Genomic DNA, 53488 nt, shown 5'->3' with positions numbered 1-53488 from the left:
TATTGCTTGATGCTTTTTTAAAACTTCATTTACACATCGAAGTTTAAAATCATAACCATACTTGACTTTTCTTTCCATAAAAATACCCCCAAATAGTGTCTAACTTTTTGGGGGCAGTGCAAATCTCAGAACGGTTTTATTTACTACAAATTAAAATCGAATTACCAATTAAAAGGCAAATACCAATTATTTGGATTCATTAATTTAGCTTTTACATTGGCAGCTTCCGCATTTCCTTCTTTACTTAATTTATCGTAAATTTTATCTGCTAAGAAGGAAGGATCGTTTCTACGTCTTGCAATACGCACTAAGTCTTCCCAACGATTTCCTTCGTAAGCTAACTCTAATGCTGCCTCGTCAATTAAATTATTTTCTATAGAAATCAAACTATCTCCTACTACTTCTTTCTTTATTAAGTTAGCTCTACCACGTACTCCAAGAGACGCACGATACCAATCATCTCTATAATAAGGATATTGACCTTCACGACATTTAAAATCGTATGGAAATGGTTTATGTGTCTGCATTTCGTTAGTTACATCAGCTGTACCTGTATTCAAACCTGGTCTGGTAAAAGCACCTCTAATCCCTCCTCTGTTATAAATACCATCAGCAACCCTATGTTCATTATCTCTGTTAGCTGCTTCTGCATAGCGTAAAGTTAATTTAGCCGCTCGATATAAGAACCAGTCACCTTCAGTTTTAAATGGATCAGCAGCAGCCTCATACTTAAACAAATATTTCATAATAACAGGGTCATTGCCTACCATTTTATAGGTATATTTAGGACCACGAGCATCATAAGGAATTCCATTAGCCTGAGTCTCTGAATTCCATTTATCAATTGCACTTTGTGATGGTTTGGCTAAATAATTCCCTGAAGATTTAGAAAAGAAAGAAATAAATGGATTGGCAGGAGCAAAATCACTATCAAAAGGTAATGACCATATCCACTCGTAAGACCATTGCGCATCATACGGTCTTGAGAAAATGGAACGCCAACCAGAAGTTTCAGTATTCAACAAAGACGTAGCATCTTGTGCACGAGTATAAGTTACCATTAAATCTGAAGCAGACCAACTTAGACGATATTTATCATATAAATAAGCCGAAGATGCAGCACCTGTAGCTGTTTCTAAAACTTTTTTATAGTAAGAAGCTGCCATAAGATAATCTCCTTTCCATAAATTTAAATCCCCTAACAAACATTCTTTATTAACAAAGAAATATTCTGTGCTGTACCCATCAACTGATGTTCTTAAATTTGTCCCTGCTGGATAAGGCTTCTTAAAAGGCAAATTTTCAGTAAAATCAACCAGTTTTTCAATCAATTGATCAAATGGCATTCTTGGATACATAGAAATATTTTTAACATCCTCAATATTTTCAATTGGTTCAGTAATATAAGGAACACTACCATAATGGATTCCCAACTGTAAATAAACCCATGAACGAATACATCCAATATCCGAATAACGATGATTATATTGCTCCTGAGTAAATCTTTTTTCGGCAAGCATGATGTCGAAATTTTTAAGAGCATCATTACAATTAAGAATTACTTCATAAAAATCTCTAGGACTCACATAAGGATTATCCACTGTTTCATTATGCTCAGACAATTGTTTCAAATAAGGATCCGAATTGGCGGTAGTGGTCATCAAATCAGCACGCATTTCATTTAGAACAACGTATTTTTTTGCCAATCCCATAAATTTACCATAAATCCCTAATACAGCTGCATCGGCATCATTTACATTTCGATACATCTGTTCTACTGCCAATTTATCCTCCGGTTGTACGTCCAAAAAGTCCTGACAAGAACCAAGGCTCAACAATAGTGTCATTGCCGACACTATTGATATCATTCCTTTAGTAGTTTTTGTTTTTAATATTGTTATCATCTGTAAATTTTTTCTTGAATTAAAATTAAAGTCCTAAACGCAATCCTAACTGAAGTGTTCTGAACTGTGGTGCCAAACCAATGTCTGTTCCCTGACCAAGGATCGATGAAGTAGCACTAAACTCCGGATCATACCCTAAATACTTGGTAAAAGTAAATAAGTTATTTGCAGTTGCATAAAGCTTGATGTATTTCACATAATTGGCATCATTCACTTTAAAATCATAACCTAAAACTAAAGTTTTCAATCTTAAATAGGAACCATCTTCAATCCAACGACTAGAGAAATCTGCATTCCCCATAGGATCTCCCCATGTCGCTTTAGGAATATCTGTTTGCTGCCCTTCAGCAACCCAACGATTAGCTACAGCCGCAGTTTGGTTTTCATAACCACTCATTCCTTCTAAATTATTACGCAATCCATTATAGATATCGTTCCCAACAGAAAAATTAAACAAAGCCTGTAAACTAAAACGTTTGTAAGTAAAATTAGCAGAAACACTACCGAATAAATCCGGATTAGGATTACCAATTACCATACGGTCACTATCATCAATAATATTATCACTATTCCTATCTGCATAGTGAATGTCTCCGGCACCAAAAGGAACTACATCACCATTTACCAATCGTCTGCTTAATCCAGAAGTACTCGCTTCAGCAGTAGTACTGAAAACACCTAATGATTTTAGGCCATAGAATAAATTAGCATCTTTTCCTACTGAAGTTAAATACGTAGCTCCTCCAAACTGAGTTAGAATATCACCGTCTGGCAAACCTTGAATCTCATTTTTATAACGGCTCAAGTTAACACCCAAATCAAAATTAAAATCAGTTGATTTAACAACACGTGCTTTTAAAGCCAATTCAGCACCAGTTGTTTTCATAGAGCCACTATTAGTAGGTATAAAATCAAAACCAGTTGCATCTGTTATGGATTGCATAACGATCATATTACGTGTTCTGTTAGAAAAGTAATCCAAAGAAGCGTTTAATCTCTCGTTAAAAATTCCAAAATCCGCACCTACATTAAATTTCTTAACAGTTTCCCATTGTAAATTTGGATTTGCTATATTACCTCTTACCAAACCTTGCATTCCAAGGAAGTTTTGAGACACATAATATTGTTGAGCCGCATAATTACCTACATCATCATTTCCGCTAAAACCATAACTGGCTCTCAATTTCAAATAATCAATCGCTTTGAAATTCTTCATAAAACTTTCAGAAGAAATCATCCAGGCACCGGATAATGATGACATTAATGCGTATTTATCAGCACCATTCCTTTTATCACCAAAACGACTGGAACCATCCACTGCGTAATTAGTAGTTAGGAAATATTTGTTACGAAAATTATAATCCGCATTGGCATAAATATTCAACCAATTCCATTCATTTAACGAACCGCCTATTTGACGTAATAAACTGGAACTTGCCCCTACAGTAGTAAAATCGTCAGTTGATGAATTATACCCCAAACCTAAATCCGTTTCAGATTTATTACTTTGAGTTCTAATTCCAAAACGTGTATTAATATTGTGATCATTATTAATATGTTTGATATAATTAGCATAGGTATCCGTATAAACACTTTTATAAATTTGAACCTCACTACCGGATTGATTTGTTCCAATTGCTGTTGGCAAAGTAAAAGAAGCGATACCATAGTCTGGGACAAAGAAAGTTTCTCTTTCTTTATTATAAGTCATACCAAAAATGGTATTAATATCCCAAGAATTATTTAAAGCATAAGTAAATTTTAAATCTCCAAAGAAACGATAGTTCTTATTCAAACCAAAACCATTTTCTAAAATGGCATTTGGATTACCCACATTAAAATAATCAACGTCAGCTAAATTCGGAGAAACCTCACCGGCATCATCAACTAATTGCTTTGCAAGTAATGGCGATTTTGTTAAGGCTAAATATAAAGGACTTGTAAATGACATTCCTTGATTCCATTGATTTTGTTGATTTTGAACAAAAGACAAATTAGCATCCACTGTTAATTTGTTAGTCAAACGTAATGCTGCATTCAAACGTGTGCTATATCGCTTACTTTCTGTTTGTTCAACTGTACCTTTACTATCCAAATAACCAACAGAAAGACCAAATTTAGCAATATTATCACCTCCCCTTACTTTAAGGAAATAATTTTGATTTACACTGGATTTTAAAACTTCATTTTGCCAATTGGTATTATTATGATAAGTGTAATATCCTGCGGAACCTTCTGTATCATTCATATAAGGCAAGGCCGCTATCTGAGATTGTGTCAAACCTCTGCTTGACTCTAATTGAGACATATAAGTACGATATCCTTTAGCCCCTAATAATGGTAATTGATCCGGAGCCTGATTCACTCCACCATACATAGTAAAATCAATCTTCGTTGATAATTCAGTAGGTCTAATGGTTGTAATTTTAATTACTCCATTAGCTCCTTTGGTTCCATATAATGAAGTTCCGTCTTTGATTACTGTAATATCCTCAATATCTTTTACATCAATATTAGCTAATGGTGATGAAGAAGTATTCTGAATAATTCCTGAACCGTAATCCTCATCGTCATAAATCATTCCATCTACAATAATTAATGGTTTATTAGTCCCATATAAAGAGGTCATTCCACGAAGTGATAAATAAGTTCCTACCCCAGGAGTACCTGAATTACGAACCGTATTCAAACCTGCAACTTTACCCTGAAGAAAACCACCCACTGACTCATTCACAGGGTTAGACCATTGGTCTTTACTAAAGTCAACTACAGTAGCCGCATGCGTATTATCATATTGCATTTTATAGCCCTGAGCCATATTTGCCATTTGATACGTTGGTGCATAATTAGCTTCACTCAAATAAATCTCAATACCTTCTTCCTGATTTCTTAAAGCATAAACTTCGGTTTGATAATTTTCACCACTTATTTTAAGTAGTGTTTCTAGATTAGGCACTTTAATTTTAAAACTTCCGTCATCATTAGTAATGGCAGCCGAAAACCCCTCTACAGAGATATTGATTCCGGATAAGGCTTGTTTTGTCGCGGCACTTTTCACTACCCCTTTTATCAGAATTCCTTTTATTTTATTGTTTATAATTGTATTTGCTGTAGTTTCTGGCTTTTGAGATTCCTGCGCATACATTGGTACATAAAGACCACCGGCAAAAAAAAGACCCGCTAAGCAGCTTATTTTTATATTTTTTAGCATAACTGTTTTTTTATAGATGTTATTTAAGAACAGGAACAAATTTCAAATAATCCAAAGTAAGGGAGTTATTCCCGTTTGTGGCAGTATTAGCACCTACTAATAAAATAAAATTAAGATCACGCGCTTTATCCAAGGTAAACTCTCCTAAATAAACTTCACCATAATTTTTAACCGGAACAGTAGTGTATGAAAAATCTTTGTATTTTTCTGTTGCAGTAGTAACATTATTAACAACTTGAGAATTACCATTTATACTCAAAAACTGTTGGAAAGTATTTGTTTGTATATCATTTACTGCTCTCCAATAAACTTTATAAGTCGTACTGTACCATTCACTAGCACTATAACTTATAATTGGAAGCGCAGCCCCTGGATTTTGAACCATAATATCATCGAATAAAACACCGAATGGATCAATTCTGTTACGGTAAGATAAGGCTCCCCTGCCAAAATTAAAATAACTCCTATTTTTTTCTCCTTCAATTATTCTGGTTAACAAGCGTTTTTCAACAGGCACATCCACCTGATCCATGATATAAACAATCCCATTACTTAAATGAATTTCGTCTACAATCTTAGTCTGGTCAATAGGTACTTCAACTCCAAATCTTGACACTAATGAAGCAGGCAAATCAGCTTTTTTATATTTTTTAGCAAAAGCTAAATCTTTTACTGTATAATAACGAGCATAAATAGCTGTTGAATCTATAGTAACATCATTAGTAATTTTAATGGTATACGGTTTCATTTTGTCAACCTCTGTAGTATAACCAGCATCTTTCATTAAAAACAAAGTATAATTGTTTTTCTCATTATTCAAATTATACACATTTTTTAAATAAGAATTGGTTAATGAATCTGACTGATAACCTGCCCCTCTGGATTCAGACAAAGCTTTAGCATCAGCATCAGACGCATAAATACTAAATTCTTTTAAGCTCAATAAATAATCAGCCATAGCCGAATTACCTTCCTGAGATTTCACATACTCCCAGATATTTAATTTAGGAGTTAAAGCCTTATTAATGATATGAAAGACTCCGTTAGCTGCATAATGATCGGCAGTAACTATTGTCGAACCATCTATAGTCGTACTTCCTTCAAAGTCCAAATATTTATTACTTAGCATTTTAACGCGAACATCTTCAGAACGCACTGATGAATAAGCCGTCAAAGCAATATGATTCGCTACAAATTGCTTTAAAGCTTCTTCATCATTCAATATAGCCTCGTCCACTTCAGCCATTGCGGCATCAGTAGGTACAAAAACCGTATAAGTTTTGGAAGCTGCCAGCACCTTATCATACCCAGTTTCTTTTAATAAAGCTGCGAACTGCGAAACATCAGAGGTATTAGTAATTGCTTCTGTCAAATTAACACTAAGGTTTGCATCGCCATTATTTTCGCGATCATCCCAAGGGTTAGAACAGGAGATTATTGCCAGTGTCAAAACACTAGCAAATAATCTTCTATAGTTATTTTTTAATAATATCATCTTTATCTGATTAGTTTGTATTTATATTCTCTAAAATTTTTAATAACCACTATTTCCGTTATCCCCTCTATCAGCTTCTTGTCTGGATATTAAATAATCGCCATTTAAGTCGTTACCATTTGCAACACCAGGAGCTGTTTTAAAACCTTTACGGAATTTTGGCCAAACCTGATCCATATCTACCGGACGGAATTCAACCATATCCCATTGATCAGCATTACCACCACCACAACCTGTACAGGCATCTGTATTAAACTTAATTTTATGTCTTCCGGTAGTGGTCACTTCTACAATACCAACCAATCTGGAATATAAATAATCACCAGCAACAAAAGGGAATATATAGCGTTTATACCCTTGCGATTCCAAAACCCTGTCTCCTACCCCAGTTGTAGTACTAGCCGGGTCATTTGGTCGTTCTTTCCCATTAAGAATTCTGGAAGTTTGTACCCCATCAAAAAACACTTTTGTATTACCTGAAGCCTTACTATCAGGGGAAAAACGATAGGCTACCCAAATTTTATAACGTCCTTTAATAATTACCGGAGTAGTAAATTCAACATCATTCAAACCTCCTGATCCGGTACGGAAACGGAAAACATTCCAAAGGTCTCCATTGTAACCTCCGCCATAAGGGTTCCAATTCATAAGATACCCAGTATTTCCAGTCCAGGTTACATCTTTCATTTCACCCATTTTAAAACCAAAAGTAACACCACCAACTTTTCGGTAATTGGCTACATTATTTGCCATTTCAGGCTGATCACACAAATCAAAATATACTGGAGAAGGATTACGTTTTTTCAAAGAATAATTTCCATCTACATAATGTAATACACCGTTAGCACAAGTTTCATCACTTTGCTCTCTAATAATACCAACTCCTTTTTCTAAAACACCATTAAAAACATCTTCATTGATTAAAATATCCTGACCAACTAATTTAGAAGTAATTACCTCAAGAGGTGCCTTTGTTAAAAATACTGGTGTAGTAGCAAAATCAGCTAAATAATTTAACCCCGGAACAATATGATATTGAACATATAAATTCAAACTATCTGCCGCTTTAGTAGGATCTCCTAAATGACTATATCTCAATTTTAAATTGTCTAATGTATTCAAAGTTATTGTTTGCCCATCAGGTTTTTTCCAAGTTGTATTATTATACACTTCGTTTGATTGTGCTAAAACACTTAAATAACTAGCAACATTATTCTCATCGTAGGCCACAGGCTGATTTAATTTATCGTACCATCCCGTAGCTTTTAAAACTTCAGTAAATAAAGAAAGATTTGGATCTGCTTCAATTTGCTCAGCCAAGGTTTTTTTGGCCACTCTTAATACTTTATCAATCACATGGATAACTCCATTTCCTAATTCTACGTTAGACACAACAATGTTAGCCGTTTTATTGACTGTTATACTTGACACATCATTATTATTGGCAGCACCGGTAATTAAAAATTGACCATACATACTAGGAGTAGGAATTTTCCCGTCAGTAAACACGGTAGTACTAACCTTTTGCTCTAAGATATGTAGTTTTGCCAAATCCTGTAAATCCTGTAATGGAATCTCCGACAAGGAATTCACTCCTAAATCATTCATATATGCTTCAACTGCCTCATTTGTTGGTAAAAACAAGGTATAAGTACCATAGGTGTTCATAAAAGAAGCATAATTAGTAATATCCAAAATTTCTAAAAACAGCGAATAATCGGGATTAGCTCTTAAATATTCCGTAATATTTAACGTTTCATCTGTACTTTCTTTAATTTTTTGCTCTGAACAACTTTGAAAAGCTAAAGCGATCAAAAACAATAAAGTAAGTCTCCACACACTAGGTAATCTTAATAATCTTTTCATGACTTAATTTTTTTATTATTTGTAAAAAGGGTTTTGAACAAGAGCTTTATTAGTATAAAGTTCGTAAGTATTAATCGGTAAATAATGACTATTATAATCTCTTAATTTCGCTATAATAGACTGTTGTTGATTGGCCGGAGCTGTTTTTACCGCTAGGGTAATTAACAAATCTAAATGCGCATAATTATTGGCACGAGCAATACGCAATATATCATACCAGCGTTTTCCTTCAAAAGCTAATTCTCTGGCACGTTCAGCTAAAATATAATCTATAATTTCATTATAACTAGATGCGCTAACATTTTGTTCAGTTAAATCCAACGCCTTGCGTTTTAATCGTATATCACTAATAATATCAAGAGCAGCCTGTCCTAGTTCTTCGTTTTGTGTTTCATCACCTAATCGCGCTAAAGCTTCCGCCTGCATTAACAATACATCGGCATAACGATATACAAACCAGTGCGTATCTGAATCCTGCAAAGCTTTGAAATCAGTATTATCTAAACCTATAAATTTCCAAATTGTACCCGTTGCACCTACTAAAGAAGCATAATCTCCACGAATATCTTTAGTATTTATCGGATCGTTAAAATCAATTCCATACACTTCCTCCATCACTAAACCACCGGCTTTAAATTGAGGTCTTTGCAAAAAGATACTATAAAATGGTGGCAAATTAGAAGTTGTATATTGTAATTCAAAAATGCTCTCTGTTGAATTTCCTACGGCAAAAACTCTGTTAAACCATGATGAAGCAGAAGTTTGTATCAAAGCAAACTTACCTGAATCAGTGACTTTTTTAGTAGCATCGTAGGCTTCCTGATAACTTTCAGTCCATAAATACACGTCAGCAAGCATAGCATTAATAGTATAAGTGGTAACACGACCTTTATTGGAAGCATTATTTCCATAATCTTCCACAGCATATTCATCAGCCAATTTCAAATCTTTAATTACCTGAGCAAACACTTCTGACTGCGTACTTACCGGAATTTGATAATTATCCTTATCTGTTAAAGTAGCATTTAATTTTAAAGGCACATTTTTAAATGTTCTTGCTAATGTGAAATACAAATACCCTCTGATTGCTAAAGCTTCCGAAAGAAAATGATTTAACTGCGTTTGCGTTAAAGTTGGATCTTCATTTAAAACTTCTGGAGCCAAATCAATTACGGTATTACAATAATTGATAGTTCTGTAAAAAGCGGCCCATGATGTTAACTCATTTGAAGGAATGATATTAGCATTCATAATATCTCTTGCATCTTCTTCAACATTAGGACCAGGAAGCAACATATCACCTCTTAATTCACCATACATAAATAAGTATTGACTTAAGGGCAAATCACCCACACCCGGAGGCGAATTCAACATCGAGGAATAAATTCCTATTACTGCCGCCTGAATATCCTCTTTGGTTTTCCAGAATTCATCTCGAACAATTCCATTCTCAGGACGTAAATCCAGATAATTATCACAAGAACTTGCCGAAACAAGGAGGATGAAAATGGCTATTATTGTTTTTATTTTAGTTTGCATAAATCAATTAATTTTTAATTAAAAACGGGTTGAAAGACCAAATGTGAAACGTTTTGTAGGTGGTGTAGCATCTCCATCAATTGCTATCCCAAAAGGACCAGGACTCATACTTACTTCAGGATCCTGACCTGTGTACTTAGTAAATGTATATAAGTTATCAGCAGTTAACCAAAAACGAAGATCTTCCAAATTCAACTTTTTCAACAATTTCTTCCCTAAGTTATAGCTCAATGTTACGGAACGTAAACGGCAGAAAGAAGCATCTTCAACATAACGATCTGAACCTAACCAGTTATAACCTGCACCAAAAACTGCTCTAGGCATATCAGTCACATCACCAGGGTTGCGCCATCTGGCTAACACAGCTGTACTTTGATTATTCCATCCATACATGTTGGTTGTTGTCATTTCTGTTCCATTAATGATATCATAATTCAAACGGTAAGTAAAATACATTAATATCTTAAACTTATCATAAGATATAGACGGCCCAAAACCACCAGCCAATTTAGGATTACTGTTTCCTAAATATACCACATCACGACTGTCTATATTACCATCTTTATTAATGTCTTCATAAATTGCATCCCCAGGTTGAAAAGTATAATCAACTGTTGGATAATTGAACCTCATAAACACTTCCTGACCATTTGGACCTATAATCACATTTCCAGCGGCATCTCTTGCTTTTGTAGCTTCTAAATCCGTATAAACTCCTTTGAATTTATAGCCATAGAACGAACCAAATGGATTATCTACCTGTAAGAAACGTTTAAACTGTCCGTTTCTATCCGTATTTCCGCTTTCACTTGGATAGAATTCTGAGATCTCTTTAATCATATTCTGGTTAGCCGAAATATTAAAGTTAAAGTCTATTCTCCATTTTTTTGACTTAAACGGGGTACTATTTAAACCTATTTCCCATCCCTGATTTTGCATTCTACCTACGTTTTGATCGGAAATATTAGAATATCCCGAAACCGTACTGATATCTAAATCTCTAAACAATAAATCTTTTGTTGTATTACGATAAATCTCAGCATCGATTGACAAACGCTTATTGAACATTTGTAAATTAAATCCTAAGTTCGTTCCTATTAACTTTTCCCAACGTAAATTAGCTAATTCCATATTTGCAGGAACAACCCCATTCAAACCTAAATATTGCGTATCATAATTATCATACACATTAAAGAAACGATAATCAAAACGAGGTGCTCTACCAGAATGACCATAACTCAAACGCATACTTAAGTCATCAACATTCTTTAAATTTTCCATGAATTTTTCACCAGAAATTCTCCAACGGGTAGAAATAGACGGAAACAAACCATAACGGTTATTAGCTGCGAATTTAGAGTTTCCATCACCTCGTAAACCTACGTTTATAATATAACGATCTAACAAACCATATTGTAAACTCACCAAAGCTCCAACGCTACGCGACTGACCATTCCCATTGGACAATGAAGTCCCTGATGTAGTTGTACGTCCCGGAACAGATGGATCTGTAAGCAAAGAAGAAGCTGTGTTAGTAATCATAGCATAATGCCCTGAGTTACGATAATCATTGGTTTGCAATGATAGTAAAGCCTGCAAAGTTTGATTTTTCCCAATATTTGGTGTATAAACAAAATTAGTTTTAGTATTAATCCCTATACCATCAGAATCCGAATCTCCTGCTCTGTTTACAACTGATTCTGTAAACGGTCTACCTGTAGCACTTTGTGGTAAAAAGTTATGAACTTTTAAACCTCTAAAATCAAATTGTAAATCAAAAGTTGAAATCAACTTATTAGGAACAAGATCTACTTTCACATTAAAATGAGGCACAATACGATCTTCTGTTTGAGTATTTAAAGCGTACTCTCCCATGGCAACCGGATTATATGTACCAGAATAAGTACCTTGCACATTAGATGCCGGAGTAAAGTAGTTAGGTGTTAAATTCCCCATTTCATCATACTCGTAAATACTCATATTAGGCATTTTAGTATAAGCGACCCCTCTTAATCGATCTCCACTATCGCTAGTACCATTTACATAATTACGCATCGTTTCAGAGTGAGTGTATGCTATATCGGTTCTAAAACGAATACGATCCGATACTACATAATCCAAATTCAATCGGGCATTCAATCTTTCTAAACCGGTACCAATAGTAACACCTCTACCCTTATAATATCCTACAGAAGTAAAATATCTTGCTTTCTCGCCCCCTCCTTGCATAGAAAGGTTATGATCACCTGTCAAAGCGGTTTGTGTAATGGCATCTATCCAATTCGTATTTTGACTGTAATTTTTATAATAATAAACATCCTGAGGATCGTATTGAAACTCCTTAACTGTAAGCGTATTCAAAGGCACACCGTTTCTATTCATAAATTCTTCCGGTATCAATTGAGAATATTGATCTCCACTTAACATAGGAATTGTTGGCGGTAACTTCGAATAAGTTCCTCTGAAACTATAGGTGATTTTTGGTGCACTAACTCCTCCACGTTTAGTAGTAATCAATAAAACCCCACTGGCTGCACGTGCACCCCAAACGGCTGTTGCTGCAGCATCTTTCAAAATAGTAATGGTTTCAATATCAGAAGGAGCAATATTTAACAAAGAAGCATATCCTTGTTCATCAGCCGAACCAAAATTAAAATCATCAGGAACTTCAGTTTCATAAGGCATGCCATCTACCACAATTAAAGGATTAGATGATCCTGTAATTGAAGAGGTCCCACGAATACGAATTTGCATCCCAGCTCCAGGATCCCCACTATTAGCAACAATATCAACCCCAGGCATACGTCCTTGCAAAGCCTCATCAATAGAAGCTGCCTGTGTATTTTCTAAATCTGCTGCATTTATAGAAACCGCAGCTGTAGTACGGTTACGATCAGCAATACTCATCAAACCATTGTCTGACATTTTTTGAGACTTAACCTCAACAACATTCAATGATTCTACAGTAGAAACCAATGAAATTTTAAGAGTAGTTTTTCCATTAATTGATACAACTTTAGTTTTGTAACCAATTGTTGAAACAACTAATTTATTATTAGGATTTTTAACACGAATAGCAAAATTCCCATCGACATCAGTGACAACACCTCCAACAGTACGATTATCAGAATCCTGCTCTGCAATTGTTACCATTGGAATAGTTTGATTGTCAGCTGCATCAATTACCTGACCACGAACTAATAAAGCTGTAGCAGACTGTTGTGCCATTGCAGGTAAAGCTGCCAATAATAATATGGCAAAAGTAATTTTAAATATATATTGTTTCATTATTATCGTGGGAATTTAAGATAGTTATCTACTAAATGAATTAAGGATCTATCTGCCAAATTATTACTGCTGGCAGGAATAAAGTTAGCTGCAGGATTTATACCACCAACAGAGTTAATAGTAGTTCCATCTTTAAATGATAACGATCCTCCTGAACTTGTAATGCTAATAAAAGTTTTATCTCCAAATTCATCCTTCCTCAAGGTTTCGCGCAAACCAGTTATTAATCCGTCATTAGAAACTGTTGAATTCATAATGATATGATAACGAATAAAATCAGCTACCCTATCCTTATCACCTTGAAGAGTCGGATTAAAAGTAGGCACGCCTGTCGTTACATTTCCGGGAAGCTCTCCAGCTTTTACTGCATTTACAATTGCGGCATTATTTGGAACAATAATAGTACAGGAAGTTCCCAACTCTACCCCTTCAATTTTTCCAGTTGCAGCAGTATAAATAGTTGAATTTAATAAATATTGATAAAAATTATAGAATTGGGAGGTACTATTTGGTGCCAAAGCTGCAATCGCTTTTCCTTGTAAGTTTTCAGCATACTTAGGAATATTATCAATATAATAAGCTGTCCCATTTTCCTGAACTTCACTTCCTACAATATTAGCATAGGTACCTTTCTCAATATTACCTGCTGCCTGAATTCTATTGTGATCATATTTAATATATTCACCTGGAAGTATAAAATCACCGGTACGAATAACACCAGAAGTAGTTGCAATATCTTTCAATTCATCATTTGGTGTATAAACTATACCATTGTACAAGATTCTAACTAAACGATTTCTTGCTGCTGATGCTGCATCTGCGACGTTATTGTCAGGATTTATATACACCCATTCCTGACGAAGAAAATTATAATCAAATCCCAGACTTTTTAAAACAGCATCTGAAGGAATAAAAATTGTGAATTTTTGATGGATATTACTAATTAAATCTCTAAACCCTGAACCATCATTAAATATTCTGGTAACAAAAGAATAAGCAGGATCTAAATAAGCAGTAGTATATACACTAAAAAAGTAATCAGAATGCTGTACTTTATTAGAACCATAAAAGAACCCATTACTCAAAACTTTTTTATCAGTAATATCAGTATTAAAATCAAACCTCAAATCTTCTTTTAGATAATTAATATAATTTCCTTTTTTAGAAGGCCAAACCGCTCCCTGAACCATGTGTGCATTAACCAAATCCTGCCAAACATAAACGGGCAATTGAGATACACTGGTAAAATGTTTCAATAATTTAGTATTGATAAATTTCTGCAAAGTGTCATTTTCAGGAACAATCATAGTATAAGCATCCGATTGCCCATCATTATCTTCAGCTTTTACATAATTCTCATTATTAGGAGCATATGCAAGTGTTGGATCATATACCTTTACATACACATCATCAGACTGTCCTGTATAATTACGGTATGCTGTTGTTGCATTTTGATTAAAAATATAACTCACCAAGTGATCCTCCAATATACTTCGGAAAAGACTATATTTAGGGTTTTGCTCCAAATACTGATCAATATTTAACTTAGGAAGAGATACTTTATCCATTTCATGAATTACACCATTCTCAGCAATGATATCAGATTCAACCACCTTTCCGTCAAAAAGATTTAAACCATCATACTGCGTATTTGGATAAAAGAAATTATAATCAAATGCAGACAAGCCTTGATTTGTAAAATAATCATCAGCAAAATAAGTAACATACTTATTGTTGTTATCACCTGACACATAATAAGTTGATCCATTTCTATTGGAACCAACAATTACTCTTGGCACACCATTGATAGTTTTTGTTACAAAACCATCATAAAAAGCAGTTCTTCTTCTGAATGCACTATTCTCAACCCACCCTTTAGAAGATTGATAATCAGAAAGCTGATCTGTTCTAAATTTATTGTATACTAAAGCATACTTTACAATTTTAGACGCAGTTTCCGCATCAATTTTACTCACATCAGATATTCCATTATCCTGAAAATACTGAGCAAAAGCAGCATCATTTGGAGCAAACATGGTCCAATAACCTGCTTTCCCTAAAATATCCTTATAACCCGCTTTATCAATTAAAGCAGTTAAATTTTTAAAATTACCTCTGGCTTCCAATTGTTGGTAAATAGGATCCTCAAGATAATCTGGTCGGCCGTAGAACTCATTGAATGCATCTCGGCTACAACTGGCAAATAGCACCAGAAAGGGCAAGATTAATAAATAGTAGTTAATTTTTCTCTTCATTATTTGGTTAGCTTATAAAGTGATGAAATAATTAATTTGTGTTTTTTTTAACTCTTTTTTGTTAATATTTAACTTTTCAAAGTTATATGTTCAACTCAAGACATCTATCCTGCACTATCCTGTTTTTTATATATACAATAAAAAAAAACGGAAATAAATACAAATACCACAATCAATTAACAACAATTTTATACATAAAAAATTTACTGTATTTGTTAGCAAAACCAAGAACCTAGGCCATTATAATAGAAGCATCAAACATATGTATATCAAATTAACATATATTTTAGATCTTCACAAGAAAACGCCTTAAAACTGTTATTTAATAAATTCGAAATCAAACCTGCATCCAATCCAGTTTCTTTAAAAAGAATTAACTTATAAATCACTTCTGATTTTACAAATCAAAACTTAAAAAAACATCTTAATTTTGTACACCTAATATTTAAAATACAATCCAAGATTTTAAAATCAAATCTTTTAAATTATAAATAATCATCCTCAACAATATTATCATGAACACTAAAACAGCTATAGTCACAGGCGGAAATTCGGGCCTTGGATTTTCAACAGCAAAAAAATTATGTGATAACGGAATCAAAACCTATATCATAGGAAGAACTCAGGAAAAAACAGAAGCCGCTTGCAAAGAAATTGGCCCCAATGCAATTCCAGTAATTTACGACTTGAATGATCTAAAAAACATTCCTGCTTTGATCGCTGAACTAACAAAAGAAGCCCCAATAGATATTTTAGTAAACAACGCTGGAATTAATTTGAAAAAAGAATTCACAGAAGTTACTGATGAAGATTTCCTTTCTGTCATCCACACTAATCTACTGAGCGTTTTTGCGATTAGCAGAGAAGTTGTTAAAAACATGAAAACAAATAATGGTGGCAGCATTATCAACATCAGCTCAATGGCTTCTCAATATGGAATACCAAAAGTGATTGCATATTCTTCCAGCAAAGGAGCGATCGAATCTATGACAAGAGCCATGGCCGTTGAACTTGCCCCTTTTGGCATTCGTGTAAACTGTATAGCCCCAGGATTTATTAAAACAAAAATGTCAGCAGCAGCCTTAGACAATGATCCAGAACGAAAAAACAAAGTATTAGGAAGAACTCCTATGGGCTTTTTAGGAGAACCTGAAGACATAGGCGATGCAGCATACTTCTTTGCAACAGCCGAATCCAAGTATGTTACCGGAACGGTATTGCCAGTTGATGGCGGAAACAGTATTGGCTTTTAAGAACATCTATTTTTAATTTCAAATTAGATTTTTTAATTCCATTCAGTTTAGAATTTAATTAAATAAACCCGTTGGGTGAAATTATTAAAAACGTCAGTTCGAGTGTTTTTTGTGTAGTGAAACGAAACAAAAAATGTATCGAGAACCGTTTTTAATAAAATCTTTCTTGTTCTCGATACGATTTTCTACCGAAAATCACTCGAACTGACGAAAAATCACCATCAAAAACTAATTTCACCCAACGGGTTAAATAAGTAAATAAGGACTCCTATTTTATCATAAAAGGAGTCCTTACTATTTTGGGATAAAAAAATCTGTTAACCATAAATAAAATAAAATCATATATTTACAACTAGGAACAGATTTTAAAAATGGAAAACAAATTTACTTTCAATATCAATCACGAAAGCGATATCCCAAAATACCAACAACTTATCAATTCAATCAACAATGCTATCTCCGAAAACATTTTGGACAAAGGAGCTCAACTTCCTTCAGTAAACAGCATTTGTAAAGAACACCAACTTTCGCGAGACACCGTATTTAAAGCCTATTCATTATTAAAAGAGCAAAAAATTATTGACTCCGTTCCTAACAAAGGCTATTTTGTCCTTGGAGAAACCCGTAAAGTCCTTTTAGTTTTAGACACTTTCAAAGCCTATAAGGAGGTTCTTTACCACTCTTTTGTCAATAATATATCTGATAATATCATTGTAGATATCCAATTTCACCATTACAACATTGACAATTTCAAAACAATAATAAATAATAGTGTTGGCAAATACTTCAAATATATTGTAATGACATTTGACAACAAAGAAGTATCACCTACTCTTTCCATTATTTCAAACGATAAATTATTATTAATAGACTGGAACATCCATTCAAAAACCAAAAACAACTATATTTTTCAGGATTTTGGGAAATCATTCTACGAAGCTATAAAAGAAGGCATTGGTCTATTTAGGAAATACAAAGAACTCCATTTTGTATACCCTTCATTTACAAACCACCCAAAAGAAACTATTGTTTACTTTAAAAAATTTTGTTCCGATTACAATTTACCGCACAAAATAATAACCAATCCTAAAGAATTCACAATTCAAAAAAACACTGCTTATATCAGTGTTAGCGACCGTATCTTAGGAAACTTTTTAGAACAATGCAGAGAAAAGAGTTTAGAACCGGGTAAAGATGTAGGTTTCTTGTCTTATAATGACACTCCGATGAAAAAATTCATCTACAAAGGAATTTCGGTCATCACGACTGATTTTGAAGAATTAGGTAAAAAGGCTGCCGAATTCATCACAAAGGACGAATCTATACAACTTTATATCCCAACAAAATTAATCATAAGAGAATCTTTGTAATCACTTTATATTTTTTTTTAAAAAAACAGGATAGTACAGGATTCTTATATAAAATATTTACTTTAATATTGAACTAACAATAAGATATAAAAAAATTGTAGCATTTTTTTATTAAATTCAAAAAAATTATTGTAAACACGGAAATAATATCCAAAAGGATACATTTATAATTTAGTTTTTAGTTTAGTTTTAAAAGTGAGTTTTTAGTTTTAAGCCCTAACCTTTGTTGGGGCTTTTTTAACTAAATACCGTCAGAACAAAAACCTTCATACAATGCTTTTTAAATTCAAATCAATTTTCAATTTTAGCTTTAAAGCAAAGTACAGCTTTTCGTTTATAGTAATAACTTTCCTAACTCAACTCAACTACTCTCAAGAAAACAGACAATTTCAAGTATTTCAATTTCCTGCCAATAAAATCCCTACGATAGACGGGAATAGTGAAGACTGGAAAATGGTACCTAAAAATTATGTGGTGGGAATGGATCAATTATGGGACGATAGCGGTAAACAACCCAAAGCCAACCCAAAAAACCTGGATGTTAGCGTAAAAGTAGGCTGGGTAAAAGGGCTCAATCGTTTGTATTTTCTTTATGAAGCTTATGATGATTATTGGGATTTTTCATTACCGGGTTTACACAACGATACTTTTGAATTGATAGTTGATGCGGACCAATCAGGAGGCCCTTTTATTGACCGTTTTCACCCCAATCCAAGTCTAACAAATACAATGGAAGCCTTTTTCTCCTACCACGGAGTGCATGCTCAAAACTACCATATTTTCACTCCAGCATTAGAGAAAGACTGGACGATGGTTTGGGGTAGTCAACCTTGGATTAAAAAACTTCCTTATGCCAATGTTTCTTACCATTATAATTTTAAACCGGGTCAAAGTGGAAAATTAACCTTGGAATTCTGGATCACTCCTTTTGATTATGCAGGAAACGATCCTTCAAGAGCAATCGAATCCATCTTGGAAGAAAATAAAAACATCGGGCTTTGCTGGGCAATAATCGATTATGATGATGTAAACAAAACAGAAAACAATGGTTTTTGGAATCTTTCAAAAGAACACAAAATGTATGGAAATGCTTCTTACAGCCTGCCTTTTAAACTGATGCCTTTGGAAAACCAATTCAAAAAAGAAATTGAAGCCAAATGGTCTTTTAAGGTTGTGAATATGCCAAAAAGAGAAGTCGCTTTCGTTGATGAATCTGATGGCGAAGTTAACTCCTGGAATTGGGATTTTGGTGACGGAACAACTTCAACTGAACAAAATCCGATTCATCAATACAAAGAAGCCGGAAAATATGTTGTAATTTTAAACATCAAAGGACCAAAAGGGACGTCCCAACTATCAAAAGTTTGGGATGTTGCAGTAAAATAAAAAACGCACTAACAAACCATTAATATAATACCAAACCAAAATGAAAACCAAACCATTCACAACCGGAATTAAAATCGGAGTTGCGGCAGCCATAATGGCAATACCAACTCTTGTAAACGCTCAGCAACCTGCAAACGATGTTACCGCGCCTTTACATCTTTTACAACCCGATTATCCTACACCTTATGGAGCAAAATCGACTCAGGAAATCAAAGCTACCATCGATAGAATTTATAATTTTCTTGAAAAAACAACTCCGGCTGGCCTGATAGACAATAAAACCAAACAGGAAATTACCGATTTAAAAAAACTGAACGAAAATACCGTATTTGCTCCAGGAACCTTTAGATTAACCAGCTACGAATGGGGAGTAACTTATGCGGGAATGCTTCTTGCAACTGAAGCCACAGGAGATCAAAAATATGCCGATTACACGAATAAAAGATTAAAACTAATCGCCGACATTGCTCCTTATTACAAAAAAGAGCTTGCTAAAAACAGTAAATTTCCTTCTCCGGTACACGGTTTCTTAATACCACACGCTTTGGACGATGGCGGAGCCGTTACTGCCTCGATGATTAAAGCACAAAGAGCAGGATCAAAAACCGACCTTAGACCATTAATTGATCATTTCATGGACTACATCAGCACTAAAGAATTTCGCCTAACTGATGGAACTTTGGCAAGAAACAGACCGCAACCTAATACTTTGTGGTTGGATGACATGTTTATGGCAGTTCCTGCTTTGGCACAAATGGGTAAATTGACTGGAGATGTAAAATATTATGACGATGCCGTAAAACAGGTAAAACAATTCTCTGAGCGTATGTTCAACAGCCAAAAAAACTTATACATGCACGGATGGGTACAATCAATAGAGGAACATCCGCAATTTCATTGGGCTCGCGCCAATGGCTGGGCAGTAATGACGATGGTGGAACTATTAGAAGTTTTACCAAAAGACCATCCGGGATACAACATGGTTTTAAACCAATTAAGAGCACACATCAAAGGACTGGTTGCTTATCAGGATGGAACCGGTTTCTGGCATCAGTTAATTGACCGTAACGATACTTATTTGGAAACTTCGGCAACTGCTATTTATGCTTATTCAATCACCCGCGCTATTAACAGAGGCTATATTGACAAGGCTGCTTATGCTCCTGCTGCCTTATTAGCCTGGAATGCAGTAGCCACAAAAGTAAACGACAAAGGAGAAGTTGAAGGAACCTGCGTAGGAACCGGAATGGGTTTTGATCCCGCTTTTTACTACTACCGCCCTATCAATGTTTTTGCTGCGCATGGTTATGGACCTGTAATTTTAGCCGGTTCAGAAATCATTTTAATGCTTAAAAACAACCAATTTGAAATCAACGACAGTTCTTTACAATTAAAAGCATCTAAATAATTTTAAAAATCTTACCTCATTCATGAATAGCCACTTCATCAGCAGCATAGCCGTATTATTTTTATGGGTTGTAACTTTTGGTCAATCAACTCAAAAACCTATTACACCAAATTTTGTGGTTATTGTCGCTGATGATGCAGGCTGGAATGATGTGAGCTATAATGGCTCAGAAATACATACTCCAAACATTGACTGGCTTGCCAAAAACGGAGCCCAACTCAACCGTTTGTACACTGCTCCTACATGTTCTCCATCCAGAGCGAGTTTTTTTACCGGAAGACCTTCTAGCCGCATGGGAATTGTTGCCCCAATAAGTGACAAAAGTAATTTAAGCCTTCCGGCAAATGTAACTACGCTTCCTCAAGCGCTACACAAGCAAAATTACCAAACGGCTTTGTTTGGCAAATGGCATTTGGGATTAAACCCTTCCAGCGGACCTAAAGTCTATGGATTTGATTATTCTTATGGCTTTTTACATGGGCAAATAGACCAATACAGCCATGAATACAAAAACGGAGATCCCAGTTGGCACCGAAACGGCCAATTTATTACCGAAAAAGGACACGTCACTGATTTAATAGAAAACGAGGCAATTAATTGGTTAAAAACCAAAAGAGACCCTGCTAAGAATTTCTATATCCAATTGAGTTACAGTGCTCCGCATTTTCCTTTACAGGAAGAAGAAAAATGGAAAAAACCTTATCTGAAAACCATTAAAAATAATTCCCGAAGAGACTATGCCGCTGCTATGTCGCATTTGGATTATAGCATTGGACAAATATTAAAAACCTTAAAACAACAGCATTTAGACCAAAATACTGTTGTGATTTTCATGAGTGATAATGGTGCTATGGACAAATGGATTCCGGGAAATCAATACCAAGGAAGACATGCTGCAAATGACGTTTTAGGAAGCAATTTCCCATTGCGCGACTGGAAAACCACTAACTACGAAGGCGCTGTAAGAGTACCTGCAATCATCTATTGGAAAAACAAAATCAATGCTTCTTTAAATAAAAACTACATCTCCGTAAGCGATTTAATGCCAACCATTTTAACCTTGGCCGGAGCCAAATCTATTCCTGAAACTGTAGAAGGAAAAAACATTTGGAATTCGATTATCTCCAAAGATTCCATCCCAAATCAGCAAATTTACATTAGAGGACATTTGCAGGAAAGCATTACTGAAAAACCCTGGAAATTAATAAGAACCAGACATAAAAATGCGCCAACCGTTTTCGAACTTTATAATATCGAAAAAGATCCTGAAGAAAAACAAAATGTATTTCAACAACATGAAAAACTAGCCGAAAATCTAAAAAACAAGCTGAAAGAGCAATTCAACAAGGATGCAAAAGAAGTGAATTTAGGAGGAGAATAAATCGAAATTATCCAAAACTATCTCTTTTTTATCAGTCCATACAATTTCCTTTTAAAATCAGGCAAGTACAGGATAGCGATTAAACGGTAATTAATGATTTTAGAAGTCTAAACCATCTGAAATGAAAAACTACTATCTGTATATTAGCACCATTTTTCTTGTATTGCTTTCCTGCAAAGGAACAACTCAGACAAGCAATCGTTCGGCTACTTTTGAACCGAATTGGATCAACAAAGTAGGTGCAAAAGAAAATGCTTTTAAAGCTAAAACCTATTATGCGAACGATTTTGGAGCATTAAATGATGGCAAAACACTTTCGACTGAAAACATCCAAAAAGCCATAGATGAGTGTAGTAAAAATGGTGGCGGTACGATTACTTTCAAACCCGGAAATTACTTAACGGGTTCATTATTCATCAAAGAAGGAGTGCATTTTTATGTACCAAAAGCTGTCACTATTTTAGGCAGTGAAAACATTGCCGATTATCTGGAAATTGATACCCGTGTTGCCGGAATTGAAATGAAATGGCCTGCTGCTCTAATCAACGTACTAGATCAAAAAAATGTAACTATTGATGGCGAAGGTACTATCGATGGACAAGGAAAGGTACACTGGGATTATTACTGGAATTTACGCAAAGAATACGAAGCCAAAGACTTGCGATGGATTGTAGATTATGATGCCAAACGTCCCAGAACCATTTTAATTACTAATTCTAAAAACATTTTTCTTAAAGATGTAAACATCCAAAGAGCAGGATTCTGGACCGTGCAGGTTTTATATTCAGAATACATTACCTTTGATGGCATCAAAATAAGAAACAATATTGGCGGGCATGGCCCAAGCACCGACGGAGTGGATATCGATTCGTCAAGATGGATATTGGTTCAAAACTGTGATATTGATTGCAATGATGATAATTTCTGCCTGAAAGCAGGTCGTGATTGGGATGGATTGCGTGTAAACAAACCAACCGAATATGTGGTGGTACGCAATTGTATTGCCCGTCAGGGAGCCGGTTTATTTACTCTGGGAAGTGAAACTTCCGGAAGTATTCGCCACGTTTATGCTTCCAACATTCAGGGATACGGAACTAAAAACGGATTAAATATCAAATCGGCCACCAATCGAGGCGGAACTGTAGAAGATGTTTATATGGAAAACATCAAAATGGAAAGCGTAGGTACTTTTATCACTGTTTCGATGAACTGGAATCCGGCTTATAGCTACTCCAAACTTCCGGCTGGTTATACCGAAGAAACTTTACCAATACATTGGAAAAAGATGCTCACTAAAGTAGAACCCGCCTCCAAAGGAATTCCTGTTTTTAGAAATATTTACTTAAAAAACATTGACATCAAAGGAGCTAAAAAAGCTATATCGGTTGCAGGATTAAAGGAATCTATTGTCGAAAACATCACTCTTAAAAATGTCCATATTACAGCCGAAACTGCAGGAAACATTGCCTACAGCAGCAATTGGATTTTAGACGATGTAACTATAAATGCTTTAGATAATTCGACACTAAAAATTGAAAATTCAAAGAATGTAGATTTTTCAAAAGCTGTAACCACTACTAAAAAGTAACACGTAAAATAGAGACACGAATTCACTAATTTAATTATTGAGGTTTATCTATTATCATTTCACTAATTAAAATAAAATTCGTGAAATAAAAGCGATAATAAATAACTAATAAAATTCGTGACCCGAGCGATCGCGAATAAACGAAGTAATTCGTGGCAAAAAATTATCATTCTATAATGAAATCCAAAACCGCTATTTCCCTGCTACTGCTTTCTTTTTCTATATCTAATCTGATTGCACAAAGTCAGAATTTATGGCATGGAGAAAAGCGAAAAATCCATTATACACCTGAAGGCAAAAGTTTTGTTCTACAAAACGGAACCCGAAAATTCAACCGTGCCTTGTACGGAACCAACACTGCTTTTAGAGTCGAAGCCGGTGATTTGCCTGAATTTGCTATGTACATGCCGGGTATGGGAGGGAATTTCAAATTGGGTTTAGTCAATGGAAAAAACAGCAAATGGATTACCGAAGCCGATAAAATAAACACCAAATACACTCCCGGAACAGTTGAGTATGTAATAAAAGATGCTTTACTTGCCAATGCGACTTTAACCATTCAAATTGTCGCTCTGGCGGATAGTGATGGTTTTATTCTGAAAGTTATCGGAGATAATATACCTAAAAACACTTCCCTAATATGGGCTTACGGTGGTGCAAGCGGTAAAAAATTCTTCCGAAACGGTGACATTGGCGGCGATCCTGAATCCGTTTTTTATTTACAACCGGAATATTGCGTCAACAATCAATATCAGATTAACAAAAACAGCTTTAGTGTTTCTTATGGTTCAGCGAGCAGTAAAAAAGCGACTGAAAACACGCAGTTAATCAACGCTGTTTTTCCGGATTCGAAAGTACATTTGGCTAGTGCCAATTTCCTAAAAACACCATTAGAAAACTATAATTCGAAAGCAGATTCGGTTCCAATGATTATTGGCCAACTGAACCAATTTTCGAAAGAAGGAAATTATTGGTTATTCGAAAACACTGCTAAAATTGAAAATAACAGCCAACAAATAGTAGCCGAAAGATTCAAAAAAGCCATTGTTCAAAGCGAAGTTTTGGCAAACCGAATAAAAGTAAATACACCCGATCCTTACATCAATACTTTGGGCGGCGCATTAGCCATGGCTGCCGATGCCATCTGGGAAAATCCCGCTTATTTACATGGGGCTGTGGCCTGGCGCATGTATTTAAACGCCTGGCGTGGCGCCTATGTTGCCGATCCTTTAGGCTGGCATGACAGAGCCAAAACCCATTTTGAAAGCTATGGAAACTCACAGGTTACCGAACCAGAATCTGGTCCTGTAGTTCCTGATACGACTAGAAATTATGCGCGCCAACTGGAAAAAATAGGCACTTCTATGTTCAGTAGCGGTTACATCAGCCGCAATCCTAACAACAACAAAATAGCGCATCATTATGATATGAATTTGGTTTTTATAGACCAGTTAATCCGTCATTTTAAATGGACGGGAGATGTAGTTTTCCTAAAAAAAATGTGGCCTGTTATCAAAAGGCATCTGGCTTGGGAAAAAAGAAATTACGATGTGGATGGCGACGGACTCTATGATGCCTATGCAGCGATCTGGGCCAGTGATGCCCTGCAATACAGCGGTGGCGGTGTGACTCATACATCGGCTTATAATTATTATGCCAATAAAATGGTAGCGGAATTAGCAAAGATTATTAGCGAAGATGGTTCGGCTTACGCCAAAGAAGCGGCTCACATTCATCAGGCAATTCAGCAAAAATTATGGAAGAACAACAAAGGTACTTTTGCCGAATACAAAGACCTTTTGGGCAACCAACTCACCCATGATACGCCTGCAATCTGGACGATTTATCATGCCTTAGACAGTGAAATCGCGAATCCTTTTCAAGCTTACCAAGCCTTGCGCTATGTAGATACCGACATCCCGCATATCCCGGTTGCTGCCGAAGGTTTAGACAAAAAGAATCTCGAAATAGTATCCACCACCAACTGGCAGCCTTATACCTGGTCGCTGAACAATGTGGCGCTGGCTGAAATTTTGCACACTTCCCTAGCCTACTGGCAGGGTGGACAAAGCGAAAAAGCGTACCGACTTTGGGAAAGTGGCTTAATCGAAAGCATCTATCTGGGGGCTTCGCCGGGTGGTTTTGAACAATTGTTGTTTCAGGATGCCATTCGTGGCGAATTGTATCGCGACTTTGCCGATCCTGTTGGAATGGCAGGACGAACTTTAGTAGAAGGACTTTTCGGGATTCAACCTGATGCACTTAAAAACACCTTAACGATTCAGCCCGGTTTACCAAAATCATGGGATCATGCTTCGCTTGAAATTCCGGATGTGGCTTTTGCTTTCGAAAGAACAACAAACACCGATGTTTATCAAATCAAACCTCATTTTGCAACAAAAATGAATCTGCAATTATTGGTCAATGCTACTCATGAAAGTATCAGTAAAGTGACGGTTAACGGTAAAGAAGTCTCTTGGAAAATGATTGATGGAACTGTTGGAAGTCCAAAAATCAGTATCGAAAATCAATATGCCGATTCGTATAGGGTTGAAATCGTTTGGAGCAATGAACTTTTAGAACAACCAACTGCGGTTTCCACCATTTGCGAAGGCGAAAACATGAAAATCACAACTAATAAAGCTACCATTTTAGAAATAAAAGATACTCAAAACGCTTTATCAAAAGTTGTTTTAAGCAATAACGAAATCAATGCTGTAGCAAATAATTTGGGCAGCAAATCTTTCTTTGTAAAACTAAAACAAAAAGAATTGATTTGGTGGCAGGCAATTGATATCAATATTACTCCAAAATTTGAAATCATTTCGACTTCGATAAAAGGAGAAAATGCAGTTGTAACCATCAAAAACAATTCATCAAAAGCAATAAATGGATTACTTATTTCGAATCAAAAAGCAAACAGCATTAAAATCAGTTTAAAAGCGAACTCAGAAAACAATATTGAAATCCCTTTGACACAATTAGTTTCGGGAACAAATGCTGTTGAAATAACTGCTGAAGATGGTTCCAAAACAAAATTAAATTTCACCAACTGGGACATTCAAGCCAATTCAAAAACAAACTGGGAGACTGTAAAACTGGATGGCTATTTCAATGACAAAGTCACGAATATTTTCGAAAACAAATACCTCAGCCCGAGAGCGCAATCGCCAAGTCTTCAAATCCCTACTCAGGGCATTGGCAACTGGTGTTATCCTCTTGTAAAACCTCTAATTGATGATGCCGGACTCAGAGCAAAAGCAGGAACAAACAATCAAATTAGTAGTCCGCAAGGAGTTCCTTTCTCTACGCCTTCGAATGCTGATAAAAAAAATATTGCCTTTGTTTCGCAATGGGATAATTTCCCTAAATCAGTTGCCATTCCCCTTTCGGGAAAAGCCTCTCACGCTTATTTAATGGTGGCGGGAACCACTAATCCAATGCAAAGTCGTTTTACCAATGGCGAAATAATTATAATTTACACCGACGGCAGCAGCGAGAAACTGGAACTGAAGAATCCGGAAAACTGGTGGCCTATCGAACAGGATTTTTATACCGATGGCTATGCTTTTACCACCAATGCTCAAAAACCACCAAGAGTCTATCTAAAAACAGGAACGATTAGCAGAGACTTTAAGGATTTTAAATCGATAAAAGGTTTCAGTGATTTTGGGGTCGAAGGCGGAGCCGGAACAATTATTGATATTCCATTGGATCAAAATAAAAACCTAAAAAGCATAGAAATAAAAGCCATTGCCAATGAAGTACTTATTGGACTAATGAGCCTAACTTTAAACAGAAATTAACATGAAAAAATTATTAATCAGCCTCTCTGTATACCTGCTACTAACCACAGCAAAAGCACAGGAAAAAATAGACCGAAAAGCATTGGTAACAAGACACAATGTCAATATCACCAAAATTGACACTTTGGGTTCTTTATCTGTTGGAAACGGAACTTTCGCCTTCACCGTTGATGCTACAGGATTACAAACATTCCCGGATTATTATCAGGCAGGTGTGCCACTGGGAACCCAGTCGGAATGGGGATGGGATGCTGTTCCGAATACTGAAAATTATAAATTTGAAGAAAGCTTAAAAAATTTTCAGCAAAACGGAAGACAGGTTTCTTATGCAGTTCAACAAAAATCTACCGAACAAGTTAAAAATGCTGTAGAATATTTTCGTGCCAATGCTCACCGCCTGCAATTAGGGAATTTAGGATTTGAATTCTATAAAAAAGATGGTTCGCTGGCTCAGCCTTCGGATATTAAGAACATCAAACAAACTTTGAATGTCTGGACGGGAGTAATTGAAAGTTCTTTTACTTTTGACGGAAGCCCTGTAACGGTTTGGACTGCTTCGCACCAGGAAAAGGATGCTATTGGAGTAAAAGTAGTTTCGGATTTAATTAAAAAAGGACAATTGAAAATCCGCTTACGCATTCCGTTCCCAACAATGAAATGGGGCGACAATGGAAACTTGTGGAAAGCCGATTTAGCTTATACCAGCACGCTTTCAAACAACGGAAAAAACGAAGCCATTATCAAGCACAAAATGGATTCTATCACCTACAATATTGGTCTGAAATGGAAAGGAAACGCTGCTATTGCTCAAAAAGAAGCGCATTATTATATCGTTACTCCAAAAGACAAGCAATTTGAATTCAGCTGCGAATTTGCTCCGGCATACAAAGGCAAAATACAAACTCCTGATGTGGCTGCAATCCAATCCAGCAGTGTTAACGGATGGGAGAAATTCTGGAAAAGCGGAGCTGCCGTTGATTTTTCAAAATGTACCGACAGCCGTGCTTTCGAATTGGAACGCAGAGTCATTTTATCACAATATCTAACCAAATTGCAATGTGCCGGAAATGAACCGCCGCAGGAAACAGGTTTAACTTACAACAGCTGGTACGGCAAACCACACCTCGAAATGCACTGGTGGCATGGCGTTCATTATCCGCTTTGGGGAAGAGCTGCACTTTTAGAAAAAAGCCTTCCTTGGTACAACAAAGTTTATGATAATGCCAAAAAAATTGCCGTAAGACAGGGTTATGATGGGGTAAGATGGCAAAAAATGACCGATCCGGATGGTAACGAAGCGCCTTCTTCAATTGGGGCATTGTTGATTTGGCAACAGCCGCATTTCATTACTTATGCCGAATTGATGTATCGCGACCATAAAGACAAAGCGACTTTGGATTTATACAAAAAACGCGTTTTTGCCACTGCCGATTTCATGGCTTCTTTTGCTTATTACGACAATGAGAAAAAAAGATACATTCTGGGTCCCGGAGTAATTCCGGCACAGGAACGTTTTAAAGCCGATGAAACTTTTAATCCTACTTACGAATTGGCTTATTGGAATTGGGCATTAAACACCGCTTTAGAATGGAAAAAACGTGTTGGCGAACCGGAAGTTGCCAAATGGAAAGATGTGGTAGCTCAGTTATCAAAATTGCCTGTTCAGGACAATGTGTATTTAGCTACCGAAAGCGCAACGGATTCGTATACCAATCCGGAATACAAAACCGATCATCCTTCTGTTTTTGGAACTTATGGTATGTTGCCTGAAACGACCTTATTGGACAAAACCATCATGAAAAACACCTTCGATTTGATTTGGAAAACTTGGTCATGGAAAGAAACCTGGGGTTGGGATTTCCCAATGACAGCGATGACCGCAGCTCGTTTAGGAATGCCTGAAAAAGCGGTTGACGCCTTGTTTATGAATGTACAAACCAATACCTATTTAGTTAACGGACACAATTATCAGGAAGGTCGTTTGCCTATTTATTTGCCAGGAAACGGAGGAGTTCTTACAGCCGTTGCCATGATGTGTGCCGGATGGGACGGGACTACCGAAAAGAATCCGGGTTTCCCAAAAGATGGAAAATGGAATGTAAAATGGGAAGGTCTTGAAAAAATGTTTTAATAACCCGTTAAGTGAAATTGTTTTTTGATTCTAAATCTTCGTCAGTTCGAGTGAATTTTCAGAAAATGCGAATAGCTTTTTCAGAAAATTTGTATCGAGAACCATTTTTAGTAAAAACATCATTGGTATTGATTTTACTGAGGAAATAGTATAAAGAACAAGAAAATTTATCATCAAAAACCGTTCTCGATACATTTTTTGCTTCATTACATTACGCAAAAAACACTCGAACTGACGTTTTTGATAATCTAAATCCTGAGAGTTATTAATTCTCAGGATTTTTTTTTAACAAAAAAGCCCCTAACACGTTAAACATCTTCACTTTTTTACAGTCTAATGGTATAAAAATTGATAACTAAAAGCATCTTTATAACCAAACCAACCCTCAACCATGAAAAACACCTGGAATAAAAAACTTCTAATACTACTCGCTTTTCAACTATCCTGTTCTTTATTATTCGCCCAAAGGCAAATGGAATCCCTTGACAGAGGATTGATTGCAGTAAAAGAAAAAGGTCATTTTTATATTAGCTGGCGCGTTTTAGGCTCCGATGCTGATCATTTAGCTTTTAATTTGTATCGAAAAAGCGGAAACAACAAAGCCATTCTTGTCAACGACAAACCCATCACCGGAGCTACCAATCTAATTGATGAAAAAGCCAATCCTGCCGAAGAAAATACCTGGTTTGTAAAAACGGTTTTGAACGGAGTCGAAAAAGAAGCCAAAGGCAGTTTCACCATCGCAGCCAATAGTCCCGATAAAAATTATTTATCCATTCCTATAAAAACTATTCCGGGATATTCTCCTAACGATTGTTCTGTAGGAGATTTAGATGGTGATGGCCGTTATGATTTGATCGTTCACATGACAGGAAAAGGAGCAGACAATTCATTTAAAGGATTAACAGATCCACCCGTTTTTCAGGCCTATACTTTAGATGGGAAATTTTTATGGGAAATTAATTTGGGTAAAAACATCCGCGAAGGCGCCCATTATACCCAGTTTATGGTTTACGATTTGGATGGCGACGGTATAGCTGAGTTTGTTTGTAAAACCGCCGATGGAACTACTGACAGCGCCAATAATGTGGTTGGTGATGCCTCAAAAGACTGGAGAGATACCAATCAAAACTCGCCTACTTTCGGTAAAATATTACAAGGCCCAGAATACCTGACGGTTTTTGACGGAAAATCAGGAAAAATAGTAACCACAGTGCCTTATATTCCTGAAAGAGGAGATATTGGAAAATGGGGAGGAAAAGGCGGAAACGGGAAAAACGACCGAACTGGAAACAGAGTCGATCGTTTTACGGCCTGCATTGCCTATTTGGACGGCGTGCATCCAAGCGTGGTCATGTGTCGTGGGTATTACGGCCGTATTGTGATGGCAGCCTGGGATTTTAAAGATAAAAAACTGGCTTCAAGATGGGTTTTCGACAGCAAAGACGGGAACAATCCGTTTTCAGGAATGGGAAATCACGGACTCTCGGTTGCCGATGTGAATAATGACGGAAAAGACGAAATTGTTTATGGATCGATGGTGGTTGATAACGATGGAAAAGGGCTGTACACTACAAGATTCAGACATGGTGATGCGCTTCACGTAAGCGATTTAGACCCTGAAATTCCGGGTCAGGAAGTTTTTGGCGTTCATGAAATTGAAGAAGGAACTACAGGACCTGGAGTGGCGCTATTTTCAGCTGCCAATGGAAAAGTTTTGTTTACCGCTGCTCCTAATGAAGATGTAGGAAGAGGTGTTGCTGATAATATTGATTCTAGTAGAATTGGCGCGCAAATGTGGTGGTCAGGCTCAAGAGGTTTGTATGACATCAAAGGAAATCGTATTGGAGATGCTCCACGGGCCGCTAACTTTGTCATTTATTGGGATGGCGATGCTTCAAGGGAAATCCTGAACTCCAATTATATTGACAAATACGGAAAAGGACGACTGTTTACCGCCGAAGGAGCGCGTTCTAACAATGGAACCAAATCGACTCCTGCCCTTTCTGCTGATATTTTAGGAGACTGGAGAGAAGAACTCATTTTAAGAAGTGAAGACAATAGCGAACTGCGTATTTATTCCACTACGATTCCTACGACTATCAGGCAATATACCCTGATGCACGATTCGCAATACCGACTGGCCATTGCCTGGCAAAACGTTGGCTACAACCAGCCGCCACACACCAGTTTTTATATGGGTACAGGAATGAAACCGGCTCCAAAACCGAATATTAAATTGGTTCCTTAAAACTTTTATTTTAGGTATATTTTTAAAAGCACAGTACAGACTGCACTTTTTTATTTTGTAAGAAAATATTTTTTTTATTTATTTTAGCGAATATAGCGGCAATCTACCTAAATTGGCTGTATACTAGATATTTGATGACAGTTATAAACAAGTTAGACATATTTACAAATGAAAAAAGATCTTACAAGAACCACTCGTGGAATAGCTCATTTTCTAAACTTAAAAAGTGATTTTGAAGATGATTCTGACCGAATCTTTAGTAGTCTACCTCTTTTTTATAGAATAATGTACATTGATCAACCAAATCCTTGGGTAAATCAAATAAATAGATTCGATTTTATAAGGCTTGCTGTTGTTTCATCAAATTTTAAAGCATATCAACTAATAAAGATCGGAAATTTCGAATATAAGAAAATAACTCCTTCAAATAAAGTAGATATTTTAGAAATCGATTTGTCAGATTTCTTCAATAGTTCCATTTTAAGAACAGATGAATATGAATATTCCGTTCAAGATTTCATAATGGGATTGGCTTATAATGGTGGAATACATATGAAACCTGACAAAAACATTGAAAAAATAGAATTTCTTTATGAAAACTTATTCATAAAATTACCAGACTTAGCATACAACATAACAAAATCAATTTCAAAAGTTCTTCTTGAAATTTTTGATGAAATGTATTCATTATTAGTTGGAGACAATAATGGTCACTCACCTAATATCAATTTTCAAGCAAAAATTATGAAAGCTGGAGTTTTACTTGATGGAATATTATTTGAAAAAGCTTATATGCAATTTCCAATTAGAGCAAAGAAAGATAAAGGAATTAGAATTTGCTTACAACTAAAACTTGAAAGCGATAAGATAAGTGGACCAATATTATATTATGGTCATAGGAAAAATGATAGTTTACAAGTTGGCATTACACAAAATTCTAAAATGCTAATTATTCACATTATGAGCCAGGTAAAAAAGATAATAACTTATAATATTCAAGATTTAGTTTCAACTTTTTTTCTACTTGAATTAGCAATTTATCCTACTGGAGAAATCTTATTAGCTATAAATAAGATGATAAAAGTTGCTGAAAATGTAAATAAGCCCATAGAAATAATTGACGGTAAAGTAATCTTAGGTTCAGATCTAAATGGTAAAAATTTTGGTTATTTTAGCGAGAAAACAATTGTAATTCAATCAATTGACAAATATAGTTTAACGATGAATCTCGGTGTTTACTCATTAACAAAAATAGACATTGAACAAAAAATATTACCTTATAATTTGATATATAGAGAAATATAAACCACTTATCTAGTGCTCGTTTACAACGAGTACCCCTACGCTCATGCTCGAATCCTTTCACGTTCGAAACATTCAATTTTCACGCAGATTTTACAGATTTCCCCAGATTACAGAATAATTATCTGCTGAAATCTGCAAAATCTGCGTGCTTTTTTTATACCCTGATGTGTTAAGTTTGCAACTTTTCGGGAGTAATAATCGGTTTTTAACCGATATTTTTACGCCTTTCATAGACAGTTTAACACATCCTCAAAGTCAGAGACTTTGCGGAGCTAAGCTAAAAATTCATCGAATCGTTTTCCAAAAATCATCCTTAGGAAAAATATTTTTCAGGCTGTATTTAGCTGCTTCTTCTTTAGTTAATTGATGTGACCAAGCAACCCTTTTATTGGTTTTGGCTCCTTTTCCCTTATTATTGTATTCGGCATAAAAAACCGTTTTCGTTTTATCGGCAAAGCGATCGTCTTTCCAAGGATTCCAGCCTTCCGGCAAAATGTGTTTTCCTAAATTAGAATTCATAAAAACCGTTTTAGCATAAGGACGCCACGGACGGCCTAAGAATACCTTAGTTGCATTAGCATCGGCAATCAACTTACAATTAAAGAACACATAACCAAACTCCTGATTTTCGGGCGTTGAAGCCGCTGTTATATACGAATTGATCTTGCTCTTAATGATGCAATCTTGGAAAACCGCAACAGCCGGACCAAAAATAAAATCAGTCGTTCCTTCGATATAGCAATTTTCGTAGTATTGATAATATCCATCACCATCGGTAAGCAAAGTGTCCTGACAGCCTAAAATCCTCGAATTTTTAATTATAAAACGTTCCCCTTTTGCACATAAGGAAACCGCCTGCCCTTTTTCGCACCAGGAATTTTCAATGGTAACATTTTCGATTCGTACATCATCGGCACGAACCAAAAGCGTATAAGAATCGGAAGTTCCAAAATTTCGTTTTGTCTCTGGGTTGGGTTTACCCGAATAATCATCATTAGTTATAATGGTTTTATCCTTGTCTTCACCTATCAATTGCAATCCTTTTTTTGAGGAAGGAATAACTAATTTCTCTTTGTAAATCCCTTTTTTAATATAAATCAAAACAGTTCCTTTTTCAGTATTGGCGGCATCAATCGCTGTCTGGACTGTATTAAAATCACCACTTCCATCCTTTGCAACCGTTAATTTGTAAATACTCTGTGCATTTGAATTTGAAATTAAAAAAAGAAAAAACACCAAGCCTAAAATTTTCTTCGTCATCACTAATAAATTGTAGATTAAAAACTAATAAACCTCAAAAATAAAGAAAAAAAGCCAGTTTTTAGTAATCGATTACATCTTGTAAAAAACACGAAATCACTTCTTATTTTGAGCTTATTATCATATTTTAGACGGCTATTAAAAAGCTAAAAAAACTCATCCAAATAATTAGTAAATGAAAAAAACAATTCAGCATTCAATATTATTATTACTGCTGTTGACATCCCAACTTTTTTGGAGTCAGCAAAAGCAAAATTCTTTTCTTATTGCCGATAAAAAGGAAGTTTCAACTATTTATGTTGACCCAAAATCGGATGAACTTGTTCTATGGGCGGTAAACGAACTAGCAAACGATATTCAGGAAATTACAGACAAAAAACCTCAGATTGTTGCTACAAAAAAAACAGAGAATGCAAATGGGATATACATTGGTCAAATCAATGAAAACCTTTTTAAAGACTATAAAAAATCGAACTTAAAAGGCGGATGGGAAAAATTTAGCATCAGCAATGATAAAAACAACTTATACATTGTAGGAAGTGATATCCGTGGAACTGTTTTCGGCATCTTTGAAACTGCCGAAAGATTAGGAGTCTCTCCTTGGAAATGGTGGGCTGATGTACGCAATATTAAAAAGGAAAAACTGATTTTAAACCTGCCTGCTAATGGAATTACCGAAAGCCCGTCGGTGCAATTTCGTGGCATTTTCCTTAACGATGAAGACTGGGGATTACAGCCCTGGGCTGCCAAAACTTTCGAAGCAGCAACAGGCGATATTGGTCCAAAAACCTATGAAAAAATATTCCAATTGTTATTACGCCTGAAAGCCAATTGTATTTGGCCGGCCATGCATCCTTCTACCAAAGCATTTTTCAAAATTCAGGGCAATAAAGAAATGGCGCAAAAATACCATATCCTGTTAGGAACTTCACATGCCGAACCTATGATGCGGAACAATGTAGATGAATGGGACAAAAAAACGATGGGCGATTTTAACTATTTTACCAATAGTACTACAATCAACCAATATTGGCAGGATAGACTCAATGAAATTAAAGATAGTAAAGCCGAAACTATTATGAGTTTAGGAATGCGTGGCGCTCATGACAGCCAGATGGAAGGAGCAAAAAATGCCGAAGAAGCCAAAAATATGGTGGAAAAAATCATCTCTACACAACGCGAAATGCTGACTTCTACGTTTAAAAAACCAATCACCTCCATTCCGCAGGTGATGATTCCGTATAAAGAAGTTTTGGAACAATACAACAAAGGAATGAAAATCCCTGAAGATGTGACGCTTATGTGGACCGACGACAACTACGGATACATCAGACGTTTCAGTAATGAAGCAGAGCAAAAAAGAACAGGCGGTGGCGGTGTTTATTACCATGTCAGTTATTGGGGGCGACCACACGATTATTTGTGGTTATGCAGTACGCAGCCCGGATTAATCTGGGAAGAAATGTCCAGAGCTTACGCTAATGGCGATCGAAAAATGTGGATTGTAAATGTGGGTGATATCAAACCTGCCGAATACGATTTGGAATTCTTCATGGATCTGGCTTGGGATATTAATTCAATTAAAGAAAATAGCATTCCGCAACATTTAAAAAATTGGGCAGCTAGAGAATTTAATTTGGCGGTAGCCAATGATGTAAGCAATATAATGAGTGAATATTACCGATTAGCGATGTTGAGAAAACCAGAATTTATGGGCTGGAGCCAAACCGAACCGACCACTCAAATAAAACTTTCTGATTTTACTGCGGCCGAAGCCAAACGCAGAATTCAGCTTTATGATGAATTGGTAGCGAAGATAAATAACTTATCAAATTCTATTCCTCAGGAGCGAAAAGATGCCTGGTACCAATTAGTAGAATATCCTGTAAAAAGTGCCGCTGCTATGAATCGTAAATTTTTGTATTGGAATTTGGCATTAACAACAACCGATTCGGTAACCAAAGAAAAATACCTGAACTTATCCAAGGATGCCTACAACCAAATTGAAGCCTTGACCCATTTTTACAACACCGAAATGAGCAACGGAAAATGGAATAATATGATGAGTATGGCTCCTAGAAAACTACCTGTTTTTAATGCAATTGACTATAGCAATTTACCTAAAGCAGAATTAATACCGGAAGCCTCAAATGAAACACCAATTGCTATTCAGGCTAAGGATTTTGCTTCAGTCAAAGGAGCAAAAAACTACGAATGGAAACCGATTGAAGGATTAGGATACAGCAATGCTGCTATCACTTTATTTCCGCAAAAAACAGCAATTTTCGAAGCTGAAAAACCTTCGGTAACTTATACTTTTGAAACAGATAAAACGGGAGAATACGAAGTGGAAGTGCGTTTTATCCCTACTCACGCTAATGATTCCAACCATCAGGCAACCATTACGTTGGATTCAAATACCAGTAAAACTTTCAAGTTGAATTCTTACGACAGGGATGCCAACTGGAAAGCCAATGTATTGCGAAATGCTGCTATTTTTACTTTACCTATCAAAATAGAAAAAACAGGAAAACATAGCATCACCATTGAAGTCAATCAAACCGGAATTGTAATTGACCAATTATCAATTTATCCAAAAGGTCAAAAAAAATATGAGATACCGTATGAATAACGATATCTCATAGCTATAAAAATTTAATTTGATGTCAGTTCGAGCGCAGTCGAGAACATTACAAAAAACATTCATCCCTTGACTCCGCTCGGAAAGCCAGTCTAGCTCTCGACTGCGCACTAGGTGACAAAATAATTATTTTACCAACTCGAGCGGAGGCAATTCTTCCATTTCTTTTTTGCCTAAAACCAGATCACTAATTTTTAATTTTTTCAAGCCCCTAAGTTGCTCAGCGGCCGTTTCAGCAACAGCGTTAGCTCCGGCTCTTCCGGTATGCGTATGATCTTTTGGAAAAAATGCTTTTACCGCTTCCTGACCTAAAACTTGGTATTTTTGAGCCACCTTATCACTCAAATCGATGTAATCTACTTTTTCTTCAGTTGCTACTTCCTGAGCCCATTTTACATAAGTAGTACTCCTTTGTTCTACTTTTCCGTTTGGCCATTCGTTTCTTGGCGTTAAGCTCATCACAATTGGAGTCGCTCCTTTTTCTCTGGTTTCACGAATGAATTTCTTTAAATACCAACCATAAGTATGCACCGTTTCCATCAAACTATCGGCGCGATTTACTTGTTGTGTTTCATCACCAATTCCGTTAATAGAACCTCTAAATTTTTCGCTGTCAATTTTCCCAGCATCATTATGTCCGAACTGAATAATCACAAAATCATTGGGTTGAATTTCGCTTTTTGTTTTCTCCCAAAGACCTTCAAAATCAAAAGTACGACTGCTTCTTCCGCCTCTGGCTTTGTTTACAATATTCACTCGGGTTGTGTCAAAATAACGTGGAGCCATCACACCCCAACCCACCGCATTTTCATTATTATTTTCAGCCATCGTAGAATCGCCAATGAGGAAAAGATTTGTTTTTCTAGGCAATTTGATAACCGGATTTTCCAAAATGTAATTTTTCAAAGGATTGGTAGAAACCTTTAATCCTTCTATTATTGAAGTCGCTGCCATCACTGCCCCCTTCGCCGACGGATGGGTATGATCTTTTTTATAAAAATAAGTTCCAGTAACATTAGCCTCTCCAAATTTCTCCAATTTAGAAGCCATTCTGTCGTTCAAATCAATAAAGGTCACTTTTTCCTGATCGGCAATTTGTTTCGCCCACAATCCATAAGAAGTATTGTTTCTTGGTAATTTCCCGTCTTTCCATTTATTTCTTGGAATTGGAGACATCACGATTGGAATGGCGCCTTTTTCTTTGGCTTCTTTCACCACTTTTCGCAAGTACCAACCATAAGTATGCACCACCTCTTCTTTTTTGGTAATCATATTTACAATTTTCTCCGACTTATCTGAAATTCCTTTGATAGTACCTCTGGCTCTGATCGTATCATTTAAAGGTCCATCATCATTATGCCCCCATTGAATGAGCACATAATCTCCTTTTTTTAATTTTTTGTATACGGCATCCCATAATCCCAAATTTTGATAGGTTCTGGTACTTGTTCCTCCCAAAGCATGGTTTTCGATTCTCACCTTAGTAGAATCTAAAAACTGCCCAATATAATCGCCCCAGCCCCAAAGGCCTCCTGTACCATCACCACGCCCATTTTTAACTGTGGAATCACCTACGGTATAAATTGTAATTTTTTGTTGTGCATTTGTCTGAAATTGCACTAAAAAAAGTGCTAAAAAAGCCAAAAGCATTAATTTGGTCATTCTCATTTTTCTAATATTTATTGTTGTTATTGTTGATTATCTCACTATTTTTCAGCTCTGAAATCAAACCAAATATTCATCTGAATACCATCGTCACCGCTTTTAATCCTGATACTTGCCGGCTGACTGTGTGGCCCATGATGCTCGATAGGTTTAAACGAACGCATGGCCGGAATTTCATACATAAACGAAATATTTCCTTCCGGAAAAGCCGGTTGTGGATAAGCTCCTTCAAATGCATTTTTAGGCAAATCAGGTGTAAACAATCTTAAAAACACTTTTTCGGAAGTCGAAAACATTTTGAAACTGTTATTCCCTTTGGCTTTTAAAGAAGCCGCATACAAATTAGCATGATAGCCTTTAAATTCCGGTAAAATCATATTTTCAAAACTTTCTCCGGGAATCGTCTGATTGTATTCTTTTTCCCAAATCCCGGTTGTGGTACCCTTAATTCTGTTTTTCCAAACATGATAAGGTCCATTACCCAGCCATTTGATACTTTCAACTCCTTCTTCAGGAAAATCAAAAGTAATACCAAAAGCATCTACCTTATCCTGAAAGAAAGCACCATCAAAACCATTATTGGCACCGGCATCTTTAAGCGCCAGCATTTCCATTTTCAAACGGCCATCGGCAGTCAATGTCCATTTTATTTTTTTGATTCCGCCAATATAATTGACAATACACACCGCAGCATTATTTTCAATTGCCGTTTGTACATCTTTTACCTGAGCGATCATCCCTATTGGCGTAGGCCCGTTGGCCAAAGGAACAATTCCGTTTTTATTGTTAACCGAAATAATTTTTCCTGTTTTTTTATCGAAAGAAACCTGAACGTCTTTACTAATCAAAGAAACCGAGGTTGCTTCGTCTTTTATGGAAACTTTGGCTTTTGATTCTTTTTTCAACAAAAATTTCTCAGCAAAATATTCTCCTTTATGAATGGACCAAGACCAGGTATAAATCTCTCTACCATACTGGTCTTTTGCAGTAATTTCGAGCCAATCTCCTTCAAAGAAATTTGCCACAAGCGGTATATTAATTTTAGAAGTTTCGCCCGGTTCAATACTTGGAATTGCTATTTTACCCTGATCTATGACAGTCGAAGGATTATTTCCGTAAAAAGTATTTTTATCTCCTTTTATCACTTTGTAATCCATCGTACAGCTATTCAAATTAGAATAAATATAGCTGTTACTAATAAAAAATGAACCATCAAACTTTGCTGTAATGCTTACAGGCGCAAACTGAATTGGAGACCAAATTTCTTTTATAGCAAAGAAGCTTCCTTCTTTTTCGCGGTGCGGACCTAAGACCCCATCGGCAGCTAAAGAACCTTTTGAATCGAGTACTTTATCTTTTAAGTCAACTCTTTTCACCGCTTCATCACAAAAAACCCAGATAAAACCTCCGGCGAACAAAGGACTTTCCTTAAAATGATTCCAAAAATCTTCCAATCCGGCACCTCCTCCATTATCATAAGTCGCATGCATAAATTCCGTTGGAAAAAAAACATTTTCTCCATTTACAAAACGATGGATTCCGGTTTGATAAGCCGGATAGTGGTGTGCATCCCAACCATTAAAATCAGACCATGGGTGAATAACGATTCTTTTTTGCGGATCCAAATCGGCAAAAACTTGATCAACATTATAGTTCCAGCCACCTTCATTTCCGTTATCCCAAATAATTACGGAAGGATGATTCACATCACGTGTTACCATTTCTTTAACTAATTTAGTTCCTGTCTCCGTATCATATGAATTTTGCCAACCCGCTAATTCGTCCAATACAAAAATCCCTAAGGAATCACATACCTGTAAAAAATGACTATCAGCCGGATAATGACCGCGCACGGCATTCATATTCATGTCTTTTAGCAAATTCACATCCATGATACTTAATCGCTTGCTGGTACTTCTGCCCGATTCCGGCCAAATTTCATGACGGTTAATTCCTTTCATGATAATTTTTTTACCATTGACATAAATACCATCTTTTTTGATAAATTCTAAAGTTCTAAAACCAATGCGTTCTGTTTTTTCATGAATGGTTTTGCCATTTTGTTTCAATTCCAATTTTAGATTGTACAAATTAGGGGTTTCCGGACTCCATGGCTTAATTTCCGAAAATTTCATACTAATAGTTTTTTTGGCTTCTTTAGCATTCACATCAAATGAATACGAACCGATCACTTTATCATTGCCAACTGCTGTTACCGAAGCAGTAATTATGCTTTTTTGAGAAAGATTTTGAAACTCTAAATTAGCATTCAAAGTCCCGTCCATTTTAGCATCCACAGCTACATGAGCGATATTTTGGTTTGCCATAATTTCCAGCCAAACCGGACGATAAATTCCGCCAAAAAGCCACCAATCGGCCTTTCTTTCGGCTGCGTTAACGGAATTATTAGCCGAATGTTTGGAAACATGCGCTTCCAAAACATTAGTCCCGCCATAATTCAACAAAGAGGAAATATCATATTTAAACTCATAAAAACCACCCTGATGGATTGGTCCTGCCGATTTTCCATTGATTTTCACTTCGGTATCGGTCATCGCTGCACCAAAAACAATATAAATCGTTTTTCCTTTATCTGAAGCTGCAATTTCAAATTCGTGTTTGTAGAAACCTTCTTCTTTACTTGGTTCTTTTTGGTTCAGTTCTTTGTACCAACGACCATATGTATATTCCCCAAAACCTTCCAATTCCCAGTTAGACGGCACATTAATTTTTGACCATTGTTTACTATTGGCACCAGCGGTACACATAAAATCCCATTTTACAGGATGTTCAAAATCAGTTCCCGAAAGGAATACTTTTTTGGTTTCTTGTGCATTCGCATTTATTAAACATAAAAACAGTAACAATAAAGCAGCTACACTTTGTAATGATTTTTTAAAAAACATAATTTTAGATTATAAGAATTAATTTCCGTCTGGTTTTACAATTTCAAAACGATTACTCATGGGTAAAGTCCATTTTGCAAAAGCATTCGGTTGGTTTGGATAATATTGCGGCAAGTCTTTTATCAAATATTTTGCCAAAGGATTATTTAAATCACGAAGCCCTTTTATCACACAAAGCGCAATTTCATTGGCACCGAAAGAATTAAAATGTGTATTATCTTCTAATTTTTCTTTTTGTCCCGGAAAAGTATTCGCCGGATATTGAACGAATGCTTTTCGGGATGGTTCATCGCCCCAGCTTTCGTATAAAGTAGTAGTCAATTTTGTAATGTCTACTAATGGAACATTCATTTCCTGAGCAACTTTTCGCATCGCATCCGGATAATCGCCGTGAGTAGGTCTTAGAGTCCCATCGGCATTAAACGCACGTCGTTGCACCGGAGTAATCAAAATAGGATTTGCGCCCTTATCTCTGGCTGCCTGAACAAATTCGCGCAAAGAAGCCGAATAGGAATCCCAAGGCCCGATACCCTCTCCTTTTTCTTTTTCATCATTATGAGCAAATTCAACAATTAAATAATCTCCCGGTTTTATAATCGACAAGACTTTTTTCAAACGCAAACTCGACTTGAACGAACGCAAAGTCGCTCCTGAAACCGCATAATTAGACACCACTACATTTTGATCAAAATAATTGGTAATAAACTGTCCCCAGGAAGCCCAAGGTTCTAAATCCTGATCAGTGACCGTAGAATCTCCTGCTAAATAGACATTTACAACCTTATCAATAGATTTTATCGTAATACTTTTGACTTCTACTGTTCCTAAAAATTCTAAGGTGAGTTTGTCATCCCAATTAAGTTGTCCCAGATCACGGTCTTTCAACTGAATTTCTGAGTTTTCATCAATTTTTGGAGTTCTCACATTAACATTAAAGGACTTGGTAACAAATTGCCCTTTATTCAACTCGAGTTTATTTACAAATAATCTTCTTGATTCGGCCTTAATGGTAGTGTTGGTACTTTTTGTTTTACTACCAAAAACTACCGAAACCTGATAATTTCCTTCAGGAAGTTTTACTGAAAAATAAGTTGGCGCAGTACAACTAAATGAATTTGAATGCAACTTTACATTTGATACTGTATTAAAGTCAAACCCGTAAGCTTTACCTAAATGATATGCAAGTGGTTTGGTAATTGTATTGCTATCAACCTTCTTTTGTACTTTGGTCCCAAATAAAAAAGTTTGAGTTATCTTACTGTCATTTGATTTTGTAATTTCTTGTTTTGAACCAGAAGTAATATTTGTATCATTCCTATTTGTTACGCTAAAAGCAAAAGAAAAATTCACTACAAAAGTCAAAAACCAAACAAGCTTACTTTTTAAAATCATAATATCCTATTATTAAAAATGCGGACTAAACTATAATTTTCAAATCAGTTTAGTATCCTGTACTGTTATGCCGCACCTTATATTTTTCTTTCTCATTATTAACAAAACGCCTTCTAACTTAATTTTAAATAAGTTCTTAAAAACAACTTAAAGGAGAATGGAAAAGGGCCTATTTTAATCCAAAAACCCTACTACATTTAAAAAACAACCTACTAGTTATTTCTTACGAAAAAAAAGCAATAAATAATTCTTCCTACACACAAAACAAACAAATACACACACAACTCTCTTAAAAACAGTGTTTTAAATAAAAAATGTTTTATTCACATTTAATTTAAGAAAAAAAGCAAAAAAACAGCCAAAAAGCAACAAAAGCAGGATACGTTAAGTAAAAGTTAATTTTATTTTTATCTCGTAAAAAAATCGACTTATTTTTTTTGATAATATAAAAAAAGTAGATTTATTTTATTATACACACAAACCACAACAAATTTTATTAATTAATTAACCAAAACCAATTATTGTATGAAAAATTCATTTGCAAAGTATCTGGTTTTCTTTAGCATCATGTTAACCACCATGACCGCTTTAGCTCAAACCGGTACTATTACAGGAACTATCAAAGACAACACAGGAATGCCAATTCCTGGAGCTAATGTATTAATCAAAAACACCAATAACGGTGTACAAACCGATTTTGATGGAAAATTTGCCATCAAAGCAAAACCTGAAGACATCCTTGTAGTTTCTTTTATTGGGATGAAAACGGCAGAAATTAAAGTAGGTAGTCAAAAAAGTATTAACATAAAACTTGAAGAAGAAGGAGCTAAACTAGAAGAAGTAGTAGTTGTAGGGTATGGAACAAGAAAGAAAAAGGACCTTACAGGATCAATCGTTAGTGTAGGTGCCGAAGAAATTGCTTCCAGACCAGTTCAAAACGCAGTACAAGCCATGCAAGGTAAAGCTGCGGGGGTTGACATCAGCTCAAATGAACGCCCAGGAACAGTGGGAAATATCAATATTCGTGGATCACGATCTATTACCGCTTCTAACTCACCTCTATATGTAGTAGACGGGATTCCTTTGAACTCAGGAGGTATTGATTTCATCAATCCTAATGACATTGAAGCAATTGACGTATTAAAAGACGCCTCTGCCACAGCCATTTATGGTTCTAGAGGTGCTAATGGGGTTATTATCGTTTCTACTAAAAAAGGAAAAAACGGAAAATTCACCTTAAATTACGACACTGCTGTTAGTACTGATAAAATTCACGAATTCGCCCCATTAATGAATGCTGGGGAGTACATTGAATTACGTCGTTGGGCTAGATATTACTCTAATCCGGCTACCTTTAAACCTGGTAATGCACCAACTATTGCCAATGACAAAGACATCTTTTTAGCTACGGCTGATCCTGCTGCTTGGGCTAATATTGAAAAAGGATGGAGTATTGTTGACGGCAAAGAAGTATGGGACGGCTCAAAAGTAAGCACAACTGACTGGACTAAATTTGTTACTCAAACGGGAGTTACGCAACAACACACCTTAAGTGTAAGTGGTGGTACCGAAAAAATGAAAGCTTATGGATCATTTGGATATTTAGACAACACCGGAACCTTAAAAGGACAAAGCTACAAACGTTACAATGGTATTGCTAATGTAGACATTACCCCAACTAAATGGTTTCAAATGGGAATTAACCTTAACGCAAGTTACGGATTAAATGAATATGGTTTATCAAACGTAGGACGTTCAGCGGTTGCAAGTTCAGATGGTATTTATATCACGGCCAGACAAAACCTTCCTTATGCAGTGCCATTTGATGCTAATGGAAACAGAATTCAAAATCCAGGAGGAGATTCCACAATTAGAAATGTTTATGACGAATACAAATACTCTCAAGATCAACGTGTAACTCTACGCGCTTTTGGTAGCTTATATGCTCAATTAGATTTTGGAGGATTTTCAAAAGCTTTAGATGGTTTAAAATACCGAATCAATTTTGGACCCGACATCACTTCATACCGTAACGGAGTATATTTAAATGGATTATCATCAGCTCGTTCCGGCACTAGTTTTGCTTCTCTAGCAAAAAATCAAACTATCTCTTATACATTAGACAATTTACTTTTGTACAACAAAACAATTGGAAAACATGATATTGGAGCTACATTATTACAAAGTCAGACACAATACACTAACGAAGAAAGTGAAATGTCTGCCCAAAACATCAAAAATCCAGAAAACAAATGGAATGCATTAACAACAGCTAACGTAACTTTAGCAGGTTATTCATCTAACATTACCGAAACTGGTTTATTCTCTTACATGGGTAGATTGACTTATGGCTTTGATGACAAATACTTAGTAACAGCTTCTATTCGTTATGATGCTGCATCTCAACTAGCCAAATCAAACCGAAGTGACTATTTTCCAAGTGCCTCTTTGGCATGGCGTATTGACAAAGAAAGTTTCCTTCAAAATATCAATTGGTTAAGCGCATTAAAACTGAGAGCTGGATACGGTGTAACAGGTAATGCCGCCGTTCCTGCATATGCAACACAACCACCATTAGCACAAATACTATATTCAACATCTTCAGGTGTTACCTACAATAGCAAATTAGGAAACATAGGTTTAGGTTGGGAAAAAACCACTCAATATAACTATGGTGTAGATTTTGGTGTTTTTAACAACAGAATTTCAGGAAGCTTAGAGTACTATACATCAAAAACAGATGACTTACTTTTAGAAAGAAGTATACCTACAGTTTCAGGATTTTCTACTACACTTGAAAACGTAGGTAAAACTAAAGCAAAAGGTCTAGAGCTTACTTTAAACACCGTTAACGTAAAAACGAAGGATTTTGAATGGAGCTCTAACTTAAGCGCATCCTATCAACAAAGTCATATAGTTGAATTACAAAACGGAAAATTTGATGACATAAACAACAGCAGATTTATAGGACAACCACAAGGTGTAATCTACGGTTTTGAATCTAACGGAGTATGGAGACCAGAAGATGCTGCAGAAATGGCCAAATTTAACGCAGCAGCAGGATCAACGGTTTTTACATTCGGAAATGCTCGCCCAGTTGATCAAAACGGAGATTATAAAATTGATGCCAACAATGACCGTGTTATTATTGGAAGTACAGAACCAAAATATATAGCTGGTTTAACCAATACCTTCAATTACAAAAACATAGAATTATCCATTTTCGTTATAGGTCGTTTTAACTACTTATACAACGTAGGAGGCGAAAATCTTAGTGGTAAAACAAGTCAAAGAAAACTGGATTATTACACAGATGACAATACTGATGCAGAATACCAAAAACCAATTTTTTCTGCCGGTACAGGTGATTTATACAACCCTATCTTAGGTTACAAAAACGGTTCATTCTTAAAAATCAGAAACATCTCTTTGGGATATAACTTCGAAAGAGACTTTGTAGAAAAAATTGGATTATCAAAATTAAGAATCTACATGCAAGCTGCCAATCCTGGTATGATTTTCTCAAAAGTTAAATGGGTTGATTTAGACACTAGAACTACGTTTTCTAACAGAGGTATGACTTTAGGACTAAATGTTCAATTCTAAGATATTAAACTAATAAATTATGAAAAATTACAAAAAACTATACATCAACTTAATGTTAATAGCAGCATTAGGACTAGGAACATCATGTAGTCAGGATTTTCTAGATGAAAAATTAACAACTGCATACGATAAAGAATACTTAAACACAGAAGAAGGTATCTTAGCACTATCTACAGGAACCTATTATCAAGTTTTTGCTTTAGATATGAATCGCGAAGTACCATTAACCGCTACACAATCAGGAACTGATGAATTTCACGTAGGTGGAGACCCTTCAAATGGTTTATGGAATTCCTATGCATCAGGATTCGGCTCTTTTGTTACCGTATCTAACTCTAATACAGTTGCAGCCAACACGAATTGGGACAATTTATATATTGGTATTGGAAATGCAAATCAAATAATTGAATCAGCCACAAACATTGTATCAACAAATAATGCTATCAAAAAAACAGCATTAGGTGAAGGCTACTTCATGAGAGCTTATAATTACTTAAAATTAGTAAGACAATATGGTGGTGTACCTTTGAAATTGATACCGAATAGTTCCACTGTAGAACAAGAATTCACAAGAGCAACCCCTCAGGAAGTTCTTAATCAAATTATTAATGATTTTACGCAGGCATACAATTTATTAGCAAATACAGGCGGCCCAAATAAAATCACAAAAGATGCTGCAGCACATTATTTAGCAAAAGCATATTTAACACGTGCCAGCGAAATCAATGACTCTTGGAATTCATCAACAAAATCAGCCGATTTACAACAAGTGGTTACTTTATGTGATGATGTAATTACACGTCATCCACTTACAGCAAACTACGTAAATTTATGGGACTTTAAAGCTGCTGACGGAGCCAATGAAAAACTTTCAGAATTAATATTGTCTGCTGATTTTAACTCTAATCAATTAACAACTGGAGGTAATCAACAACACCTGTATTTCCTTTCTACTTATGACCAATTAGGACAAATGGAACGAAACACTTCAGGAGGAAGACCGTTTAGCCGCCTAGCACCTACCTATTTTACTTATGATGTTTATGATAAAGTAAACGATTCTCGTTTTTGGAAAAGTTTCCAAACCAAAAGTATGGTTAACAAGGCAGCATCAGGAAGTGGTTATGTAAATGGCGATTTAGGAATCATGTATGTTATGAATTCTCCTTCAGACACTCGTTTTGCCACAACAAAAAACTTAAACTTTCTATTTCCTGGAAAAACCAAAAAAATCCCTAGTGTATTTGTAGCCTATGCTGCAGACAACTTTGGACTAATGAAAGACGTTAGATTTCCTTCTTTAAGTAAATACATGGATGGTTCCAGATTAGATTTCAATGCCACTAAAGGAAGCCGTGATATCATTTTAGCACGTTCTGCAGACACCTATTTATTAGCAGCAGAAGCTAAAATCCGTTTAGCTAAATTAGGTACCGGTTCCTACAGCGATGCTTTAAGTTATATTAACACCGTTAGAAACCGTGCTACTTATAAATCGGGAGAAGATCGCTCTGTTTACACAGATGGATCAGCAGCATGGACTACAGCAGTACAAGGAGGTAGAGCTGTTTCATTCATGCCTGAAAACTCTTATTATGAATCAAACAACATTGCAACTACTACAGCAGCAACAAGTTTAACCATTTCAAGCATTAACAGTTTACCTGCAGAAGATCAGGCTGTGATTACTACATTAGGCTATACTACAGATTATGACCGTATGCTTTGTTTAGTATTAAACGAACGCACCAGAGAGCTTTGCGGAGAATTTCACCGCTGGGAAGACCTGAGCAGAACCAAAACATTAGTTGCACGAGCCAAAGCATACAATCCAGAAGCTGCTCCAAACATTAAGGACTTCCATCTACTAAGACCTATTCCACAAACTTTCTTAGATGGAGTATACAAAAACGGAAGACCTTTAACTGCTGCTGAAAAACAAGAAATGCAAAACCATGGTTATTAACAACATAAAAACATAAAAACCAAAAAGGAGGCAAAATCGCCTCCTTTTTTACACCATAGTAACCAATAAAAAAAGCCTTGTAAATCGTTAAACTTACAAGGCTTATATTTTTTTAAAAAAAAGACTAAATCGAATTCCTATCAATAAAATTAAATGGATTTTTAATCTTACCTGTTTCTTTATTTAAAATCATATTAGCGGCTGTTACACCCATTGCTTTAAAATCAGTTGAGATTACAGTAATACCCAATAATTCTTTCAAAGGAGTATCATTATAAGATATGACCCCTATTTCCTTACCTAACTCAAAATCCTTATCTCTAATTTGTTTAACCAAATTCACCAAATCAGATTCTTCAATAGTAATGAACAAGTCTCCTTTTTTTAAGACAATATCATCATAGACTTCTCTTAAAACTTCATATTCCAATCCTGTATCCAAACAAAAACGTTTAAACCCATTCAAAATTCTTCTTGGATAAGGATAAACAGAACTTTCAGGATAAATTAAAATCAATTTATTATATCTTGAAATTTTTTCTAAGCCTTGTTTTAAAGCACCATAAATATCATTCTCATAATCCTGACAAACCTCAATTTCAGCATCCTCAATTCCTTTGTTATTATCTAAAATAACCAATTTATCTGCTGGGATTTTTTTTATAGCTTCAATTACACTTTCTCCCGAACTACAATGTGTAAGATTATCCGTTTTAAAATGTGGCATTATCACGTAATAGTCGTAAGCCCCCAAATATTTATCAATAAGATTTAGAAATAAAGTTTGATCGCAATGATAAATATGCAAATCTGTTTGGGAATTTCCGCCTATGGTATTAATAAATGAATTGTAAATTCTCATTTTATAAGAACTCAACTTATTTATCAAAAAGAGCACATTAACTCTAGAAATCAACTTAGTACGGGTAACATAATAACCTTTACCTCGAATAGGAGTTATGATTTTTCTTTTCTTTAAAATATTATAGGCTTTTTCAACAGTATCTCTGGAAAGATAAAATTCCTCACTAAGCATATTAATAGAAGGCAGCTTCTGGTCCATTTCTAATTTGCCTGTAGCAATCCCATCAATAATGGAATCAACAATCTGTTTGTACTTAGGTATTCGCGAGTTTTCGCTTAAACTCATTGAAAATGAAACCCCTTCATCTATCATCACTTTAGTCAAAAACTTTTCCATCTCCATATAAATTTAGTTTCTAGTTTCCTTATTGTATCACCTATTCCAAAATAAAAATAAGTAATTTATTCAAACAAAAAAATGTAATCGATTACCAAATATATAAATTATTTCATAATGAAAAATTAAACCTCCTAAATAAAACAAAAAACACTAAATTTTATCAAAAAAAATAACATAACCTCAAAACCAACTTAATTGCAAAACATAAAAAAACCTCAACAAAACCATTAATTTTATTGAGGTTACAACAAGAACTTATAAATTATTCTATAGATTTTCTTTTCACTATTCTTTTATAAGTTGCAAAAAAAGTGATTTAGGCACTTCAAACACACTTCCGTGGCGAATACCTGAAGGAAAGACCATTTTTTCAGAAACATCCTCCCATCCTTTATCCGTTTGCTTTATAGCTCCATATTTGTGATCACGGTATTTATCAAAATACACCATCCATTTTCCATCGATCTTGATAGCTGTTGGTCCTTCTGCCCAATAATTTCCTGTAATCGGAGCAGATGCTTTTGAATAGGGTCCAGTTAGTTTATCACTATACGCCACTTTTAGATTTTTTTGAGCAGGAAGTTTTGTCTCATCTTTTAAAAACATAACATAACCTTTACCATCTTTTAAAATAGAAGAATCAATAACGTTAAAACCTGGATCATAAAGTAACTTAGTAGGCGAATACGTTTTAAAATCCTTAGTTGTAGTATAGTAAATTCGGTGATTGTACCCACTATCTTCAGTAGTTTGTGTTTCAGGAAATTTCCCCACTATAGTGCTCGCCCAATAAATCATATACTCTTTATTCACCTCGTCATAAGTGATCTCGGGAGCCCAGGTATTTCGGGTTTCATTTTCATGAGCCATAACCGGCAAAAATTCCTGTTTAGACCAATGAATCAAATCTTTAGAAGAAGCATAACCAATGCCTTTATCAGTCCAACTTACCGTCCAAACCATATGATACAATCCATCTCCGCCTTTAATGATACAAGGATCACGCATGAGTTTGTCCTTTCCTACTTCAGGAGTTAAAAAAGATTTATCATTTTTTAATGACTGCCATTTATAACCATCTTCACTATAAGCCAGATGCAAACCATCTTCACCATTTCCTTTGAAATAAGAAAAAAGATAAACGGATTTTTCAGTTAAAATTTTATTAGCGACTAACCAATGTTCACAAGCTGTTGGCCAATCAGTATTTGTACCTTTATTACCTAAACCAAAACCGTGACCACCATTTTGATACAAATGCATCTCAGCTGGTACTTTATTTTTTTTCAAAGCCAAATAATAATTAATACTATTTTCTACCGGAACAGCTCGATCATCAGTAGCATGAATTAATAAAGTGGGTGGTGTATTTTCATTAACTGCATTCTGGTTTGAATACTTAGTAATCAATTCATCGGATGCTGTTTTTCCTAACAGACTATTTTTAGATCCTTCATGTGTAATTCCTTTTTCCATAGAAATTACCGGATAAATTAGTATAGAAAAATCAGGTCGGGCACTAAAACCTCCTCTATCATCATACACTTTATCAATATAATGTGTCGAAACGGTAGATGCTAAATGTCCTCCGGCCGAAAAACCAATAATTCCAATTTTCCCGGTATCAAGATTCCATTTTTCAGCATTTCTTCTCAAAGTTCGAATTGCTTCCTGCGCATCCTGAAGTGGCCCAACATTTTTATCTTTCATAATTTCATCCGAAGGCAATCGGTATTTCAATACAAAAGCAGAAATCCCAATAGAATTTAACCACTCTGCCACTTTACGTCCTTCTTTTTCAACAGACAAATGACTATATCCTCCTCCGGGACAAACAACTACAGCGGGATTTTTCGTTTTACTGCTTGGCGCTAAAAAAACAGTTAAAGTAGGTATAGATACCTTGTCTACTCCTGTTACAGTACCATTTGCATCCAATCGGGAAGTTTCAATATATTTTTCATTTTTAATCGCTCCCGGAATATCTTTCCACAAAGGAAGCTCTTGAGCAAATCCGTTTAAAGAAAAACATAAAATTAGTAATCCTCTAAAAATTTTGATTTTGTTTATTCTTATCATTTTCTTTATTATAAATTTCAAATTACATTAGCTTAATTATTTCTTACTTTCACTTTCAAAGCATCCTAAATCAGGTGATTTCCCATTAAACGCAAATCCAATATCAATTCCCGCATCTATTAAATCACTTGATGGAGCCAACTTTAAAAAATCAATATTAGGCAAATTTCCATCAGCTTGTCTGGGTGCCATCAATAATTTTTCGTCAATACTTAAAAAATCGGAAGCAGCAACCGAAACACTATTTAAATCAAAATAATTATTTTTTAGCACACAACGAGACTTATCAATGTTCGTTAATTCTTCCGAAACTGCTCCAAAACCTAAATTATTTACCATTTCGTGATTCCATCCTGGTCCATCGGTTCCAAAATCTTTTGGGTTCAAAGCCAAACAATTCACCATATTATAATTAAATCGATTTTTATATGCCGTGTTATTGTACCAATAATTCCCTTCTAAATGATGATTCGCATAAAATCCACTCTGTTTGTTTCTAACTGCCAGACAAAAACGAATGGTATTCTTGGGAATTGGAACAAATGCTTCCATTAACTCATTAAATGGTCTTTTTCCTTTTCCATATCCACCAGCTTTAAATCCGTTCCCATCAGCCCGACTTATAAATCCGGCTGAATAGCCATTGTAAAAAGCCCAACAATTTTCGATAACTACAGCTTCGGCATTGTTTATTAAATCAAATCCATCATCGCTATTAAACCAAGCTCTACAACCTCTAAACACATTATTGATATCACCTTTTTTAAGATGACAACCAAAACCATCCGTATTCCCGCCTTTTCCTCCTTCAGAAACCGAATCCCAGTTATTGTAAGCATCACAATTTAATATCAGATTATTAGAACCACTAAGCATATAAACCCCAATAGCCATATTATCATGTATTTTTAATTGTTCCAATGTATTATTGCTACCGCGAACCTCAAAACATTCCGATTGTGTATGTTTTTGAACCGTAACCTGAACACCCACAACTTCGATACCTTTTAAATGAATTTTATCGCCTTGAACCATAAAAGCAATCACACGACAATCCTTAGGTTTGATATTTTTATAATCAAAAAGAGGAATTTCATTTTGATAAGCCAAATAAGAAATTCCGCTTTTGTCTAACTTAGTAACATAAGCCCAAATACCTTTTTTTTGTGCAATTTGTTCCTCACGCATAGTATAATGCCCACCTCTTATATAAACCACATCACCTGAACTGGCTAATTCCTGAGCCCTTTTTATGGTTTCAACTGGATTTGCCATCGTTCCATCATTAGCATCGTTACCTTGAGGAGCAACATAAAAGTCTTTAGCCGACAA

At 35.5% G+C, this 53488-nt stretch carries 27 protein-coding genes (1 of these 27 running past the window's edge); 13 read left to right on the top strand and 14 right to left on the bottom strand.

The genetic code is table 11. From position 1 onward, the window contains the following. Nucleotides 1-161: 161 nt before the first annotated feature. From AAEO59_RS07740 to AAEO59_RS07710, 7 genes are read right to left on the bottom strand one after another with little or no spacing between them, the layout of a single operon-like run. The gene (locus AAEO59_RS07740; RefSeq protein ID WP_341700162.1) at nt 162-1904 is read right to left on the bottom strand and encodes a RagB/SusD family nutrient uptake outer membrane protein; all 1743 of its coding nucleotides are present in this window, start codon (nt 1902-1904) and stop codon (nt 162-164) included. A 25-nt stretch (nt 1905-1929) separates the two neighbouring features. Then, the gene (locus tag AAEO59_RS07735) at nt 1930-5115 is read right to left on the bottom strand and encodes a SusC/RagA family TonB-linked outer membrane protein (protein ID WP_341700161.1); all 3186 of its coding nucleotides are present in this window, start codon (nt 5113-5115) and stop codon (nt 1930-1932) included. Between the two features lie 19 nt (nt 5116-5134). Beyond that, entirely contained in the window at nt 5135-6610 is a 1476-nt protein-coding gene (locus AAEO59_RS07730) for a fasciclin domain-containing protein (protein ID WP_341700160.1), read from the bottom strand. A gap of 39 nt (nt 6611-6649) precedes the next feature. Then, nucleotides 6650-8476: a fasciclin domain-containing protein gene (locus AAEO59_RS07725; RefSeq protein ID WP_341700159.1), complete on the bottom strand. Its 1827-nt coding sequence runs from the start codon at nt 8474-8476 to the stop codon at nt 6650-6652. A 15-nt stretch (nt 8477-8491) separates the two neighbouring features. After that, entirely contained in the window at nt 8492-10015 is a 1524-nt protein-coding gene (locus tag AAEO59_RS07720) for a RagB/SusD family nutrient uptake outer membrane protein (protein WP_341700158.1), read from the bottom strand. Nucleotides 10016-10033: 18 nt separating this feature from the next. After that, the gene (locus AAEO59_RS07715) at nt 10034-13303 is read right to left on the bottom strand and encodes a SusC/RagA family TonB-linked outer membrane protein (RefSeq protein WP_341700157.1); all 3270 of its coding nucleotides are present in this window, start codon (nt 13301-13303) and stop codon (nt 10034-10036) included. 2 nt (nt 13304-13305) lie between these two features. Further along, nucleotides 13306-15558 carry a fasciclin domain-containing protein gene (locus AAEO59_RS07710; protein WP_341700156.1) on the bottom strand — a complete coding sequence of 751 codons (2253 nt, stop codon included), beginning with the start codon at nt 15556-15558 and terminating at the stop codon, nt 13306-13308. 515 nt (nt 15559-16073) lie between these two features. Between AAEO59_RS07710 and AAEO59_RS07705 the strand changes: the two genes are divergently transcribed. The 10 genes from AAEO59_RS07705 to AAEO59_RS07660 all read left to right on the top strand — a co-directional run bounded on the left by AAEO59_RS07705 (nt 16074) and on the right by AAEO59_RS07660 (nt 33437). Further along, on the top strand, nt 16074-16811 hold the full coding sequence (locus AAEO59_RS07705) for an SDR family NAD(P)-dependent oxidoreductase (RefSeq protein ID WP_341700155.1): 738 nt from the start codon (nt 16074-16076) through the stop codon (nt 16809-16811). A 371-nt stretch (nt 16812-17182) separates the two neighbouring features. Then, complete coding sequence (locus AAEO59_RS07700; RefSeq protein ID WP_341700154.1) at nt 17183-18181, top strand: GntR family transcriptional regulator; 999 nt, start codon at nt 17183-17185, stop codon at nt 18179-18181. A gap of 273 nt (nt 18182-18454) precedes the next feature. After that, on the top strand, nt 18455-19567 hold the full coding sequence (locus AAEO59_RS07695; RefSeq protein WP_341700153.1) for a PKD domain-containing protein: 1113 nt from the start codon (nt 18455-18457) through the stop codon (nt 19565-19567). A 40-nt stretch (nt 19568-19607) separates the two neighbouring features. Next, a complete protein-coding gene (locus AAEO59_RS07690; protein ID WP_341700152.1) occupies nt 19608-20975 on the top strand; it encodes a glycoside hydrolase family 88/105 protein in 1368 nt (455 codons plus the stop codon). 22 nt (nt 20976-20997) lie between these two features. After that, nucleotides 20998-22356 (top strand): sulfatase family protein, encoded by a 1359-nt coding sequence (locus AAEO59_RS07685; protein WP_341700151.1) that lies wholly within the window; start codon nt 20998-21000, stop codon nt 22354-22356. A gap of 121 nt (nt 22357-22477) precedes the next feature. Continuing rightward, on the top strand, nt 22478-23944 hold the full coding sequence (locus tag AAEO59_RS07680; protein ID WP_341700150.1) for a glycoside hydrolase family 28 protein: 1467 nt from the start codon (nt 22478-22480) through the stop codon (nt 23942-23944). A 176-nt stretch (nt 23945-24120) separates the two neighbouring features. Next, nucleotides 24121-27750 (top strand): DUF4450 domain-containing protein, encoded by a 3630-nt coding sequence (locus AAEO59_RS07675; protein WP_341700149.1) that lies wholly within the window; start codon nt 24121-24123, stop codon nt 27748-27750. Between the two features lies 1 nt (nt 27751). After that, nucleotides 27752-29881 (top strand): hypothetical protein, encoded by a 2130-nt coding sequence (locus AAEO59_RS07670; protein WP_341700148.1) that lies wholly within the window; start codon nt 27752-27754, stop codon nt 29879-29881. 472 nt (nt 29882-30353) lie between these two features. Then, on the top strand, nt 30354-32132 hold the full coding sequence (locus tag AAEO59_RS07665; protein ID WP_341700147.1) for a rhamnogalacturonan lyase: 1779 nt from the start codon (nt 30354-30356) through the stop codon (nt 32130-32132). 168 nt (nt 32133-32300) lie between these two features. Further along, nucleotides 32301-33437 (top strand): hypothetical protein, encoded by a 1137-nt coding sequence (locus tag AAEO59_RS07660; RefSeq protein WP_341700146.1) that lies wholly within the window; start codon nt 32301-32303, stop codon nt 33435-33437. Nucleotides 33438-33722: 285 nt separating this feature from the next. On the opposite strand, the gene AAEO59_RS07655 is transcribed toward AAEO59_RS07660, so the two are convergent. Continuing rightward, nucleotides 33723-34697 carry a pectinesterase family protein gene (locus AAEO59_RS07655; RefSeq protein WP_341700145.1) on the bottom strand — a complete coding sequence of 325 codons (975 nt, stop codon included), beginning with the start codon at nt 34695-34697 and terminating at the stop codon, nt 33723-33725. A 175-nt stretch (nt 34698-34872) separates the two neighbouring features. Between AAEO59_RS07655 and AAEO59_RS07650 the strand changes: the two genes are divergently transcribed. Further along, on the top strand, nt 34873-37329 hold the full coding sequence (locus AAEO59_RS07650; RefSeq protein ID WP_341700144.1) for a glycosyl hydrolase 115 family protein: 2457 nt from the start codon (nt 34873-34875) through the stop codon (nt 37327-37329). Nucleotides 37330-37464: 135 nt separating this feature from the next. On the opposite strand, the gene AAEO59_RS07645 is transcribed toward AAEO59_RS07650, so the two are convergent. Genes AAEO59_RS07645 through AAEO59_RS07635 form a run of 3 tightly spaced genes read right to left on the bottom strand, consistent with a single transcriptional unit; the run spans nt 37465 to nt 43301 of the window. Beyond that, nucleotides 37465-39006 carry a rhamnogalacturonan acetylesterase gene (locus tag AAEO59_RS07645; protein WP_341700143.1) on the bottom strand — a complete coding sequence of 514 codons (1542 nt, stop codon included), beginning with the start codon at nt 39004-39006 and terminating at the stop codon, nt 37465-37467. Nucleotides 39007-39044: 38 nt separating this feature from the next. Beyond that, on the bottom strand, nt 39045-41909 hold the full coding sequence (locus AAEO59_RS07640) for a glycoside hydrolase family 2 TIM barrel-domain containing protein (RefSeq protein ID WP_341700142.1): 2865 nt from the start codon (nt 41907-41909) through the stop codon (nt 39045-39047). Between the two features lie 18 nt (nt 41910-41927). After that, entirely contained in the window at nt 41928-43301 is a 1374-nt protein-coding gene (locus AAEO59_RS07635; protein ID WP_341700141.1) for a rhamnogalacturonan acetylesterase, read from the bottom strand. A 525-nt stretch (nt 43302-43826) separates the two neighbouring features. On the opposite strand from AAEO59_RS07635, the gene AAEO59_RS07630 reads away from it, so the two are divergent. Together AAEO59_RS07630 and AAEO59_RS07625 are read left to right on the top strand one after the other, a co-directional pair. Then, the gene (locus tag AAEO59_RS07630) at nt 43827-46907 is read left to right on the top strand and encodes a SusC/RagA family TonB-linked outer membrane protein (protein WP_341700140.1); all 3081 of its coding nucleotides are present in this window, start codon (nt 43827-43829) and stop codon (nt 46905-46907) included. Between the two features lie 19 nt (nt 46908-46926). Then, nucleotides 46927-48873, top strand: a complete 1947-nt coding sequence (locus tag AAEO59_RS07625) for a RagB/SusD family nutrient uptake outer membrane protein (RefSeq protein ID WP_341700139.1) — start codon at nt 46927-46929, stop codon at nt 48871-48873. Nucleotides 48874-48997: 124 nt separating this feature from the next. On the opposite strand, the gene AAEO59_RS07620 is transcribed toward AAEO59_RS07625, so the two are convergent. The 3 genes from AAEO59_RS07620 to AAEO59_RS07610 form a co-directional block, all read right to left on the bottom strand. Further along, nucleotides 48998-50050 carry a GntR family transcriptional regulator gene (locus AAEO59_RS07620; protein ID WP_407934925.1) on the bottom strand — a complete coding sequence of 351 codons (1053 nt, stop codon included), beginning with the start codon at nt 50048-50050 and terminating at the stop codon, nt 48998-49000. 312 nt (nt 50051-50362) lie between these two features. Next, nucleotides 50363-52156 (bottom strand): prolyl oligopeptidase family serine peptidase, encoded by a 1794-nt coding sequence (locus AAEO59_RS07615; protein WP_341700137.1) that lies wholly within the window; start codon nt 52154-52156, stop codon nt 50363-50365. 36 nt (nt 52157-52192) lie between these two features. Next, nucleotides 52193-53488: the 3' portion of a right-handed parallel beta-helix repeat-containing protein gene (locus AAEO59_RS07610; protein WP_341700136.1), read on the bottom strand. The gene runs 48 nt beyond the window's last position; only the last 1296 of its 1344 coding nucleotides appear in the window; the start codon falls outside the window, past its right edge; the stop codon is at nt 52193-52195.

The organism is Flavobacterium flavipallidum (assembly GCF_038289905.1).
Taxonomy (GTDB): Bacteria; Bacteroidota; Bacteroidia; order Flavobacteriales; family Flavobacteriaceae; genus Flavobacterium; species Flavobacterium flavipallidum.
This window is presented reverse-complemented; position numbering and strand designations above follow the sequence as displayed.

Excerpts from the sequence above, each read along its gene's own strand:
- AAEO59_RS07740 (WP_341700162.1), bottom strand. The coding sequence starts at position 1,904 with ATGATAACAATATTAAAAACAAAAACTACTAAAGGAATGATATCAATA.
- AAEO59_RS07735 (WP_341700161.1), bottom strand. The coding sequence starts at position 5,115 with ATGCTAAAAAATATAAAAATAAGCTGCTTAGCGGGTCTTTTTTTTGCC.
- AAEO59_RS07730 (WP_341700160.1), bottom strand. The coding sequence starts at position 6,610 with ATGATATTATTAAAAAATAACTATAGAAGATTATTTGCTAGTGTTTTG.
- AAEO59_RS07725 (WP_341700159.1), bottom strand. The coding sequence starts at position 8,476 with ATGAAAAGATTATTAAGATTACCTAGTGTGTGGAGACTTACTTTATTG.
- AAEO59_RS07720 (WP_341700158.1), bottom strand. The coding sequence starts at position 10,015 with ATGCAAACTAAAATAAAAACAATAATAGCCATTTTCATCCTCCTTGTT.
- AAEO59_RS07715 (WP_341700157.1), bottom strand. The coding sequence starts at position 13,303 with ATGAAACAATATATATTTAAAATTACTTTTGCCATATTATTATTGGCA.
- AAEO59_RS07710 (WP_341700156.1), bottom strand. The coding sequence starts at position 15,558 with ATGAAGAGAAAAATTAACTACTATTTATTAATCTTGCCCTTTCTGGTG.
- AAEO59_RS07705 (WP_341700155.1), top strand. The coding sequence starts at position 16,074 with ATGAACACTAAAACAGCTATAGTCACAGGCGGAAATTCGGGCCTTGGA.
- AAEO59_RS07700 (WP_341700154.1), top strand. The coding sequence starts at position 17,183 with ATGGAAAACAAATTTACTTTCAATATCAATCACGAAAGCGATATCCCA.
- AAEO59_RS07695 (WP_341700153.1), top strand. The coding sequence starts at position 18,455 with ATGCTTTTTAAATTCAAATCAATTTTCAATTTTAGCTTTAAAGCAAAG.
- AAEO59_RS07690 (WP_341700152.1), top strand. The coding sequence starts at position 19,608 with ATGAAAACCAAACCATTCACAACCGGAATTAAAATCGGAGTTGCGGCA.
- AAEO59_RS07685 (WP_341700151.1), top strand. The coding sequence starts at position 20,998 with ATGAATAGCCACTTCATCAGCAGCATAGCCGTATTATTTTTATGGGTT.
- AAEO59_RS07680 (WP_341700150.1), top strand. The coding sequence starts at position 22,478 with ATGAAAAACTACTATCTGTATATTAGCACCATTTTTCTTGTATTGCTT.
- AAEO59_RS07675 (WP_341700149.1), top strand. The coding sequence starts at position 24,121 with ATGAAATCCAAAACCGCTATTTCCCTGCTACTGCTTTCTTTTTCTATA.
- AAEO59_RS07670 (WP_341700148.1), top strand. The coding sequence starts at position 27,752 with ATGAAAAAATTATTAATCAGCCTCTCTGTATACCTGCTACTAACCACA.
- AAEO59_RS07665 (WP_341700147.1), top strand. The coding sequence starts at position 30,354 with ATGGAATCCCTTGACAGAGGATTGATTGCAGTAAAAGAAAAAGGTCAT.
- AAEO59_RS07660 (WP_341700146.1), top strand. The coding sequence starts at position 32,301 with ATGAAAAAAGATCTTACAAGAACCACTCGTGGAATAGCTCATTTTCTA.
- AAEO59_RS07655 (WP_341700145.1), bottom strand. The coding sequence starts at position 34,697 with ATGACGAAGAAAATTTTAGGCTTGGTGTTTTTTCTTTTTTTAATTTCA.
- AAEO59_RS07650 (WP_341700144.1), top strand. The coding sequence starts at position 34,873 with ATGAAAAAAACAATTCAGCATTCAATATTATTATTACTGCTGTTGACA.
- AAEO59_RS07645 (WP_341700143.1), bottom strand. The coding sequence starts at position 39,006 with ATGAGAATGACCAAATTAATGCTTTTGGCTTTTTTAGCACTTTTTTTA.
- AAEO59_RS07640 (WP_341700142.1), bottom strand. The coding sequence starts at position 41,909 with ATGTTTTTTAAAAAATCATTACAAAGTGTAGCTGCTTTATTGTTACTG.
- AAEO59_RS07635 (WP_341700141.1), bottom strand. The coding sequence starts at position 43,301 with ATGATTTTAAAAAGTAAGCTTGTTTGGTTTTTGACTTTTGTAGTGAAT.
- AAEO59_RS07630 (WP_341700140.1), top strand. The coding sequence starts at position 43,827 with ATGAAAAATTCATTTGCAAAGTATCTGGTTTTCTTTAGCATCATGTTA.
- AAEO59_RS07625 (WP_341700139.1), top strand. The coding sequence starts at position 46,927 with ATGAAAAATTACAAAAAACTATACATCAACTTAATGTTAATAGCAGCA.
- AAEO59_RS07620 (WP_407934925.1), bottom strand. The coding sequence starts at position 50,050 with ATGATAGATGAAGGGGTTTCATTTTCAATGAGTTTAAGCGAAAACTCG.
- AAEO59_RS07615 (WP_341700137.1), bottom strand. The coding sequence starts at position 52,156 with ATGATAAGAATAAACAAAATCAAAATTTTTAGAGGATTACTAATTTTA.